48 protein-coding genes are annotated in these 46,632 nt (G+C 73.5%); 24 read left to right on the top strand and 24 right to left on the bottom strand.

From position 1 onward, the window contains the following. Window positions 1-55 precede the first annotated feature (55 nt). Both ACFOWE_RS15055 and ACFOWE_RS15050 read right to left on the bottom strand, forming a co-directional pair. A complete protein-coding gene (locus tag ACFOWE_RS15055) occupies window positions 56-313 on the bottom strand; it encodes a hypothetical protein (RefSeq protein WP_377288068.1) in 258 nt (85 codons plus the stop codon). Between the two features lie 63 nt (window positions 314-376). Continuing rightward, window positions 377-592 carry a DUF6158 family protein gene (locus tag ACFOWE_RS15050; protein WP_377288066.1) on the bottom strand — a complete coding sequence of 72 codons (216 nt, stop codon included), beginning with the start codon at window positions 590-592 and terminating at the stop codon, window positions 377-379. A gap of 143 nt (window positions 593-735) precedes the next feature. Between ACFOWE_RS15050 and ACFOWE_RS15045 the strand changes: the two genes are divergently transcribed. From ACFOWE_RS15045 to ACFOWE_RS15035, 3 genes are all read left to right on the top strand, one after another. Then, window positions 736-1,797 (top strand): LysR family transcriptional regulator, encoded by a 1,062-nt coding sequence (locus ACFOWE_RS15045; RefSeq protein WP_377288064.1) that lies wholly within the window; start codon window positions 736-738, stop codon window positions 1,795-1,797. A gap of 191 nt (window positions 1,798-1,988) precedes the next feature. Beyond that, window positions 1,989-3,533: a S1 family peptidase gene (locus ACFOWE_RS15040; RefSeq protein WP_377288062.1), complete on the top strand. Its 1,545-nt coding sequence runs from the start codon at window positions 1,989-1,991 to the stop codon at window positions 3,531-3,533. 222 nt (window positions 3,534-3,755) lie between these two features. Then, window positions 3,756-4,724, top strand: a complete 969-nt coding sequence (locus ACFOWE_RS15035; protein ID WP_377288060.1) for a collagen-like triple helix repeat-containing protein — start codon at window positions 3,756-3,758, stop codon at window positions 4,722-4,724. On the opposite strand, the gene ACFOWE_RS15030 is transcribed toward ACFOWE_RS15035, so the two are convergent. Further along, on the bottom strand, window positions 4,666-5,085 hold the full coding sequence (locus tag ACFOWE_RS15030) for a hypothetical protein (RefSeq protein WP_377288058.1): 420 nt from the start codon (window positions 5,083-5,085) through the stop codon (window positions 4,666-4,668). The two genes, ACFOWE_RS15035 and ACFOWE_RS15030, sit on opposite strands and share 59 nt — an antisense overlap. 114 nt (window positions 5,086-5,199) lie before the next feature. Between ACFOWE_RS15030 and ACFOWE_RS15025 the strand changes: the two genes are divergently transcribed. Continuing rightward, a complete protein-coding gene (locus ACFOWE_RS15025; protein ID WP_377288056.1) occupies window positions 5,200-7,071 on the top strand; it encodes a sensor histidine kinase in 1,872 nt (623 codons plus the stop codon). A 14-nt stretch (window positions 7,072-7,085) separates the two neighbouring features. Here the strand turns inward: ACFOWE_RS15025 and ACFOWE_RS15020 are convergent, their stop codons facing one another. From ACFOWE_RS15020 to ACFOWE_RS14985, 8 genes are all read right to left on the bottom strand, one after another. After that, complete coding sequence (locus ACFOWE_RS15020) at window positions 7,086-7,652, bottom strand: amidohydrolase family protein (protein ID WP_377288054.1); 567 nt, start codon at window positions 7,650-7,652, stop codon at window positions 7,086-7,088. Window positions 7,653-7,870: 218 nt separating this feature from the next. After that, the gene (locus ACFOWE_RS15015; RefSeq protein ID WP_377288052.1) at window positions 7,871-8,563 is read right to left on the bottom strand and encodes an N-acetylmannosamine-6-phosphate 2-epimerase; all 693 of its coding nucleotides are present in this window, start codon (window positions 8,561-8,563) and stop codon (window positions 7,871-7,873) included. Then, the gene (locus ACFOWE_RS15010; protein ID WP_377288050.1) at window positions 8,560-9,609 is read right to left on the bottom strand and encodes an ROK family protein; all 1,050 of its coding nucleotides are present in this window, start codon (window positions 9,607-9,609) and stop codon (window positions 8,560-8,562) included. Before ACFOWE_RS15010 ends, ACFOWE_RS15015 begins: the two co-directional genes overlap by 4 nt. Continuing rightward, entirely contained in the window at window positions 9,606-10,535 is a 930-nt protein-coding gene (locus tag ACFOWE_RS15005; RefSeq protein WP_377288048.1) for a dihydrodipicolinate synthase family protein, read from the bottom strand. The genes ACFOWE_RS15010 and ACFOWE_RS15005 overlap by 4 nt, the downstream gene beginning before the upstream one ends. Further along, the gene (locus ACFOWE_RS15000) at window positions 10,532-11,572 is read right to left on the bottom strand and encodes an oligopeptide/dipeptide ABC transporter ATP-binding protein (protein WP_377288046.1); all 1,041 of its coding nucleotides are present in this window, start codon (window positions 11,570-11,572) and stop codon (window positions 10,532-10,534) included. Before ACFOWE_RS15000 ends, ACFOWE_RS15005 begins: the two co-directional genes overlap by 4 nt. Beyond that, complete coding sequence (locus ACFOWE_RS14995) at window positions 11,569-13,716, bottom strand: dipeptide/oligopeptide/nickel ABC transporter permease/ATP-binding protein (protein WP_377288044.1); 2,148 nt, start codon at window positions 13,714-13,716, stop codon at window positions 11,569-11,571. The genes ACFOWE_RS15000 and ACFOWE_RS14995 overlap by 4 nt, the downstream gene beginning before the upstream one ends. Before the next feature lie 2 nt (window positions 13,717-13,718). Continuing rightward, window positions 13,719-14,669 carry an ABC transporter permease gene (locus tag ACFOWE_RS14990; RefSeq protein WP_377288042.1) on the bottom strand — a complete coding sequence of 317 codons (951 nt, stop codon included), beginning with the start codon at window positions 14,667-14,669 and terminating at the stop codon, window positions 13,719-13,721. Window positions 14,670-14,691: 22 nt separating this feature from the next. After that, entirely contained in the window at window positions 14,692-16,284 is a 1,593-nt protein-coding gene (locus ACFOWE_RS14985; protein ID WP_377288040.1) for an ABC transporter substrate-binding protein, read from the bottom strand. A 170-nt stretch (window positions 16,285-16,454) separates the two neighbouring features. On the opposite strand from ACFOWE_RS14985, the gene ACFOWE_RS14980 reads away from it, so the two are divergent. After that, the gene (locus tag ACFOWE_RS14980) at window positions 16,455-17,156 is read left to right on the top strand and encodes a FadR/GntR family transcriptional regulator (protein ID WP_377288038.1); all 702 of its coding nucleotides are present in this window, start codon (window positions 16,455-16,457) and stop codon (window positions 17,154-17,156) included. A gap of 18 nt (window positions 17,157-17,174) precedes the next feature. Here the strand turns inward: ACFOWE_RS14980 and ACFOWE_RS14975 are convergent, their stop codons facing one another. Then, the gene (locus tag ACFOWE_RS14975) at window positions 17,175-18,029 is read right to left on the bottom strand and encodes a helix-turn-helix transcriptional regulator (RefSeq protein WP_377288036.1); all 855 of its coding nucleotides are present in this window, start codon (window positions 18,027-18,029) and stop codon (window positions 17,175-17,177) included. A gap of 139 nt (window positions 18,030-18,168) precedes the next feature. On the opposite strand from ACFOWE_RS14975, the gene ACFOWE_RS14970 reads away from it, so the two are divergent. Both ACFOWE_RS14970 and ACFOWE_RS14965 read left to right on the top strand, forming a co-directional pair. Next, window positions 18,169-18,957, top strand: coding sequence for an alpha/beta fold hydrolase (locus ACFOWE_RS14970; RefSeq protein WP_377288034.1), 789 nt, complete (start codon window positions 18,169-18,171; stop codon window positions 18,955-18,957). Between the two features lie 144 nt (window positions 18,958-19,101). Beyond that, window positions 19,102-19,311 (top strand): hypothetical protein, encoded by a 210-nt coding sequence (locus ACFOWE_RS14965; protein WP_377288033.1) that lies wholly within the window; start codon window positions 19,102-19,104, stop codon window positions 19,309-19,311. A gap of 42 nt (window positions 19,312-19,353) precedes the next feature. On the opposite strand, the gene ACFOWE_RS14960 is transcribed toward ACFOWE_RS14965, so the two are convergent. Then, a complete protein-coding gene (locus ACFOWE_RS14960) occupies window positions 19,354-19,542 on the bottom strand; it encodes a hypothetical protein (RefSeq protein ID WP_377288031.1) in 189 nt (62 codons plus the stop codon). 194 nt (window positions 19,543-19,736) lie between these two features. Between ACFOWE_RS14960 and ctaD the strand changes: the two genes are divergently transcribed. The 4 genes from ctaD (at window position 19,737) to ACFOWE_RS14940 (ending at window position 23,342) form a co-directional block, all read left to right on the top strand. Beyond that, complete coding sequence (ctaD, locus tag ACFOWE_RS14955; protein ID WP_377288029.1) at window positions 19,737-21,443, top strand: aa3-type cytochrome oxidase subunit I; 1,707 nt, start codon at window positions 19,737-19,739, stop codon at window positions 21,441-21,443. 76 nt (window positions 21,444-21,519) lie between these two features. After that, window positions 21,520-22,119, top strand: a complete 600-nt coding sequence (locus tag ACFOWE_RS14950; protein ID WP_377288028.1) for a DUF5709 domain-containing protein — start codon at window positions 21,520-21,522, stop codon at window positions 22,117-22,119. Beyond that, window positions 22,116-22,703: a hypothetical protein gene (locus tag ACFOWE_RS14945; RefSeq protein ID WP_377288026.1), complete on the top strand. Its 588-nt coding sequence runs from the start codon at window positions 22,116-22,118 to the stop codon at window positions 22,701-22,703. The genes ACFOWE_RS14950 and ACFOWE_RS14945 overlap by 4 nt, the downstream gene beginning before the upstream one ends. 312 nt (window positions 22,704-23,015) lie before the next feature. Then, window positions 23,016-23,342 (top strand): DUF3040 domain-containing protein, encoded by a 327-nt coding sequence (locus tag ACFOWE_RS14940; RefSeq protein WP_377288024.1) that lies wholly within the window; start codon window positions 23,016-23,018, stop codon window positions 23,340-23,342. 58 nt (window positions 23,343-23,400) lie between these two features. Here ACFOWE_RS14940 and ACFOWE_RS14935 read toward each other — a convergent pair whose 3' ends face one another. From ACFOWE_RS14935 to ACFOWE_RS14925, 3 genes are all read right to left on the bottom strand, one after another. Continuing rightward, window positions 23,401-23,955: a hypothetical protein gene (locus ACFOWE_RS14935; protein WP_377288022.1), complete on the bottom strand. Its 555-nt coding sequence runs from the start codon at window positions 23,953-23,955 to the stop codon at window positions 23,401-23,403. 214 nt (window positions 23,956-24,169) lie between these two features. After that, on the bottom strand, window positions 24,170-24,790 hold the full coding sequence (locus tag ACFOWE_RS14930; protein WP_377288020.1) for an Ohr family peroxiredoxin: 621 nt from the start codon (window positions 24,788-24,790) through the stop codon (window positions 24,170-24,172). Window positions 24,791-24,965: 175 nt separating this feature from the next. Continuing rightward, on the bottom strand, window positions 24,966-25,217 hold the full coding sequence (locus ACFOWE_RS14925; RefSeq protein ID WP_377288018.1) for a hypothetical protein: 252 nt from the start codon (window positions 25,215-25,217) through the stop codon (window positions 24,966-24,968). Window positions 25,218-25,373: 156 nt separating this feature from the next. On the opposite strand from ACFOWE_RS14925, the gene ACFOWE_RS14920 reads away from it, so the two are divergent. After that, window positions 25,374-25,673, top strand: coding sequence for a hypothetical protein (locus ACFOWE_RS14920; RefSeq protein ID WP_377288016.1), 300 nt, complete (start codon window positions 25,374-25,376; stop codon window positions 25,671-25,673). Between the two features lie 108 nt (window positions 25,674-25,781). Here the strand turns inward: ACFOWE_RS14920 and ACFOWE_RS14915 are convergent, their stop codons facing one another. Continuing rightward, on the bottom strand, window positions 25,782-26,519 hold the full coding sequence (locus ACFOWE_RS14915; RefSeq protein ID WP_377288014.1) for a maleylpyruvate isomerase family mycothiol-dependent enzyme: 738 nt from the start codon (window positions 26,517-26,519) through the stop codon (window positions 25,782-25,784). A gap of 608 nt (window positions 26,520-27,127) precedes the next feature. Between ACFOWE_RS14915 and ACFOWE_RS14910 the strand changes: the two genes are divergently transcribed. The 5 genes from ACFOWE_RS14910 to ACFOWE_RS14890 are packed head-to-tail and all read left to right on the top strand — an operon-like array spanning window position 27,128 to window position 32,713. Beyond that, window positions 27,128-28,417, top strand: coding sequence for an ABC transporter substrate-binding protein (locus tag ACFOWE_RS14910; protein WP_377288012.1), 1,290 nt, complete (start codon window positions 27,128-27,130; stop codon window positions 28,415-28,417). 27 nt (window positions 28,418-28,444) lie between these two features. Then, a complete protein-coding gene (locus ACFOWE_RS14905; protein WP_377288010.1) occupies window positions 28,445-29,428 on the top strand; it encodes a carbohydrate ABC transporter permease in 984 nt (327 codons plus the stop codon). Then, entirely contained in the window at window positions 29,425-30,285 is an 861-nt protein-coding gene (locus ACFOWE_RS14900) for a carbohydrate ABC transporter permease (RefSeq protein ID WP_377288008.1), read from the top strand. The genes ACFOWE_RS14905 and ACFOWE_RS14900 overlap by 4 nt, the downstream gene beginning before the upstream one ends. Continuing rightward, window positions 30,282-31,721, top strand: coding sequence for a GH1 family beta-glucosidase (locus ACFOWE_RS14895; RefSeq protein WP_377288006.1), 1,440 nt, complete (start codon window positions 30,282-30,284; stop codon window positions 31,719-31,721). The genes ACFOWE_RS14900 and ACFOWE_RS14895 overlap by 4 nt, the downstream gene beginning before the upstream one ends. Then, entirely contained in the window at window positions 31,718-32,713 is a 996-nt protein-coding gene (locus ACFOWE_RS14890; RefSeq protein WP_377288004.1) for a LacI family DNA-binding transcriptional regulator, read from the top strand. Before ACFOWE_RS14895 ends, ACFOWE_RS14890 begins: the two co-directional genes overlap by 4 nt. 132 nt (window positions 32,714-32,845) lie before the next feature. Here the strand turns inward: ACFOWE_RS14890 and ACFOWE_RS14885 are convergent, their stop codons facing one another. After that, window positions 32,846-33,100: a hypothetical protein gene (locus ACFOWE_RS14885; RefSeq protein ID WP_377288002.1), complete on the bottom strand. Its 255-nt coding sequence runs from the start codon at window positions 33,098-33,100 to the stop codon at window positions 32,846-32,848. Between the two features lie 180 nt (window positions 33,101-33,280). After that, the gene (locus ACFOWE_RS14880; protein ID WP_377288000.1) at window positions 33,281-34,693 is read right to left on the bottom strand and encodes an aldehyde dehydrogenase family protein; all 1,413 of its coding nucleotides are present in this window, start codon (window positions 34,691-34,693) and stop codon (window positions 33,281-33,283) included. Between the two features lie 368 nt (window positions 34,694-35,061). Here ACFOWE_RS14880 and ACFOWE_RS14875 point away from each other — a divergent pair, with 368 nt between their 5' ends. Then, complete coding sequence (locus ACFOWE_RS14875) at window positions 35,062-36,279, top strand: hypothetical protein (protein ID WP_377287998.1); 1,218 nt, start codon at window positions 35,062-35,064, stop codon at window positions 36,277-36,279. Window positions 36,280-36,431: 152 nt separating this feature from the next. Here the strand turns inward: ACFOWE_RS14875 and ACFOWE_RS14870 are convergent, their stop codons facing one another. From ACFOWE_RS14870 to ACFOWE_RS14850, 5 genes are all read right to left on the bottom strand, one after another. Beyond that, entirely contained in the window at window positions 36,432-36,989 is a 558-nt protein-coding gene (locus tag ACFOWE_RS14870) for a hypothetical protein (protein WP_377287996.1), read from the bottom strand. Window positions 36,990-37,251: 262 nt separating this feature from the next. Next, window positions 37,252-38,712 carry a flavin-containing monooxygenase gene (locus ACFOWE_RS14865; protein WP_377287994.1) on the bottom strand — a complete coding sequence of 487 codons (1,461 nt, stop codon included), beginning with the start codon at window positions 38,710-38,712 and terminating at the stop codon, window positions 37,252-37,254. Continuing rightward, the gene (locus tag ACFOWE_RS14860) at window positions 38,712-40,259 is read right to left on the bottom strand and encodes a nitrilase-related carbon-nitrogen hydrolase (RefSeq protein ID WP_377287992.1); all 1,548 of its coding nucleotides are present in this window, start codon (window positions 40,257-40,259) and stop codon (window positions 38,712-38,714) included. Before ACFOWE_RS14860 ends, ACFOWE_RS14865 begins: the two co-directional genes overlap by 1 nt. Window positions 40,260-40,341: 82 nt before the next feature. Further along, window positions 40,342-41,007: a response regulator gene (locus ACFOWE_RS14855; protein ID WP_377287990.1), complete on the bottom strand. Its 666-nt coding sequence runs from the start codon at window positions 41,005-41,007 to the stop codon at window positions 40,342-40,344. Further along, entirely contained in the window at window positions 40,982-42,271 is a 1,290-nt protein-coding gene (locus tag ACFOWE_RS14850) for a sensor histidine kinase (protein WP_377287988.1), read from the bottom strand. The genes ACFOWE_RS14855 and ACFOWE_RS14850 overlap by 26 nt, the downstream gene beginning before the upstream one ends. Window positions 42,272-42,461: 190 nt before the next feature. Here ACFOWE_RS14850 and ACFOWE_RS14845 point away from each other — a divergent pair, with 190 nt between their 5' ends. The 6 genes from ACFOWE_RS14845 to ACFOWE_RS14820 all read left to right on the top strand — a co-directional run bounded on the left by ACFOWE_RS14845 (window position 42,462) and on the right by ACFOWE_RS14820 (window position 46,614). Next, window positions 42,462-42,821, top strand: coding sequence for a hypothetical protein (locus tag ACFOWE_RS14845; protein WP_377287986.1), 360 nt, complete (start codon window positions 42,462-42,464; stop codon window positions 42,819-42,821). Between the two features lie 132 nt (window positions 42,822-42,953). Further along, complete coding sequence (locus tag ACFOWE_RS14840) at window positions 42,954-43,316, top strand: DUF488 domain-containing protein (protein ID WP_377287984.1); 363 nt, start codon at window positions 42,954-42,956, stop codon at window positions 43,314-43,316. Between the two features lie 119 nt (window positions 43,317-43,435). After that, on the top strand, window positions 43,436-43,885 hold the full coding sequence (locus tag ACFOWE_RS14835; protein ID WP_377287982.1) for a helix-turn-helix transcriptional regulator: 450 nt from the start codon (window positions 43,436-43,438) through the stop codon (window positions 43,883-43,885). Window positions 43,886-43,890: 5 nt separating this feature from the next. Further along, window positions 43,891-44,301 carry a VOC family protein gene (locus ACFOWE_RS14830; protein WP_377287980.1) on the top strand — a complete coding sequence of 137 codons (411 nt, stop codon included), beginning with the start codon at window positions 43,891-43,893 and terminating at the stop codon, window positions 44,299-44,301. Window positions 44,302-44,361: 60 nt separating this feature from the next. Continuing rightward, entirely contained in the window at window positions 44,362-45,162 is an 801-nt protein-coding gene (locus ACFOWE_RS14825) for a VOC family protein (RefSeq protein ID WP_377287978.1), read from the top strand. A gap of 177 nt (window positions 45,163-45,339) precedes the next feature. Next, complete coding sequence (locus tag ACFOWE_RS14820) at window positions 45,340-46,614, top strand: extracellular catalytic domain type 2 short-chain-length polyhydroxyalkanoate depolymerase (protein WP_377287976.1); 1,275 nt, start codon at window positions 45,340-45,342, stop codon at window positions 46,612-46,614. Window positions 46,615-46,632: the final 18 nt, after the last annotated feature.

The raw sequence follows: 46,632 nt of genomic DNA, 5'->3' as shown, positions 1-46,632 counted from the left end.
CCCCCCCGCGCCCGCCGGGCCCCCTGGTCGAGGACGGCCCCGGCGGGCGCGGCGGTCAGCGCTCGACCTCCCAGTCGTGGGGGCCCAGGACGTACCCGCCGTCCCCGGGCTCGACGCACCCCTTCTCCTCCAGTACGGCGAGGCTGCGCCGTACCGTCTCCTCGGGCAGGTCCGCCACGTGGGCCACCTCCGCCGTCCCGGCGACGCGGCCGTCCACGGCGAGGTAGGCCACCGCCTCGTAGACGGTCGTGTCGTCGCGCGACAGGGTCTGCACGTCGCGGGCGCCTTCTCGCAGTCCTCGCAGGTCTCGCATGGCCGTACCTCCTTGAGGAACCTCAGGCTCGGAACACCGGGCCCGTCCGCGCGGGTCCCCGGCTCAGCGCTGCCGGGCTCCCTCGCGCAGCCGTTCGGGATCGACCTGGCGCTCGGGGTGGCGGCGGAGGTACTCCCCCTCGAGCTCCTCGGTCCGCGTGGTGTGGTTGGCGAGCGCGTCGGCGGAGCCGTGCAGGAACGTGTCCGTCCGGGTCGCGTGGAGCCGGCGCAGCTCGCGCACCAGGTCCTCCTCGGGCAGGTCCTTCGGATCGATTCCCATCGTCATGGTTCCCGCCTACCCCGCCAGGGCGGGTCCTCACCTCCGCCGTGATGCCCGGCTTTTGGAACGGTTCCACGAAAATGAGTCAGATTTCATGACATGTTTTCATTGCGGCCATACCGTGAGGGCCTTACCTTCCCGGTATGGATCTAGAGCTCCGACACCTCAGGATCGTGCGCGCGGTCGCCGAGGCCGGGAGCGTCACCAAAGCGGCCACCCACCTCGGACTGGCCCAACCTGCGCTGACCGCCCAGCTCAAGCGAATAGAGCGGGTACTGGGAGGATCTCTCTTCGACCGCGACCACAACGGCGCCAGGCCGACGCCTCTCGGGGAGCTGGTGCTGGCCCGGGCGAGGGTGCTGCTGCCCGCCGCCCGGGAGCTCCAGGAGGAGGCCGTGCGCTTCGCCAACGCCGGCGGCGGGATCCCCCGCTACCGGCTCGGCGCCACCAACGGGCCGATCCTGGGAGGGCTGCTGGACCGGCTCGCGACCGCGTGGCCGGCGACACCCGTGACGACCTACACCTCCTGGTCGGCCAGGGAGCTGAACACGATGCTCACCACCGGCCGGCTGGACTTCGCCGTCATCGGCGCCTGCGGGGACAGCCCTCCGCCGGTGGACGGTCCCGCCGCCTGGGCGACCATCGCGGTCGACCCGGTCTTCGTCATGCTCGGTGACGGGCATCCGCTGGCGGGCCGGAGGGAGGTGGAGCTGGGCGAGCTGGCCGGTGAGCAGTGGGCGGCCGCCCCCGGGGACGGCTGCTTCGGCGACTGCTTCGCCGCGGCCTGCGCCCGGGCCGGCTTCACGCCGAAGACCGTCTACGAGACCGACGTGCACACGTGCCTGCAGCTGGCCACGGTCGGCCGCGCGGTCGCGCTCTGCCAGGCGACCTTCCAGCCCGCCGCCGGGCTGGGGCTGGTACCGCTGGCCGGTGCCCCGCTGCGCTGGCGGCACCTGATCGGCTGGCACCCGGAGTCGCCTGTCGCCCGGGTGGCCCCGCTCATCGCCGAGCACGCCCGCTCCGCCCACGCCGAGGCCGTACGGCGGAGCCGGCCGTACGCCGACTGGCTGTCCGTTCCCCCCGTCCCCCCGCAGGACTCCGGCTCCCCCGCTCCCGTCCCCCCGCAGGACTCCGGCTCCCCCGGCTCCGTCCTCCTCCCCCGGGACTCCGGCCCCGCGCCGCAGGTGCTCGGCGCCCTGTCCTGACCCGGCCCCGGCCGTGGACCGGCGGATCGCCGCGGGTCCACGGCCCCCGGTACGGCGCGGGTCTCCCGCCCGTGCCAGGGACGATCTTCTGACCAGGCCCATAACGCGGAGATAGGGGCCAACTGGTAGATCCGCTCCCCATGTGGCCGCCGTTACGTTGACGGCGCACCCCCCGACATGAGGAGAGGTACATGCTCCGCAGAAGTGCCGTGACGGCGGGCTTCGCACTCGCCCTCGCGCTGGTGGCCACCCCCGCCACCGCCCAGACCGGGCCCGACGACGCCTTCGCGCCGGGCAAGGCCGGTCCCGGTGACACGATCACCGCCCTGTACACGGAGGCCAAGGCGATGGCGGCCAAGGCCCCGGCGCCCACCCCCGGCCTGGTCGACGCCATGGCCCGCGACCTCGGCATCAGTGCCGACCAGGCCAAGGCCCGGCTGGTCAACGAGGCCGCCGCGGCCAAGGTCGAGCCGGTGCTCGCCCGTCAGCTCGGCTCCGCGTTCGCCGGAGCCTGGGTGACCGGTGCCACCTCCGACCTCATCGTGGCGACCAACGACTCCGCGAAGGTCTCCGCCATCCTCAGGACCGGCGCGCAGGCCAAGCTCGTCCAGCACTCGCTGGCCTCCCTCGACTCGGCCAAGGGCGCCCTCGACGCCAAGGCCGAGGGCTCCCCCAAGTCGATCGCCTCCTGGTACGTCGACCTCCAGAACAACCGCGTCGTCGTGCTGGCCCGCGACACCGCGGAGGCCGAGGCCTTCGTGGAGGCCAGCGGCGCCGAGGCCTCCCTCGTCCACGTGGAGCAGACCGCCGAGGAGCCCAAGCCGTTCTACGACGTGCGCGGCGGCGACGCCTACTACATGGGCGGCCGCTGCTCGGTCGGCTTCTCGGTGACCAAGGCCGGCAGCCAGGGCGGCTTCGTCACCGCCGGCCACTGCGGCGACGTCGGCACCGCCACCCAGGGCCACAACCGGGTCGCCCAGGGCACCTTCCGCGGCTCGTCCTTCCCGGGCAACGACTACGCCTGGGTCGAGGTGAACTCCAACTGGACCCCGACCGGCGTCGTCAACGCCTACAACTCCGGCATCCTGCCGGTCCGCGGCTCCACCCAGCGGGCCGTCGGCTCCTCCATCTGCCGCGCCGGCTCCACCACCGGCTACCACTGCGGCACCATCAGCCAGCACAACACCAGCGTCACCTACCCCGAGGGCACCATCACCGGTGTGACCCGCACCACCGTCTGCGCCGAGCCCGGCGACTCCGGCGGCTCCTACATCTCCGGTGACCAGGCCCAGGGCGTCACCTCCGGCGGCTCCGGCAACTGCACCTCCGGCGGCACGACCTACCACCAGCCGGTCAACGAGATCCTCTCGGCCTACGGCCTGACCCTGGCCACCAGCGACGGCGGCGGGAACCCGCCGCCTCCGCCGCCCCCCGGCTGCTCCGGCTACGAGCAGACCCTCAGCGGCACCGCCACCAGCTCCGGCCAGAACCTCTACGGCAGTGGCTTCACCGCCGCCTCCGGCACCCACCGGCTCTGCCTGGACGGCCCCGACGGCGTCGACTTCGACCTCTACCTGCAGAAGCGGAGCGGCCTGTCCTGGGTGAACGTGGCCAGCGGCACCAGCTCCGGCCCCGACGAGACCATCACCTACAACGGCACCTCGGGCACCTACCGGGTCCGGGTCCACGCCTACAGCGGCACCGGGGCCTTCACCGTCGGCGTGACCACGCCGTAGCCGCGTCCGCCCCGCGCTCCCGCGCGGCACCCCCCTGAAAGAGCGGCGCCGCCGTCCCCTCCCCGGGGCGGCGGCGCCGCCGTGCGCCCGCCCCGCCGCGCGGGCGGAGCGCCGGGGGCGGGGGCGGGGGCGGGGCCAGTGGAGGCCACCCCGGCGAGGACGGGGGACGGCTTCCCCGCCGGGGTGGCCCCGGTGACCGGCGCGCTGGAGGAGGATGGAGGGATGAGCGAGTTCCCATCCCTGCACGAGGGCGCCGACCTGTCCGAGGTGGTCGCCTCCCTGTCCCGGTCGGCGGAGGTCCTGGCCCGGGTCGCCGACGAGGTGGAGCGGGAGCCGCTCCCGCCCGGGCTCGTCAAGGCCCTCCCCCGCACCGGCCCCGCCCTGCTGCTGGCCGCCCGCTCCGCCGAGGGCGAGGGCCGCTCGTTCGAGGCCTCCGGCCTCGTCGCCGAGGCGCTCTCCCTCGACCCCGGCCTCGAGCCGGCCCGGCGGGACGCCGAGGAGTACGCCGCCTGCCGTACCGATCCCGGGCAGGAGCTGCCCGAGCGGGCCGCGCACCTGTTCCGGCGGATGACCGCATACCTCTACCGGCCGGCCCGCCGCCACCTGCTCGACGACCTGGTGTCCCGGAGCGTGCGGGTGGCCGAGTACGCCCTGGCCGACCTGGCGCTGTTCGAGCACGACGTGGTCGGCGAGTTCCTGGACGCGCGGGGCGTCTGGCTGCGTGAGGACGAGGTCGCGCTGCTGGAGTCGTGGCGCGCGGTCCCGCTCCGGCTCTGGGAGGTGCTGCGCGTCGCCGGGCGGGAGGTCACCGTGCGGGACGCCCGCGGCGGCCGCGGGCCCGGCGGCGTGGACGCCGGAGACCCCGGGAACGCCGGAGACCCCGGGAACGCCGGAGACCCCGGGAACGCCGGAGACCCCGGGAACGCCGGAGACCCCGGGAACGAGGTGACGCTGACCGACGAGCTGCTGTCCGGCCAGGCCCTTCCCGGCGACCTGATGCTGACCCGGCTGCTGCCCGACGGGACCGGCCCGCGCGTGTTCGGCCACCCGTTCAAGGTGGACCCGGCGCGCAGGGACGAGATGCTCTCCCTGCTCGCCGGCCCGGTGGATCCGCGCCGGATCGCGGCCTTCTTCAGGCGGCCTGCCGGGCCGGCGCCCGGCGCGCCTCCCACCACAGCGCCGCCCCGGTGATCAGCGCGCCCAGACCCTCCCACAGGCCCACGCCGAGGAACTTCGCGGGCGCGGCCCCGGTGACCACGAGCGTGGTGAAGACGGTGAAGGTGAGCAGGCGGAACGGGACCGTCCAGAAGAAGAACGGCCGGAAGTCCACGGCCGCGGCGCACATGTAGTAGACGCCCATGTTCAGCGCCGCCATGGAGGAGGCGGCCAGGTAGACGAGCGTGTAGTCGCCGGGCTCCCGGCTCTCGAGCACCTCGAAGCCGAGCATCTCCAGCATCGTTCCGGGCGAGATCAGCCCGAGCAGGCCCATGAGGAAGGCGAGCAGGCCGAAGACGGCGATGGTCCAGCCGGACGGGGTGCGCGGTAGCCGCACGGAAGCCTCCGAGAGAGGAACGCAGGTGGAACTGACCGACCGGCTGCGGGGGGTGTAGCCTCAGCACGATCTCTGATCGCGCATTTCATCATGAATCTCCCCCCGAGGCGACGTATGGACAATCCCGGCCGGCCGATCCGCTTCCGGATCACCGCCCTTCTCCTGGTACCGATCGTCTCCCTCGTCGCGCTCTGGGGTTTCGCCGCGAGCCTGACCGCCGGGGACGGGATGCGGCTGCTGGAGATCACCACCCTGGTCGACGGTGTGGCCACCCCCTCCGAGCGGGCCGTCATCGAGCTGCAGAACGAGCGGCTGCACTCGGTGCGCTACCTGAACGGCAGGTCCGACCAGGACACGCTCGTCCGGCAGCGGCTGGAGTCCGACCAGTCCCTCGCCGCCTTCCGCAGGCTCGCCCGCTCCGAGAGCGTCAGGGAGACCATCAGCGCGGACATGCAGATCCGGCTCACCACGCTCTTCTCCGAGCTGGACCAGCTCCCCGCCGCCCGCGCCCTGGTCGACTCCCGGAGCGCGGACACCGTCCGGGTGATCCGGTCCTACAACCGGATCATCGACCTGACGTTCGAGATGTACGACCGGATGATCCTCGTCCCGGAGAGCTCGATCTACCAGCAGGCCCGGTCGGTCACCGCGCTCGGCCAGATGAAGGAGATCCTCGCCCGGGAGCGGGCGCTGCTGTCGGCCGCCGGGTCCGGCGGATCGCTGAGCGAGGCCGAGCACGCCGAGTTCACCGAGATGGTCGCCACCCGCCGTCTGGTGTACCGGCAGGCCATGGCCAAGCTGGACGCCGAGCTGCGCGCGCCGTACGACAAGCTCGGCGGTTCCGCCCACTACCGGCACTTCCTCGACCTGGAGACGGAGGTGCTGGCCTCCCGCGCGCTGCCGGTCGACCTGTCACCGGTGGAGCAGGTCTGGGTCGCGGTGGAGCGCGGCCAGGTCCAGGTGGTGGACCTGCTGGTCGCCCGGGTCACGCCCGCCGCCATCGGCATCTTCGTCCAGATCGCGGTCGCGGGCGGCCTCGGCCTGATCCTGCTGGTCGTCTCGGTGGTGCTCGCCTTCCGCTTCTCCAAGCGGCTCGCCGCCGAGCTGGGCGAGCTGCGGGACGTCGCGATCCAGCTGGCCGAGGTACGGCTCCCGCAGCTCGTGGAGCGGCTCCGCAAGGGCCAGGACGTGCCGGAGGAGCCGCTGCCCCGGCTGGAGGGGACGCCGGAGATCCGCGACATCGGCAGGGCGCTCGACACGGTCCGGCACACCGCCTACGAGGCCGCCGCCGACCAGTCCCGGCTCCGCAGGGGCGTCAGCCAGGTCTTCGTCAGCCTGGCCCGGCGCAACCAGTCGCTGCTCCACCGCCAGCTCACCCAGCTGGAGTCGATGCAGCGCCAGGAGGAGCAGCCGGAGACGCTCGCCGACCTGTACCGGCTGGACCACCTGACCACCAGGATGCGCCGCCACGCGGAGAACCTGATCATCCTGTCCGGCGCGGCGCCCGGCCGGGGCTGGCGCAGGCCGGTCCCGGTGGTGGACGTGCTGCGCGCGGCCGTGGCGGAGGTCGAGGACTACGCCCGGGTCCGGGTGCTGCCCGCGCCCCAGGTCTCGCTGGCCGGCTCCGCCGTGGCCGACGTCATCCACCTGATCGCGGAGCTGGTGGAGAACGCGACGGTGTTCTCCCCGCCGCAGACGCGGGTGGTCGTGCGGGCCGAGCCGACCGCGACCGGGCTGGCGGTCGAGGTCGAGGACCGCGGTCTGGGCATCCCGGACGCGGAGCTGGCCGGCCTCAACCGCCGCCTGGCCGAGCATCCCGAGTTCGACCTGGCCGACAGCGACCGGCTCGGCCTGTTCGTGGTCGCCGTGCTCGCCTCCCGGCACGGGGTGCAGGTCACCCTGCGCCACTCTCCCTACGGCGGGATCAGCGCGATCGCCCTGATCCCGGCCGCCGTGCTGGCCGAGGAGGCGCCCGCCCTCCCCTGACTGACGCGCCCGTCTCAGCCGGCGGCCCGGCCGATGCCGTAGACCCGGGCCGCGACACCGCCGAACACCTGCGCCCGCTCGTCCGCCGAGAGCCCGGCGAGCAGGGCTCCGGCGGTCTCGACCACCTTCCCGTACGGCGCGGCGAGCAGGCAGACGGGCCAGTCGGAGCCGAACATGACCCGGTCGGGCCCGAACGCCTCCAGGACCACCTCGGCGTAGGGGCGCAGGTCCGCGACGGTCCACGTGGCCCGGTCCGCCTCGGTGACCAGGCCGGAGAGCTTGCAGGTGACGTTGGGCAAGGCGCGCAGCGCGGCGAGGTCGTCCGCCGCCGAGGGCGCGGTCAGGTCGGTCCAGCCGACCACCGCCGCGACCAGGTGGTGCCCTGCGGCCAGGGCCAGCAGTTCCGGGGTCTCCTCCGCCGCGGTGACGGTCTGCACCAGCACGGTGGCCGTGACGCCGTTCGTCTCGGCCGGGAGGTCCTCGATCCCGAAGTTCCTCCGCAGCGGGGCCAGCTCCGGGCCGGTGATCCAGTCCTGATCCCGTACGGACAGGTCCCAGACGTGATGATGCGCGTCGATCATGGCTCTCCCGGGGAATCGATCGGACCATTGAACCCGTCGCCATCGGATCGGGACAAGATTCGACCGGAAAGCAGGGATATCGAGCGGATCGAACGCGCCGCCGGAGGCGGTGTCCGCCTACCGGAGGGATGACACGGCAGGCGGACGGCGGGCGTGGGGACGGGGACGGGTGGGACCGGGACGGGTGGGACCGGGGCGGGCCGGGCCCCGGTCGCCCGTCACTCCCCCGGCCCGGCCGCGTCGGCGACCGCCCCGGCGAACCACCGGGTGATGCTGGCCGGGTGGGTGATGGCGGTGCCGACGACGACCGCGTGCGCCCCCCGCCGGAGGGCCTCGGCGGCCTGCCCGGGGGTGTGGATCCGCCCCTCGGCGATCACCGGGACCGGCAGGTCGCGGGCGAGCCGGGCGACCAGGTCGAGGTCGGGGCCCGGCCCGGTGCGCGAGTACGGCGTGTAGCCGGCCAGGGTCGTGCCCACGACGTCGGCGCCCGCCTCGGCCGCCGCGACGCCCTCCTCGTACGTCGAGACGTCGGCCATGACCAGACGCCCGGTGCGCTCGTGCACCGCCCGCACGGTCTCGGCGAGGGTGCGCCCGTCGGGCCGGGGCCTGCCGGTGGCGTCGAGCGCCACGACGTCGGCGCCCGTCTCCGCCACCGCGAGGGCGTGCTCGAGAGTGGGGGTGATGAAGACGCCGCCGTCGCCGTCCTTCCACAGGCCGATGAGCGGCAGGTCGAGCGCGGCTCTGATCAGGCGCAGGTCGTCCAGGCCCTGGGCCCGGATGCCCGCGGCCCCTCCGGCCGCGACCGCCCGCGCCATCCGGCACATCGTGCCGGGGTCGCGCAGCGGCTCGCCCGGGTAGGCCTGGCAGGACACGATGAGACGGCCGCGGACCGCGGCGAGCAGCGGGTTCACCCCGTCACTTCCAGCGCCAGCGCCAGCCGGGCGGCGCCGAGCAGGGCGGCGTCGCCGCCGAGCGCGGCCGGCACGACCGGGACGTCACGGAGCGCGGGGAGCGTCTGCTCCCGCACGGCCGCCCGGAGCGCGTCCCACCACGCCGGGCCGCATCCGGCGACGCCTCCTCCGACCACGACCACCTCCGGGTCGATGACGTTCATGAGGCCTCCGACGGCCTCGCCGAGCGCCGCCGCCCCCTCGGCCAGCACGGCCGAGGCGACGGGGTCGCCGTCCGCCGCGAGCCCGGCGACGCCGGCCAGGTGCGCGACCCCGCCGGGAGTCCCGTCCGGGGTCCCGCCCCGGACACCGCCCGGGCCGCTGTCCGGGCCGCTGCCCGGGCCGCTGTCCGGAATCCCGCCCGGAGCCCCGGCGCCCGTCCGGCCCGTGCCGTCCCCCGCCGCGGTGCGGCGGCGGTACTCCGCCAGCAGGGCCGGGCCCGCCGCGACCGTCTCGACGTGCCCGCTCCCGCCGCAGGTGCAGGGGCGGCCCGCGGCGGCGGGCACGGGCAGGTGCCCGGCGTGGCCCGCCACGGAGTGCGCGCCGTGCCGCACGCGCCCGCCGAGGACGACGGAGGCGCCGACCCCGGTGCCGACCGCGACCAGGAGCACGTCGCGGTGGCCCGCCGCGGCGCCGCGCCACTGCTCGCCGAGCGCGTGCGCGTGCACGTCGTTGTCCACCGCGACGGGCAGGCCGAGCCTGCGGGACAGCTCGCCGCGCAGGTCGGTGCCGGCCCAGCGGGCGATGGTGCCGGTGGCCGAGACGACCGTGCCGCGCCGCGCGTCCACCACGCCGGCGCTGCCGACGCCCACCGCCGCGGCCCCCCGCCCGCCCGGGGTGTCCGCGACGAGTCCGCGGACCAGGTCCGCGGCGGTCCCCAGGACCGCCTCCGGACCCCGGGCCGCGGGCGTCGGCGCCGTCCGTACGGCCAGCAGCGCGCCGGATTCGTCCACCAGCCCGGCGGCGGTCTTGGTGCCGCCGATGTCCACCCCGACGACGAGGGTCACAGGAGCCCGGCCTCCTCCAGGCGGGCGGCCACCGCGCGGGTCTCCTCGGCGGTCAGCTCCCGCATGGGCGCCGAGACGGTCGCGCCCGCGATGACGCCGCGCAGGGCGAGTCCCGTCTTGAACGCGCCGACGCCCCGCGTGCTGCCGCCGGCGGTCGCCGGGTCCACCGCGTCGACGATCCTGAACAGCCGGGTCAGGCGGTCCTGCTCGGTCTTCGCCTCGGCCCAGCGGCCCTGCTCGCAGGCGCGCACCAGCCGCACGTAGCCGTGCGGGTCCACGTTGCCCAGGCCGGGCACCACGCCGTCGGCGCCGGCGAGCATCATGGCGTCGACGACGACCTCGTGGCCGGTCAGCGCGGAGAAACCCGGCAGGCCGGCGGCGCCGAGCACCACCTGGCGGAAGCCGACGTCGTCGCCGCTGGAGTCCTTGAGGCCGTCGACGACCCCGTCGGCGGCCAGCGCGAGCACCAGCTCGGCGGCGAGCTTGCTGTGCACGGAGACCGGCACGTCGTAGGCGAGCATCGGCAGGTCCACCGCGGCGCGCACCGCCCGGAAGTGGCGGTCGATCTCCACGGGATGGATGCGGGTGTAGAAGGGGGCGGTCACCACGGTCGCGTCGGCGCCGAGCTTCAGCGCCGCCTCGGCCCGCTCGATCACCCGGGCGGTCGACGTCTCGATGCACCCGGCGAGCACCGGGACCCGGCCCGCGGTGGCGCGGACCGCGACGTCCAGCGCCCGGTCGCGCCGGGCGTCGGTGAGGAATGCCGACTCGCCGGAGCTGCCGAGCACGAACAGGCCGGTGACCCCGGCCTCGATCAGGAAGTCGACCAGCCGCTCCAGCGACGCCGCGTCGACCTCGCCGTCCGGCGTCAGAGGGGTGACGACCGGGGGGACGACGCCGCCGAAGCGGGGCTTGACGGGGCTCACGGGGTGCTCCTAAGGGTGGTTTCGGGGTGGAGGCAGTGCCAGGTGTGGGTGCTGTCCGGGCCCGCCGCGGTGGCGGGCGGGAAGGCCGCGGCGCACTCGTCCGTGACCTTCCAGCAGCGGGTGCGGAACGGGCAGCCCGACGGCGGGTGGGTCGCGGACGGCACCGGGCCGGTCAGCACGATCCGCTCGGTCCCGCCGAGCAGGCTGGGGGTGGCGGAGAACAGCGCCCGGGTGTAGGGGTGGCGGGCCCGCTCCGAGACCTCGGCGGCGGGCCCCTCCTCGACCATCCGGCCGAGGTACATGACCGCGATCCGGTCGGCGAGGTAGCGGACCGTCTGGATGTCGTGGGAGATGAACACCAGGCCGAGCCCGAGGTTCGCGCGCAGGTCGACGAGGAGGTTGAGCACCTGGGCGCGGACGGAGACGTCGAGCGCGCTGGTGGGCTCGTCCGCGACGATCACGTCGGGTTCGAGCGCCAGCGCCCGGGCCACGGCGACCCGCTGGCGCTGGCCGCCGGACAGGCCGCCGGGCAGCGCGTCGGCGGTGTGCCCGGGCAGCCCGACCAGGTCGAGCAGCTCGCGCACCCGCGCCTCGCGTTGCGCCGGGGTGCCGCGCCGGTGCACGTCCAGCGGGTCGCGCAGGATGCGCCGGACGGGCAGGCGCGGATTGAGGGCGGTGGAGGCGTCCTGGAAGACCATGGCGACCGAGCGGCCGAAGGTCTCCCGCCGCCGGGCGGCCGGCAGGGACCACAGGTCCTCGCCGCGGAAGCGCACCGTCCCGGAGGTGGGCCGCTGCAGGCCCACCACCACCTTGGCGAGGGTGGACTTGCCGCAGCCGGACTCCCCGACGACGCCGAGGATCTCGCCCCGGCCGACGGAGACCGTCGCCTCGGTCAGGGCGTACACCCTGTCGCGGCGGATCAGCCCGCCGCTGCGGGCGGCGTGCACGACGTGCACCCCGTCGAGGGCGACCACGGGTTCGCGGCCGTCCTGCCGCCCGGCGGTCTCCGGCCGGTCCTGGGCCGTCTGGGAGCTCATCTCCGTCCTCCTTCGGGGGCGGTCTCACGCACGGCCTCACCGGCGGCGCCGGGGACGGCCCGGCCGGCGGTCACAGGGGCGGCGCCGGTGGCGGCCCCGGGAGCGGTCACCGGGTGGAAGCAGGCGTGGGCGTGGACGTGCGGGTCTCCGTCGAGCTCCGGCCGCGTCGTCCGGCAGGCGCCGGTGGCGGCGGCGCAGCGCCCGGCGAAGCGGCAGCCGGGCCCGAAACCGCGTGGTGCGGGCACCACGCCGGGGACCTGGTGGAGCCGCGTGGCGCCGGCCTCCAGCGAGAGCACGGAGCCGAGCAGGCCGCGCGCGTAGTGGTGGCGGACCCCGGACAGCAGCGCCGGGGTCGTGCCGACCTCCGCGAGCTGGCCGGCGTACATCACCGCGATCCGGTGCACGAGCTCGCCGACCAGGCCGAGGTCGTGCGAGACGAGCACCATGGCGAAGCCGAGCTCGTCGCGGAGTCCGGCGAGCAGCTCGACCACCTGGGCCTGCACGGTCACGTCGAGCGCCGTGGTGGGCTCGTCGGCCACCAGCAGCCGGGGGCTGCGGGACAGCGCCATCGCGATCAGCACCCGCTGGCGCTGTCCTCCGGAGAGCTCGTGCGGGTAGCTGCGGAGCGTGCGCCGGGGGTCCAGGCCCACGAGCTCGAGCAGTTCCTCGGGGCTCCGGGTGCCGCCCCTGCGGGTCAGCTGGCGCAGTTGCACGCCGACCAGGACCGACGGGTTCAGCGAGGACATGGCGTCCTGGTAGACCATGGCGATCTCCGGCCCGGAGATGGCGCGCCGCTGCCGGGGCGGCAGGGCGAGGATGTCCCGCCCGCCGTACTCGATGCGCCCGGTGACCTGCGCGCCGCGCGGCAGCAGGCCCATGATCGCGAGGCTGGTGAGGCTCTTGCCGCAGCCGGACTCGCCGACCAGGCCGAGCGTCTCGCCGGCGCGCACGTCGAAGGAGACCGACTGCACGACGGGGACGTCGCCGTAGCGCTGCGGGAAGCGGATCGTCAGGTCCCGGACCGCCAGCAGGGTCTCCGCCGCCGGGTCCAGGGGGGCGACGCGGGGCGGGCGGGCTGCCGTGACGGCGGCGAGCCTGGCGAGCGCGGCGTCCACCTCCGCTTCCGTGCCCGGGGCCGGGTGATGGTCCGTGCCAGGGTCCGTGCCGGAGTGCGGCCCGTCCTCGCCGGCCGCGGAGGCCGTACCCTCCTCGGTGTCCGTCCGCTCGGCGGGCGCGGCGGGGGCCGGTACCGGCACGGCGACCGCCGCCGCGGGGTCCGGCGTGTTCCGCCGGGCGGTGCGGGGGGCTGCCCAGGCGTCGGTCAGGCCCTCGGCCAGCAGGTTGAGCGCCAGCACGGTGACCAGGATCGCCAGGCCGGGGAAGAACGTGGCCCACCAGCCGCCGGAGAGCACGATCTGCCGGCCGTACGCCAGGACGTTGCCCCAGCTGGGAGCGGGGTCCTGGATGCCGGCGTTGATGAACGAGAGGCTCGCCTCGAAGATGATCGCGTCCGCCACCAGAACGGTGGCGAAGACCATGATCGGAGCAGCGCAGTTGATCGCGACGTGCTTGACCAGGATGTACCGGCGCGGGGCGCCGATCACCCGTTCGGCGGCCACGTAGTCCTCGCCGTACTGGGCCAGGACGTTGGCCCGCACCACCCGGGTGAGCTGCGGCATGTACAGGAAGGCGATGGTCCCGATCAGCACCGGGAGGTTGCGGCCGAAGACCGCCACCAGCACCGCGGCGAGCGCGATGCCGGGGAAGGCCATGATCACGTCGAGGACGCGCATGATGCCCTCGCCGACGGCCTTGCGGGAGGTGGCCGCGAGGCTGCCGAGGATCGCGCCGACGAGCACCGCCAGGGCGGTGGCGCCCAGGCCGATCAGGAGCGAGGAGCGCGCGCCGTGCAGGAGGCGCGCCAGGATGTCGCGGCCGGCCCGGTCGGTGCCGAGCCAGTGCGCGGCGTCGGGCGGGGTGGCCGGCACGCCGGTGGCGAGCGGGTCGCCCGCGATGAGCGGGGCCAGCAGGGCCAGCAGCCCGACCACCGACAGGATGGCGAGGGAGACGGCCGCGGCCGGGGAGAGCCGCCGGAAACGGATGCCCGGGCGGGAGAGCCGGGACGCGAGTCGGGATCGGAACACGGTCACACCACCCGGATTCGCGGGTTGACGACGAGATAGAGGAGGTCGACCACGAGGTTCACCAGCAGGAACGTCAGCGCGATCGTCAGCACCGATCCCTGGACGAGGGAGACGTCCCCGTTGGTGACGCCGTCGAGGATGAGCTTGCCCATGCCGGGCAGGTCGAAGATGGTCTCGACGATCACGGCGCCGCTCAGCAGATAGCCGACCCGCAGGCCCAGCACCGTCAGCGGGGTGATGAGCGCGTTGCGCAGCGCGCCGCGGACGACGATCCAGCGGGGCAGGCCGTTGCCGGTGGCGGTGCGCACGTAGTCGCGGTCGAGTTCCTCGACCATCGAGGTGCGCACCAGGCGGGCCAGCGAGGCCGCGACCGGCACGGCGATCGCGACCGCCGGCAGGACGAGGGAGCGCAGCCACCCGGAGACGGAGTCGGCGGGGTTGACGTAGCCGCCGGTCGGCAGCAGCTCGAGGCCGAGCGCGAACTCCTGGATCAGCAGGATGCCGAGCCAGAAGGACGGGATCGCCACGCCGGCGATGGACAGCACCCGGCTCAGCTGGTCCGGCCAGCGGTCGCGGAAGAGCGCGCCGGTGACGCCGAGCAGCAGGGCCCCGGCGACGGCCAGCACGAGGCCGAGCAGGGTGAGCTGGACGGTCAGCGGGAACGCGGTGGCGATGCGGTCGGCGACCGGGGCGGCCGGCGGGGCGGTGTAACCGAGATCGCCCTGCGCCAGCTGCCCCAGGAACCGCGCGTACCGCAGCGGCAGCGGGTCGTCCAGCCCGTGCTCGGCGGCGTAGGCCGCTCTCGCCTCGGGGCTCGCGCTCTCGCCGAGGGCGTTGTACGCCGGGTCGTTGGGCGAGAACTGCAGGACCACGAAGACGAGGAGGGTGATGCCGAGCAGCATGAACGGCAGGCTCACCAGCCGTCTGGCCGCCAGTCGGAGGAACGCGAACATGGTGTCTTTCTTGCCGCGGAGGTCAGGCGGGGCCGACGTCGAGGAAGGACAGGCCCGTCGTCGGGATCGGCTTGAAGCCGGTGAGCTTCTTGTCGTTCCAGGCGGTGGGGAGCTTGCGGTGCAGGATCGGGTAGAGCGGGGCCTCCTCGGCGATGACGTCGACCGCCTCGGCCCACAGCTTCTTCTGCTCGGCGGCGTCGTCCGTCTTCGCGGCCGAGTCCAGGAGCTGGAGCACCTTCTTCGCCTCGGCGGTCCCGCTCCAGCGGAACCGGCTCTCCGGCCAGAGGCCGTCGAAGAACCAGCGGAGCAGCAGGTCCATGTCGTTGCCGAAGACCGACGGGTCGCCGGGCGCCACCAGGACCTGGAACTTCCCGGGGTCGATCTTGTTGGTGTACTGCCCGCCGGACTGGCCGATGTCGAGGGTGGTGGTCACGCCGACGGCGTCCCAGCCCTCCTTGATGATCGGGACGGCGTCCTTCACCCAGCCGGCGTCGGTGGTGACCATGGTGACGTTCAGGCCGGAGACGCCGGCCTCCTTCAGCAGGGCCTTGGCCTTGTCCGGGTCGTAGCCGTAGACGGTCGAGGCCTTGGCGTAGGCCGGGTGGGTCTCCTGGACGTAGCCCGTGGCCGCGGCGGCGTTGCCGAGCATCGCCGTGCCGATCAGCTTCTCGGTGTCGATGGCGTAGTGCAGCGCCTGCCGTACCCGCTTGTCGTCGAAGGGCTTCTCGGCGCAGTTGAACATCAGGAAGAGCAGGCCGAAGGACTGCGCGGCCTCCAGCTTGTTCTTCTGCGCGACCTTCTGCACGTCGATGTAGGGGACGTCCTCGATGGCCGCGACCCGGCCGGACTCCAGCGCGGTGACGCGGGCCGAGGCGTCGGACAGCAGCCGCCAGACCATGTTCTCGGCCTTGGCGGGGCGGGTGCCGTTGTACTTGTCCCACCGCTCGAAGACGATCTTGTCTTCCTTGGTGGCCTCGATCAGCCGGTACGGGCCCGATCCGACGGGCTTGGCGTCGAAGGCCGTCTTGTCCTTCTCCACGATGGCCTTGGGCACGATCTTGACGACCGCGAGCCGCTCCTTGAGCAGCGGGAAGGCGTACTTGAGCTTGATCTCCACGGTCCTGGCGTCGGCCGCGGCGACGCTCTCGACGAACGGGATGAACTGCACCATGAGCGAGGCGTTCGCCGGGTCCATCACGCGCTGGAAGCTGAAGGCCACGTCCTCGGCCGTCACGGCGGAGCCGTCGTGGAAGGTCGCGCCCTCGCGGAGCGTGACCTTGTAGGCCGTGTCGGAGGTCTTCTCCAGCTCGCCGGCGGCGAGCGCGGCGTACGGCGCGCGGGTCACCGGGTCGAGGTCGAAGAGTGCCTCGAAGACGTGCATGTTGGCGGCGACCGGCGTGGCGCCGGAGGAGGTCATCGGGTCGAAGCCGGTGGACAGCGCGTAGGAGATGCCCGCCTCGATGGTGTCGGCGGCGGCCGACGGCGCCGCGCTCCCGGTGGAGGCCGGGCCCGAGCAGGCGGCCAGCGAGCCGGTGAACGCGGCGGCCGCGCTCACGGCCCCGGCGAACCGCAGGAACCCGCGGCGGTCCATGGGCGCGGCGGTGGGATGATTCACGTCGTCCACTCCTTCGTGATCTCGGCCGTCCGGGAGGCCGTAGGGGGGTCAACGGCAATCATATGACGTCTGATGTCTGATGCCGATATGGTGGGAATGTAGAGGGCACCCCAGGAAAGGGCAAGAGGTTGGTCGAGATCGAGTCCGTCCCGCGGCGTACGCGCGGAACGATGTTGCGCCAGCACGAGGTCGCCGAACGCATCAAGCAGTACATCCTGCAGAACCGCCTGGGGCCGGGCGACCCGCTGCCGACCGAGGCGGAGCTGTGCGACGCCGTGGGGGCCAGCCGCTCCAGCGTCCGCGAGGCGATCAAGACCCTCACCGCCCTCGACATCGTCGAGGTACGGCACGGCCACGGGACCTACGTCGGCCGGCTCTCCCTCGCCGCGCTCGTGGAGAGCCTGACCTTCCGGGGGCTGCTCAGCCGGGCCGACGACCTGCGGGTCCTGTCCGAGCTGGTCGAGGTCCGCCAGACCATCGAGCAGGGACTGGCCGGACCGATCGTCGCCGCCTTCGACGAGTCCCTCCGCCGCGAACTGCTCGACCTCGCCGACCAGATGGCCGAGCGGGCGGCCCGGGGCGAGTCCTTCGTCGAGCAGGACCGCGAGTTCCACCTGCTGCTCATGGAGCCGCTGGGCAACGAGCTGATCACCCAGCTGACCGCCGCCTTCTGGGACGTGCACGCCATCGTCGCGCGCACGCTGGAGGTGTCCCCCGAGTCGGTCCGGGAGACCGTCGACGCGCACCACGCGATCGTCCGCGCTGCCGCGGCCGGCGACGTCGCCGCGTTCACCCGGGCCGTCGAGGCCCACTACGCCCCCGTCAAACGGCGGCTGCAGGAGGGGCGGGGACCGGGCGGCGCGCACGCCTGACCTCCGCTTCCCCCGCGGTCATCCGCCCGCGGGCGCGAACCTCTCGCCTCCGACGACCCGCAGCAGTTCCAGCCGCTCCGCGCCGCCCGTCCCCGGCCGGGGCGTGAAGACGACCAGGCGCTGGTCCTCCTCCGGGGCGAGCAGGACCTCGCAGTCCAGCTCGACCGGCCCGACCAGCGGGTGCAGGAGCCGCATCCGGCTGCACCGGCGCACGCCGACCTCGTGCCGCTCCCACAGCGAGCGGAACTCCTCGCTGGCCGCGCGGAGCCGCCCGACCAGCCGGGCCGCGGCCGGGTCCCCCGGCCTGCGGGCGACGGCCGCCCGCAGGTCGGCGACGTGCACCCGGCCGCGCAGCGCGTGCTCCTCCGGGGGATGGGCCGCACGGGCCGCGGGATCGGTGAACCAGCGCCACACCAGGTTGCGGCCGTGCTCGGAGACCGTGCACACCCCTCCGAGCAGGGCCCGGGCCATCGCGTTCTGGGCGAGCACGTCCCCCAGGTCGCCGACCACCTGCGCCGGCGTGCCGGTGAGCTGGTCGAGCAGGCGGAGCAGGCCGGGCCGTACGTGCTCGCCCGCCCGGTGGCCGGCGGGCGGGCGGTGGCCCGCCAGCAGGTACAGGTGGTCGCGCTCGTCGGCGTCCAGCCGCAGCGCGCGGGCGAGCGAGGCGAGCATCTGCTCCGACGGCTGCGGGCTGCGGCGCTGCTCCAGCCGGGTGTAGTAGTCGGCCGACATCCCGGCGAGCCCGGCGACCTCCTCGCGCCGCAGCCCCGGCGTGCGGCGCCTGGCCCCCTCGGCCAGCCCCGCCTCGGCCGGGCGGAGCCGCTCGCGGGAGCGTCGCAGGAAGTCGGCGAGTTCACGGCGGTCCATGGGCATACGGAGATCATCCCGGATCGCCCGTCCCCCATCCAGGGACCGCCGGTCCCCGGCAGAGCGCTCCTCTCCCGGCCGGCGTGCCGCGGCGGCATCGTCGTCGGTGTCCAGAGCGTCACACCCGGGAAGAGAGAAGACCGCCATGCCCACCGTCACCGCCGGCGACACCCGCGTCCACTACACCCGCGCCGGCACCGGACCGGCCCTCGTCCTGGTGCACGGCACCGGCTCCGCGGGCGCCGGGCTGACCTGGGGGCGGCTCGTGCACCGGTTCGCCGACCGGCACACCGTGATCACCCCCGACCTGTCCGGCGCCGGGCGCACCGCCGACGGCGGAGGCCCCCTCACGGTCGAGGGCCTGGCCGACCAGGTCGCCGCCGTCATCGAGCACGCCGGGGCCGGCACGGCCGACGTCCTCGGCTTCTCCCTCGGCGCGCCGGTGGCCGCCGCGGTCGCGGCCTCCCGCCCCGCGCTGGTGCGGCGGCTGGTCATGGTCGCCGGATGGACCCGCACGGACGCCGACGAGTACATGCGCAACCTGTTCACCCTGCTGCGGCGGCTGGGGGACCTGGACGCCGACGCGTTCGGCCGGCTGCTGACGATGACCGGTTTCAGCCGGGGCTTCCTCGACGCGATCGGCCGGCAGGGGGTCGAGGAGCTGGTCTCCAACGTGCCGCCCACGCCCGGCACCCTGCGCCACGTCGACCTCGACGCGCGGGTGGACATCGGCCCGCTGCTGCCGCTCGTCCGGGCCCGGACGCTGGTCGTCGGCTGCGCGCAGGACGCCACCGTGCCGGTGGCCCGCAGCCGCGAGCTGCACGCGGCGATACCGGGCAGCGCCTACGCGGAGATCGACGCGGGCCACGTCGCCTTCTTCGAGAAGCCCGACGAGTTCGTGAAACTGGTCCGGGACTTCGTCCAGGCCCCCTGATCCGGCGCCGCCGGCCTGCCCCTCCCCGGTCCGGCGCATGCGCCCCTCCCTTTCGGGTATGCCCGGCTCTGATGACCTGACCTGGGAGAACACGGCCGGCCGGGCGCGCCCGGCCGTACCGACCGACTCGTGTGGGGGGACACCATGCCGGACCTGAGAACGTCCGATTCGGATGACCGCCGGCGCCCGGACGCGGGCCCGCAGAACCCCGGCGGCTGCCGGGACCTGCAGAGCCCGCTCGCCCAGTCGCCGGACGCCCAGCCCGAGGTGGACCCCGAGGGCGGCGTGTGGGTGGACCCGCACGCTCCGGGGGCCGACTCGCCGGACGACGTGGAGGAGCCCTCCGACCGCTGACCGCACGGCGGGGCCCGGCCGGATGGCCGGGCCCCGCCGCGTTCAGGTCTCCGTCGGTCTCTCGTAGCCCTCGTCCTGCCCGTAGACCCGGTGGTCCGGATCGTCCTCGGGCTGGTTGGCCGGGTCGGTGGGAGAAGGCGTGGCCTCACCCGCGATGTCCGGCTCGTCGTGCACCTCGGGGTGCTCCCGGCGGTCGGCGAGCGGCCGGTCCTCCCCATCGGGTCGCGACATGTCTCCTCCTCGTCGGTGTCCTGCTCGACTCCTCGCCGGTGTCCTGCCCGACAAACCTCGCAGATCCACCGCCGATGCCGAGCGGGTGAGATTCGGCATGAATTCGATGGGTAATTAGCTCGTCACAGTGTGCGACCGCGCCGCCGGTGTTCCCCGCGGTTCCCGGTGAGGCACCGACCACGTGGAGACGAGTGATGACCACCTACAGACAGCCCGCAGAGGAGCCGCTGACCTCGCCGCTGGCCCCGGTGCACCGGCGCCGCACGGGCGCCGTGATCGCGTCGTGGCTGACCTCCACCGACCACAAGGTGATCGGCTACCTCTATCTGATCACCTCGTTCGTGTTCTTCACGCTCGCCGGCATCATGGCGCTGGTCATCCGCGCCGAGCTGGCCCAGCCGGGCATGCAGCTGGTCAACCAGCTCCAGTACAACCAGCTGTTCACCATGCACGGCGCGGCCATGCTGCTGCTCTTCGCGACCCCGCTGTTCGCGGGGTTCGCCAACGTGATCATGCCGCTGCAGATCGGCTCGCCGGACGTGGCCTTCCCCCGGCTGAACATGGTCAGCTACTGGCTGTTCCTGTTCGGCGGCCTCATCGCGATGTCCGGCTTCTTCACCACCGGCGGCGCGGCGGACTTCGGCTGGACGGCCTACACGACGCTCTCCGACGACACCTTCTCCCCCCAGGCCGGCGGCGACCTGTGGATCGCGGGGCTGGTGATGGCCGGTCTGGGCACCATCCTCGGCTCGGTCAACTTCATCACCACGATCATCTGCATGCGCGCCCCGGGCCTGACGATGTTCCGGATGGCCATCTTCACCTGGAACGTGCTGCTCACCTCGATGCTGGTGCTGATGGTCTTCCCGGTGCTCGCCGCCGCCCTGCTGGCCCTGTACGCCGACCGCAACCTCGCCATGCACATCTTCGACCCCCAGACCGGCGGACCGATGCTCTACCAGCACCTGTTCTGGTTCTTCGGCCACCCCGAGGTCTACGTCATCGCGCTGCCGTTCTTCGGCATCATCACCGAGGTCATCCCGGTCTTCAGCCGCAAGCCGGTCTTCGGCTACGTCGGCCTGGTCGGCGCGACCATCGCGATCGCGGGCCTGTCGATGACCGTCTGGGCGCACCACATGTTCCCGACCGGGCAGGTGCTGCTCCCGTTCTTCTCCTTCATGACGTTCCTGATCGCGGTCCCGACCGGCGTGAAGTTCTTCAACTGGATCGGCACCATGTGGCGGGGGCACGTCACACTGCAGTCGCCGATGCTGTTCGCCGTCGGCTTCCTGGTCACCTTCCTGTTCGGCGGCCTGACCGGCGTCATCCTGGCCTCGCCGCCGCTGGACTTCCACGTGCACGACTCCTACTTCGTGGTGGCCCACTTCCACTACGTCGTCTTCGGCACCGTGGTCTTCGCGATGTTCGCCGGCTTCTACTTCTGGTGGCCGAAGATGACCGGCCGGATGCTCGACGACAGGCTCGGCAAGTGGCACTTCTGGCTGCTGTTCATCGGCTTCCACACCACCTTCCTGGTCCAGCACTGGCTCGGCGCGCAGGGCTTCCCGCGCCGCTACGCGGACTACAGCCCGATCGACGGCTTCACCGACCTGAACATGGTCTCCTCGATCGGCGCCCTCATCCTGGGCGCCTCCACCCTGCCGTTCCTCTACAACGTCTGGAAGACCGCCCGCCACGCGCCGCGGGTGACCGTGGACGACCCGTGGGGCTACGGCAACTCGCTGGAGTGGGCCACCTCCTGCCCGCCGCCCCGGCACAACTTCACCTCCATCCCCACCATCCGCTCCGAGCGGCCCGCCTTCGACCTGCACCACCCGAAGATCGCCGCCCAGGCGCAGCCGCGCCAGCTCGACCCGACCAAGCCCTCCGAGGAGATCTGACTCCGCTCCGGCTGTTACCACCACAGCCCGCTGGGCAGCGGGAGACGGTAGGGGGAAACAGCAGGAAGGAGTCGCTGTGAGCGAGCGCATACCGGAGCAGGATCCGCACTCGCGGTTCGAGGACGAGGGCATTCCGGACCTCCAGGACGGCACTCCGCAGCAGCAGTGGGCGGTGGACCCGCAGGAGGCCCCGCTGCCCGGAGACCATCCGGTCGCGGTCGAGGAGTTCGGGACCACCGTCGACGAGCAGATCCAGGGCGAGTCCCTGGACGGCCGCCTGGACCGGGAGGTCCCCGAGGAGCAGCCGGTGTTCGGGACCGGCGAGAGTGCCGGGACGGCGGCCGGCGCGGCCGGCGGGACCGGCGCCGGGGGCGGGCTGGACCCGGAGATCCCGGACGACCTCGACGGCGGGGTGAGCGAGACGAGCGGGCTCGGCGTGGGTTCCGATCTCGACACCGGATACGAGCGGGACGACGAGGTCGGCCCGGACTGGTCGGCCCAGCCGGAGGAGCCGTCCGGCGCCGTGTGGGACGAGCCGCGCCCCGCCGGGCGCCTGGTCGACACCGACGAGGGCCTGCGTTCCGACACCGAGAAGGACATGGTCGCCGACGAGGTGGGACCGGACCTCGGCGGCTACACGGCCGAGGAGGCCGCCATGCGGGTGGAGCCCGAATGAGCGCGGAAGGAGACAGGAGGACGATGGGCGAGCAGGAACGCAGGAAGGCGGCCGAGAAGGAGCAGTACAAGGGCACGACCTTCGACCCGGAGCTGCACGACATGGGCGGTGACATCGGCCCCGCCTCGATCCGCGGCTCCAACGCCAAGCCGGGCGGGAGCCCCCGCGACGAGGCCGCGCCCAGGAGCGGCTGGTCCAGGCCGATGGGGTTCATGGCCGGACGCGACGACGAGCAGCCGGGCACGGCCGGCTCGGACGCGGGCTCGGTGGCCGCGCGGACCGACGAGCGCGACCACGTCGAGACGGTCGCCGGTCCCGGCCCCTCCCCCATGCCGGAGGGTTTCGAGGGGCCGTTCGACGACCCGGAGGACGCCTCCCGGCGGGCGAGGGGGCCGGTGGAGACCGGGCCCGAGGACGACGCGCCCCGCGGCACCCGGCCGCAGGAGCCTCCGGGCGGGCACGTGGGGGCCGACCTGGACTGGGTGGCCGGGGACACCGACGACCCCGACGGCGGTTCCGGCCGGACCGAGGCCGACGACGGGGGCTACCTCCCCGGGGAGGGGACGGGACGTCCGCTCCCCTGACCCTTCCGCCGGCCTCTCCGTGCCGTCCGTGCGAGCGGCGGGCGGCACGGTGGTCCGTCCGGAGCGATCCCAGACGAACACCATGAAAAGGTGAGATTCCACTCCTTGTTCTGATTCGGGTGCCAAAATTCGGCGATCCTCATGCGGGCGTGGCGTGATCACGAAACGGAGGGGAATTCGTCCTACTGGCTGGAGAAACAGCCGGTAGGTGCTCCCCCTCCTCTCTTGGACGGCCATGTCACCTCTCAGCAGCGCCACCTCGACCGCCCAGACGTCCTGCCGCGCGGGGCTTCCGCCCGGCGGTGACACGCCATGAGCCTGTCGCGGCGCGAGAACCAGATCCTCGCGGAGATCGAGCAGGCGCTGCGCAGGCAGGACCGGGCCTTCGCCTCCCGCATGGACGCGCTGAACGCGGCCCGTCCCGAGGGCGGCCGCTGGGAGCGCTTCGGCTACAACGCCAGCCGCCGGGAGTTCGTCTGCGTCGTCGCCGCCACGTTCATCCTGACCGCCGTACTGGTGGTCCTCACCCTCGCGCTGCCGGACCGCTCGTGCACGCTGCGGACCTCCGCCTCCGCCGGGCCGTCCACCTCCGCCGTCCCGGCGATGACCGAGGTCCGCAGACCCGCCTGCCGCCCCTGAGGGCCCTGAGCCCTGGGGGTCCCTGGGGGTCCTGGGGTCCTGGGGGTCCTGGGGGCCGTCAGCAGGAGGAGAAGGCCCGGCGCACCACGCCCCGGACCACCTCGGCGGGCCGTTGCTGCTCACCGTGGAGTGAGGTCAGCACGACCAGGGCGCCGGTGAGACCCGGCACCACCCACTGCATGACGCGCAACCGCTGCTGCACCCGCGCGATCTCCCGCGGGGTGTCCTCGTCGGGCTTCACCGCGCCCTCCGCGGGCACGTCGCCCGCCCGGTCGAGCTCGGCGCCGAGCTTCCTGCTGTAGGCGGTGGCGGCCAGCGCCGCGCCGGTCACGACCCCCTTCGCCACGGAACTGGCCACCACTCCCTGCTGGGCGGCCACCCTGCCCTTGTTGGCCAGCAGCAGCCCCGCCGATCCGACGAGGTTCATGGCGATGCCCAGCGCGTTGACCGGCGCCCACCGGTTCCATCCGGCGTTCGCCACCCGGGTGCGCTCGCGCCGGTCGCTCACCTGTGAGGCGGCCCCGTTCAAGGCGACGGCGCCCATCAGCGCGCCGCCGAACCAGAGCGCCGTCCCGATGTCGTGCACGGCGCGCACGACCGTGTTGCGTTGCATGTGATCCCCCTGCCGTCGCCGGTGAAGGCGTGGCCTCCCCTGCGGAGACCGCCGTGACGCCATCGCGACGAAGGGTTGCCTACCCGTGTCAGGGGCGCGGTCCGCGCCCCTGCCGTTTCCTGGAGTGATTCCTGGAACACGGTTGGGGCGCGGACCGGTCCCGCCCGCCGCCGGGCTCCCCGGTGCGGGGATCAGGCCCGGCCGGGCGGACCTGTCAGGCGACCCGGACCTCGACCTCCGCGCCGCCCAGCAGCGCCTTGGAGTACGGGCAGTGCCGGTGCGCCTGCCCGGCGAGACGCTCGGCGGTGTCCCGGTCGACCTTCGGCATGCGGACCGTCACCTCGACGCCGATCGCGTAGTCGTCGCTCTTGCCGCGCTTGCGCAGCTCCACGGCCGCCTCGACGCAGGCGTCGGCGGTGTCCGCACCGCTCCGCCCGGCGACGAGCTCGAGGGAGCTGTGGAAGCAGGCCGCGTACGCCGCGGCCATGAGCTGTTCCGGGTTGGGCGCGCCGCCGGGGCCGCCGAGCTGCCGCGGCGCCCTCATCTCGAGGTCGAGCAGCCCGTCGTCCGACGCCACCCGGCCGGCCCTGCCGCCTCCCGAGGAGGCCCGGGCGGTGTAGAGGGTGACGTAGCCGTCAGAACCCTCACGGCCCTCACGGCCCTCCCGGCCCTCGCCGCCGCGGGCCCGGCCGGGGCCGGGCGCGGACCGCGAACGGTCCGGGGCGGTCTCGGCCTCGACGCCGGGCCCCGAGTAGTCGGGTCCCACCACCCGCAGCGGCCTGTCCATCACCGTGCCTCCCGGCCGATCCCGGCCGGTCCTCACGTCATCGTCCATGGGTTGGTCCCCCGATCTTCCCCGCCCGGGACGGGCCTGGCTCCGGCCGTGTCCTGCCGTCCCGGGCCCGGACCTGCATGACACGGCCGGGATCTGCGGATACCTACCCGAGGGGGGAGAGACGACACGGCTCCGTGATCACGATGCCGCCGCACCCGGGGCACCGCCGCGGCACTCAGCCGCTCAGGTCCCGGACGGCGTTCTCGAGCCGCTCCAGCAGCAGGTCCACCTGCTCCTCGGTGATGGTGCCGCCCCCGCCGAGGTGCCGGTCCAGGTCGCGCCGGCGCGCCACGACGAGCCTGCGGTGCTCCTCGTCGATCTGCGCGTCGGACAGGACCATGCAGTCGCCCCGGACGAACACCAGGGCCGTGTCGGGATCGGAAGACTCCAGCAGCCGCCGGACGCAGTCCCGCTCGATGAGTGCCATCGCACACCTCCTCGCCCGCGCGCCGGAGACCCTCCCCCGCGCGGTGTTCCTGCGGACCGATCCCGTTCCCGCTCATGGCCGGATAACCCGCTAAAGCGGGATAAAAGTGAACAAAAAGCGTGCGTGAGGCGGAATCCGCCGGGTAGGGCATGCGCCATGGCTGAGGAGAAGAAGAGTCCCAAGCAGCTCGCCGAGGAACTCGCCACGAACGCGGGCGACGACCCCCGCTTCAAGGACCGCACCCCCGGCGTCCGGGCTCCCCGGAAGATCTCCCGTGAGCAGGCGGACGCCGACATCGCCGGCCGTACCGGCGGGATCGGCACCTCGGGCGGGGGCGGCCCCGGCGGTACGGCGGGGCAGCCGCCGACCGGCCGGGTGCCGGACGACGAGCTGGCCGACACCACTCTGGGCATCGGCCCCACCCCGACCGGGGAGGACGACGAGGAGTTCCGCTGAGGGTCTCGCCGGCGCGGAGTCCCGCCGGGAGCCCCACCGGCGCGCGGCGGCGGAACGTCCTCGTCCGCCCGGCCCGCACCCGGCCCAGGCGAGAGGCCCAGGCGAGGCTCAGGCGAGACAGCGCAGCTCGTCCCTGAGCTCGTGGTCGAGCCTGTCGTCGAGCTCGCGGTCGAGCGGGTGGTCCTCCGGGAGCCTGCCGACCGTCGCCTCGACGAAGACCGGGGCGGGCACCTGCGCGCACACCCCGTGCGCGCACACCCAGATGCGCTCGGCGGTCACCTCGACCTGGACCCCCGGGTCCCGCTCGCAGAGCGCGAAGACCCCCACCTCGGTCCGCCACCAGATCCGGTGGTCGAACTCCTCCTCCGCCGCCGGCGCCCCCACGTCGTCGGCGTGCGTGGCGTACTCGGAGGCGTAGTGGAAGGCCTGCAGGCCCACCGGGTACGGCCCGGCGGAGGTCGGCAGCAGCGCGTCCCCGCCGAGCGCGCGCATGCGTTCGCGGGTCTCCCCGTTGCGGTGCCGCCACTCGGCGAGCACGTCCTCCACCGGCAGGTCTCGGCGGCGCCGCACGCACCAGTCGTTGAAGCCGTTCAGCCCGCCCTCGACGCCCTCGCGCTCCAGCATCGCGTGGAACCCGGCGATGTCGTCGTCCAGGCAGGCGTGGTTGTAGAGCTCCTCCCCGGCGAGGTGGGCCAGGACGTCCCGCACCGACCAGCCCGCGCACCGGGAGGGGCGGTTCCAACCCGCGGCGTCGAGCCGGGAGAAGTGGCGGTCCAGGCGCGCGGCCTCCGCGTCGAAGAGATCGAATGGGTTGATATTTGCTAATTCGTCCGGTTCTCTGGCCATGTCGACAGTGATACCCCGGGGCGCCGCTCCGCAACGGCGCCCCGGGGATCAGTGGCCGGCGACCCGGGGAAGGGCCGGACCGCCGGGGCCCTAACGGTGGACACGGCCGAGGGGCGTCCGCGCCGGGTGCGACGGCGGGCGCGACCGCGAGCGGAGCGGGCCGGTCGCCGCCGCCGCGGTGAGCGGCAGCCGGCGGGACGCGGCCGGGGCTCCGGGACGGGCGCACGGCGCCTCCTCGACAGGGACCAGCAGGGGTCAAGCAGGGGGACACGCTCCGGGGAGCGCTCTCGGAGCAGAGAGTCCCCCCTCCCCCGATCCTTTGTCAAGCACGCGGCTAACCGTCGTGTAACGATCCGCACTCCCAGCGGAAGATGTCCGACTACCTCTGGGAGCGCTCCCTCGATTCTCCAAAGATCTCATATCACCCGCTTCTATCTGCTCTTACACGGGAAGTCCTGAGGGAGCGTTCTCCTGATCAGCGGATCCCGGACCCCGCCCGGTAACGGCGATCGTTACCCCGGCGGGCGTTGACATGCGACGCCGGAGAGAACAACCTCTCCAGGGAGCGCTCTCTTCATGATCGTTTTTCTGGACCCTGGGAGGGTTCCATGGGCAAGCTCCGCCCCCTCGCCCCGATGCTCGCCGCCGTCGCGCTGACCGTGGCCGCGGCCGCCTGCGGCAGCGGCGGCGACACCGCCGCCGACACCGCCTCCGGCGCCCCGGCCGAGAAGATCAAGCTGACCGTCGGCCTGTTCAGCGACTTCCACTTCGCGCCGCTGTACGAGGAGTTCAAGAAGACGCACCCCAACGTGGAGATCGTCGAGCGCCGCGCGCAGTTCAACGACCACCACACCAACCTCGTCACGCAGCTGGCCACCGGGGCGGGCGCCGCCGACGTCGTGGCGGTGGAGAGCGGCTACGTCGCCACCTTCACCCCGCTGCCCGGCAAGTTCCACAACCTCAAGGACTACGGCCTGGACAAGCGGCAGGGCGAGTACCTCGACTGGAAGTGGCAGCAGGGCGTCTCCAACGACGGCTCCGCCCTCCTCGGCCTGGGCACCGACGTCGGCGGCCTGGCCATGTGCTACCGCCCCGACCTGTTCGAGAAGGCCGGCCTGCCCACCGACCGCGACGAGGTCTCGAAGCTCTGGCCCACCTGGGAGCAGTACATCGAGACGGGCAGGAAGTTCGCCGCGGCGAAGGTCGAGGGCGCCGCGTTCACCGACGGCTCGGGAGAGCACTTCCGCGCCATGGTCGAGCAGGCCCCGGTCGGCTACTACGACGACCAGTACAACGTCGTCGCCGCCACCAACCCGGACGTGAAGAAGGCCTTCGACCTGTCGGTCCAGATGATCGACGCGGGCCTGTCGGCCAAGCTCGCCGCCTTCAGCCCGCCGTGGAACACCGGCATCGCCAAGGGCAGCTTCGCCACCATGGTCTGCCCCGCCTGGAAGACCGGCACGATCAAGGACCAGAAGCCCGGCGAGGGCACCTGGGACATCGCCGCGGTGCCCGGCGGCGGCGGCAACCAGGGCGGCACCCACCTGATGCTGCCCAAGCAGGGCAAGCACCCCAAGGAGGCCGCCGAGCTGATCGACCTGCTGACCAGCAAGGAGAGCCAGATCAAGCTCTTCAAGGAGGCCAGCGCGCTGCCCTCACTGCCCGCCCTCTACGACGACCCCGCCGTGGCCGAGTACGTCAACCCGTACTTCGGCAACGCCCCGATCGGCAAGATCTTCACCGGCGCGGCCAAGTCCCTCAAGCCGCAGAAGGTCGGTCCCAAGGCCGGCGACATCTTCAAGGCGTTCGGCGACGCCCTGCAGCGCGTCGAGCAGGGCAAGCAGAAGCCCGACGAGTCCTGGGCCCAGGCGCTCAAGGACATCGAGAAGATCAAGTAATCCCTCGACGATCCGAGAGGAGCCGCCATGGCCACGCGCGCACCGGACCGCCCGGCGGCGGCCCCACCGGGCAGGCCGGTGCGGGCCGGCCACGGCCCCCGCCGGGCCCTGTACCGCCAGTGGGTCCACCGCCTCGACACCAAGGGCTCGCCCTACGCCTACGTGACGCCGTTCTTCCTGCTGTTCTCCGCCTTCGGGCTCTTCCCGCTGGCCTACACCGCCTGGGTGAGCCTGCACGAGTGGACGTTGCTGGAGGACGAGCACGAGTTCGTCGGCCTGGATAACTTCAGCACGCTGCTGGCCGACGACTACTTCTGGAACGCCACCTTCAACACCCTGTCCATCGGGGTGCTGTCCACCGTGCCGCAGCTGGTGCTGGCCATCTGGCTGGCCCATCTGCTCAACCGGCCGCTGCGGGCGCAGACGCTCTTCCGCGTCACGCTGCTGCTGCCCAACGTGACCAGCGTGGTGGCGGTGGTGGTGATCTTCAGCCAGCTGTTCGGCCGCGACTTCGGCCTGATCAACTGGGTGCTCTCCCTGGCCGGGGTGGACCCGATCGCCTGGAACGAGGGCACGGCCAGCTCGCACGCCGCCATCTCCGTCATGATCATGTGGCGGTGGACGGGCTACAACGCGCTGATCTTCCTGGCCGCGATGCAGGCCGTACCGCGCGAGCTGTACGAGGCGGCCACCATCGACGGGGCGGGCGAGCTCACCCAGCTCCGCAGGATCACCATCCCGATGATCAAACCCACGATCGTCTTCGTGGTGATCACCTCGACGATCGGCGCCATGCAGATCCTCGCCGAGCCGCTGCTGTTCGGCACCTACAGCGTCTCGGGCGGGCCCGACCGGCAGTACCAGACGCTCGCGCTGTTCATCTACGAGAACTTCACCAAGCTCAACTTCGGCTACGCCTCGGCCATCTCCTGGATGATGTTCCTCTTCATCGTGCTGGCCGCCGGCGTCAACTACCTGCTCACCCGCCGCACGAAGGGAGGCCTGACGTGACCGCCGTCGCGCGGGCGAAGCCCGGACGGGTCCGGCGCCGCGCCGGCGGCGCCGGCCGGCTCACCTATCTCACCCTGCTGGCGGTGGCGTTCTTCTCGGCGCTCCCGCTCTACTACAGCGTCGTGGTGGCCTCCCGCGACAACGCGGCCCTGGCCGAGGTGCCGCCGCCGCTGCTGCCCGGCGGGAACTTCTTCGCCAACGTGGCCCGGGTCTTCGACACCGTGCCCTTCGCCCTGGCGATGCTCAACTCCGTCCTGGTGGCCGGGTCGATCGCCCTGGCGGTGATGTTCCTGTCCACCCTGGCCGGGTTCGCCTTCGCCAAGCTGCGCTTCCGCGGCCGCAACGCGCTGCTGCTGCTCACCGTGGCGACCATGATGGTCCCCTCGCAGCTGGGCATCATCCCGCTCTACATGCTCATGGTGAAGCTGGAGTGGACCGGGAGCATGTACGCGCTGGTCGTGCCCGCGCTGGTCAACGCGTTCGGCGTCTTCTTCATGACGCAGTTCCTGTCGCGGGCCCTGCCGACCGAGCTGCTGGAGGCCGGCCGGGTCGACGGCTGCAGCACCTGGGGTCTGTTCTGGCACGTGGTACTCCCGGTCGCCCGCCCGGCGGCGGCCGTGCTCGGCATGCTCACCTTCATGTCGGCCTGGAACGACTACTTCTGGCCGCTGGTCGTCCTCACCCCGGAGAACCCGACGGTGCAGGTCGCCCTGTCCACCCTGGCCGCCGGCTACGTCAACGACTACGTGCTCGGCCTGGCCGGCACCGCGCTCGGCACGCTGCCGCTGGTCATCGTGTTCGGCCTGCTCGGCAAGCAGATCATCGGAGGAATCATGCAAGGAGCCGTCAAGGGATGACCGTCGTCAACACCCGGGGGACCGCGCCCTCGTACCTGACCGAGGGGCGGGCGGACTTCCCCGCGGGCTTCGTCTGGGGCGCCGCGACGGCGTCCTACCAGATCGAGGGCGCCGCCGCGGCGGACGGCCGCGGGCCCTCCATCTGGGACACCTTCTCCCACACGCCCGGCAAGGTGGCCGGCGGCGACACCGGCGACGCCGCCTGCGACCACTACCACCGCTACCCGGGCGACGTGCGGCTCATGGCCGAGCTGGGGCTGCACGCCTACCGGTTCTCCGTGGCCTGGCCGCGGATCCAGGCCACGGGCTCCGGCCCGGCCAACCCGGCGGGCCTCGCCTTCTACGACCGGCTCGTCGACGAGCTGCTCGCCGCCGGGATCACCCCGTACGCCACGCTCTACCACTGGGACCTGCCGCAGGCCCTGCAGGACGCCGGCGGCTGGGCCGAGCGCGGGACCGCCTTCCGGTTCGCCGAGTACGCCGAGCTCGTGCACGCCCGGCTGGGCGACCGGGTCCGCAACTGGGCCACGCTCAACGAGCCGTGGGTGTCGGCCTTCCTCGGCTACGCCTCCGGCGTGCACGCGCCCGGCGTGCAGGACCCGGCCGCCTCCTTCCGCGCCGCCCACCACCTGCTGCTCGGCCACGGGCTGGCGGCCCGGGCGCTGCGCGCGGCGGGGGCCGAGGAGATCACCCTGGTGATCAACTCCTCCCCGGTCGTCACCCCCGCCCAGGTCCACGACCCCGGCGCCCCCGTCACGGAGGCCGACGCCGAGGCGGTGCGCCGGGTGGACGCGCTGCTCACCCGGCAGTTCCTCGACCCGGCGCTGCGCGGGCACTACCCCGCCGAGGTGCTCGAGATCGTGGAACGGCACGGCGGCACGGCGCACATCCTCGACGGCGATCTGGAGACGATCCACCAGCCGATCGACCTGGTCGGGATCAACTACTACAACCCGTGCGTGGTCGAGGCCGGCCCCGGCGAGCCCGCCAACCCGGCCTGGCCCGGCACCGAGGACGTGCGCTTCGGCCCGGCCGAGGCGCCGGTCACCGCGATGGGCTGGCCGATCGTGCCGACCGGCCTGTCCCGCCTGCTGCTGCGCCTGGCGGCCGACTATCCCGAGATCGGCCTGATCGTCACCGAGAACGGCGCGGCCTTCGACGACGCCGTGGGCGACGACGGCCGCGTCCGCGACGCCGACCGGATCGCCTATCTGGACGGGCACCTGCGCGCCGTGCACGCCGCCCTGGAGGGCGGCGCCGATCTGCGCGGCTATATCGTATGGTCACTGCTGGACAACTTCGAGTGGGCCGAGGGCTACCGGCGGAGGTTCGGGATCGTGCACGTCGACTTCGAGACCCAGCGGCGCACCCCCAAGGACAGCGCGTTGTGGTACCGCGACGTCATCCAGCGGAACGGAGTCCGTGGACCGGAATGAAACGACCCACTCTGGAGGCGGTCGCCGCCCGGGCAGGAGTGTCCAAGTCGAGCGTCTCCCGGGTCGTCAACGGCCAGGCCACCGTCACGCCGGAGATCCGCGAGCTGGTCATGCGGGCCGTCAAGGAACTGGGCTACGTGCCCAACCCCGCGGCCCGCAGCCTGGTGACCCAGCGCACGGACGCGGTCGCCGTGATCGTCTCCGACCCCCCTGCCGGGCTCGTCTCCGACGACCCGATGTTCTCCATGGTCGTGCGCGCCGCCAGCCGCGAGCTGGAGGCGGCGGGCAAGCAGGTGGTGCTGATGCTCGCGGGCTCGCCGGAGAGCCACCGGCGGGTGGAGCGGTTCGTCTCGGCCGGGCACGTGGACGGCGTCATGCTCGTGTCGATGCACGGCGCCGATCCGCTGCCGGCCGTGCTGGCCCGGCTGGGCCTGCCGGTGGTCTCCCACGGCCGGCTGGGGGTGCCGGTGGACGTGCCGTACGCCGACAACGACAACCTCGGCGGCGCCGCGCAGGCCGTACGGCACCTGCTGGAGCAGGGGCGGCGGCGGATCGCCACCATCGCCGGGCCGCTGGACATGACCGCCTCCCAGGAGAGGCTCACCGCCTACCGGGAGACGCTGCGCGGCACCGGCCGCCGGTCGATCGTCGCCCTCGGCGACTTCACCCGGGTCTCCGGGGTGGAGGCCATGCGCCAGCTGCTCCAGGACGACCCGGCGCTGGACGCGGTGTTCGCCGCCAACGACCTCATGGCCATCGGCGCGCTGCGGACCCTGCGCGAGGCGGGCCGCCGGGTCCCCGACGACGTGGCGGTCGTGGGCTACGACGACATCGAGGCCTCGCTCTACACCGACCCCCCGCTCACCACGGTGCGCAGCCCCATGGGCGACCAGGCGGTGGCCACGGCGCGCCTCCTGCTCGGTCTGCTGGAGGGCGGTCCGGCGGACTCGGTGGTCCTCCCCGCCGAGCTGGTCGTCCGCGAGTCGGCCTGAGCCCGCTCCCGGCCCCGGGCACGGCGGCCCCGGGCGCCTCCACGCGGCGGGCCGGGCGCCTCCGCGCGGCGGGGCCCGCGTCCCGTGCGCCGGGACGCGGGCCCCTGCGGGGATCACGCGGAGGAGCGCGGCTCAGCCGTACCTGATCGCGTTGGCCACCATCGCGATCAGGATCAGCGCCCCCACGCCGACCACGGCCATGCCGCGGACCGCGGACCAGGCGTCCGCCTTCGCCTTGGGGATCTTGTCCGCGGCGGTCTTCGCCTCCTTGATCGCCGTCCCCCACCCCGCCCAGGTGTCCTTCGTCCGCTGGAAGCGCCGCCCGACGAAGAAGGCGATGAACGCGATCACGATGAGGACGACGACCCTGCCGTCCGAGCTTTCCACGGGCCACCCCCTGCGGGAGAGACAGGTCGAGTTCACTCAACGTACGGCAACACTCACTGTCTGGCCAGGGAGACCGCGAAACGGCCCGGCCCGGGTGCGCGGGGCGCGTCCGGGCCGGGGCGGTGCGGGAGGAGGGCCCGGGGGCCGGGGCGGGCGCGGAGAGGCCCGCCCGGGGAGGGCTCAGGGGGCCGCGATGTGCACGACCTTGGTGTGGGTCATCTCGTCGAGCAGCTCGGGACCGTAGCCGAAGCCCTCTCCGCTCGCCCCGAGGGGCTGCGCCGCGCCGCCCGGCGCCCCGCCGAAGACCGCGTTGACCTTCACCGTGCCGGCGCGCAGCTCCCGCCAGGCCCGCTGCACGTGGGCGAGCGAGGGCGTGAGCACGGTGGCGGCGAGGCCGTACTCCCCGGTGTTGGCGCACGCGATCGCCTCGTCGAAGCTCTCGACCACGCGGACCGCCGCGACCGGCCCGAACGTCTCCTCCGTCATCACCGCCATGTCGTCGGTGCAGCCGGCCAGCACGGTCGCCGGGTAGAAGGCGCCGGGGCCGTCGGGGATCCGGCCGCCGGTCAGCGGGCGCGCTCCCGCGGCCACCGCCGCCCGCACGTGCTCGTGCACGGCCTCGCGGTGCCGCCGGTCGACGAGCGGGCCGAGCGTGGTCGCCTCGTCGAGGCCGGGGCCCATCCGCAGCGCCTCGGCAGCCGCGACGAGACAGGTGGTGAACGGCTCGGCGACCGAGCGGTGCACGTAGATCCGCTCCACCGAGGTGCAGATCTGCCCGGCGTTGGCGAAGCAGCCGAGCGCGGCCTGCGCGGCCGCCCACTTCGGGTCGACCCCCTCGTCCACGATCAGCGGGTCCTTGCCGCCGTTCTCCCGGAGCACCCGGCAGCGGGCCACGGCGGCGATCTCGCGCCCGGCCCGGGTGGAGCCCACGTGGGCGACCAGGTCCACCCCCGGGTGGACGGCGAGCGACGCGCCCGCGCCCGCGTCCCCGGCGACCATGGCGAGCACGCCCGGCGGCAGGTCCTCGGCGAGCAGCTCGACCAGGCGGGCCCCGGTGTGCGGGGTGCGCTCCGACGGCTTGTGCACCACCGTGCTCCCGGTCACCAGGGCGGCGCCGGCCAGGCCGCAGGTGATCGCCACCGGGTCGTTCCACGGTGTGATCACGGCGACGACCCCGCGCGGCTCCCGGACCATCAGGTCGGTGGCGCCCCAGCCGCCCTGCAGGCTGCGCCCGCCGTGCAGCGGGCCCAGCTCGGCGTACTGCTCCAGCGTCCCGGCGCCGGCCTCGACGCCGCCGCGCGCGTCCGCCAGCGGCTTGCCCATCTCCCTGGTCACCAGCAGGGCCAGCTCGCCGGCGTGCTCCCTGATCCGGGCGGCGGCGCGGCGCAGCAGCGCGCCGCGCTCGGCCGGGGCGACGCGCGCCCAGCCGGGGGCGGCCGCGCGCGCCGACCGCACGGCGGCCTCGACGTCCTCGGCGCAGCCGCGCGGGCACTCGCCCACGCGCTCGCCGGTCGCGGGATCGTCCACGGCGATCGCGGCGGTGCTCGCGCTCGCCCGCCACCCGCCGTCCGTGAAAAGCCAGTGCGTTCTCATGGCCGCTCCCTACCCGGCCGGCGGGCGGCAATCTCCCATGCCCGGCCCATGCGGAGTCCAGCCGCCTCCCCGCTTCCCGCGCCTGCGGCGCCCCGCGCACACCGGTCGCACGCCGGCGTCCGCGTCATCTTCCGGGAGAAGCGTCATCTTCCGGGAGAAGACGGGACTCGCGAAGCCGCTCACCGCGCCGATGGGCCGGCCATCCGGACGGGCCGCCGCTCCCGCGGTCCACCGAGGTCAAGCACCGTCCAACGATCCGGGATTCCGGTCCAAATCATGATGGCGGCGGGTTTTCCCGGTTCGGCGCTCGGGAACCACATTCGATTGCAGAGCCGGATATGTCTGAAAAAGCCGCGCGAAGAGGTCGGATGAAGGAACGCGAGAAGCCTCTCCCCCGACTGACCGTCGCCACGGGAGTGATATCCGTCCTTCTGGTGACGTCAGGATTCGTCGGTTATTTCGGGATCGAGAATCTGGGCGAGGCTCTAGCCTTCACCGGCAGGTTCACCGGGGCGCTCTTCGTCATCGCCTCGGCGGTTACGGCCCTGTCGGCGGTCGCGGCCGTCGACCACTGGTTCCGGAGGAGCTACGAGCACTCCGGTCTGATCGTCCTGACCGGCACCGGGATCGCGTTCATGGTGAACTTCCTGCTGATGATCACGATCATCAGGGACGGGGAGAGGAGCCTGCCCACGATCTGCTGGACGGCCCTCGTCGCCGGGTCCGCGTGGGCGCTCTACGCCGTCCACCGGACGGGCATCCCGATTCCGGCACCCGGGAAGTTCGGGATCGCAGCGCTGGTGACCACCCTCGTCGCCGTCGGGGACTTCGGTTACTCCCAGCTGTACGAGCCGTACGAGCAGTCGACGCACGTGGTGCTGGAGGCGGATTTCGGCACCCCGGTGCGCCACCCCGGGATCATCTCACTGCCGGTGAACGTGAAGATCGCGAACAACGGCGAGGTGGGGGTGTACGTCCTGGCGAACGAGTACCAGGTCCTGGGAAGGAAGGCGGCCGTCCACCGGAAGGAGCGCGAGAGGGAGAACTGGCGGTCCGACGCGGCGGACGGCTACCCGGTCTCCCGCTACACGGAGATCAAGTACTTCGACCTGGTCAGGAAGGCGAAGTTCATGGAGGTGTTCGGGGAGTGGCTGAACCCGGGAGAGGAGGTGAACGTCCACCATCTGGTGGAGGTCCCGACCGCGGCCTCCTACGACATCGCACAACTCCAGGCGTTCGCCCTCATCTCGCGGAAGGACAGGATGAGCATCGAAGGCGACCTGTGGGATCCGGTGGAGCTCTCCTGGGAGGATCCCGCGAGGCGCGGAAACGAGTCGGATTTCATCGAGTTCCGCGACAGGATCCACGAGAACAACTCCGTCGCGGAGTTCACGAGGTATCCCCGCTTCCTTCTCATACGGCAGTACGTGAACGAGGGCGTCCTTCCCGAGGTGGCCGTCCTCAGAGAAGGGGAGGACCACCGCGAGATGTCCGATGAGGAATTCAACGACATGGTGACCCGCTACGGACTCATAAGCATCACCACGGGCTGGAAGGAGACGTCCCTTCGAGCGGCCGATCGTTGACGGTCTGCGACCGGAGAACCGGCCCCCGCGCGTTTCCCGCCATGGCGGACCTCCGCGGAGGACTCCGCCGGCCCTCCTCGATCACGCCTGGCCGGTCGCCTTCGCCCTGGACCCGTGGCCCACGGCGCCGGACCGGCGGATCCACCGGTTCCCTACCGTCCGCGAGGCGGTCTCCGCACGGTCTTCCTCTTGGGCGTTCCTCCTCCGGGACACGGGCCGTAGTTGCCCTCGTTGGTGACGGAACCCTGGCCGGAGATCTGGATCGTCCCGGAGAAGCGGATGCACCTCACCTTCGGCTGCATCTTCATCTTCTTCGTCAGGGGGCCGATGTGGCTCTTGTACCTGCCGGCCATCTCCTCCATGTCGAACCGGGTGCCGGTTATCGATCCGAGTCCGACCCGCATCGCGGCGGGCTTCCCCGGAGCGGCCGACTTCACGGTCACGGCGCAGTACTCGCCGGTCCTCTTCCGGTGGAGGAGGTGGACCTTTCCCAGGACCCGGGATCCCGGCTCGTAGTCCACGACTTCTCTGTCCGCGACCTTCCTGAACCCCGCACCACATATCTTCGCGACGTCGGGGGCGGTCTCGGCCGCCACGGCGTCCGCGGTGAGCATTGAGGCCGCGGTGACGACCCCCAGGGCGGTGGCGACGGCTTTCTTCCGGAAGATCTCCATGGGTACGCCCTCGATGTGGTTCCAGGGATTCCTCACGCGTCCTCGGTCCGCGACCCGCGGTGACGAACGGGAGGAAGGGCATGGCCCGCGCGGCCGCGGCGAGGAACCGGCCGCACCGCGCCGGCCGTCTCAGGATCTCCGGCGGGCGGGGCGGAGATCCCTCGGAGGCCGCTGTCCCGCAAATCCTCTGGTTCCAGCCTCGGGCAGCGGACTCCAAGGAGGCAACGACGGCCGCGTAAAGGTTGCCCCTATCTCCGTCCGGCCGCCGAGTGCTGCGGGGACGGACCGCACCGCGCGGCTACCGGGCCTTCACGTGGTAGTGCTCGGGCCGGGGGCGCCGGGTCATCCTGCCGTACCGCACGGTGCTGAACGGCCAGTTGTTGGTGACCCGGCCGGAGGCGGTCTTGTACCAGCTGGTGCAGCCGCCCTGCCAGGACGTACGGCTCAGCGCCTCCTGGACGAGCCGGTCGTAGGCCGCCATCGCCTCCTCCCGCACGTCCATCCAGGCCAGGCGGTGGCGCGTCATGAGCCGCACGCAGCGCAGGATGTGCTCGGCCTGGTGCTCCAGCATCAGCACGATCGAGCTGTGGCCGAGGTTGGTGTTGGGGCCGTACATCATGAACAGGTTCGGGAACCCGGGGACCATCATGCCGAGGAAGGCGAACGCCCCGTCGCTCCACGTCTCGGCGAGCTTGCGCCCGCCCCGGCCGGTCACCTCGACCGGCGCGAGGAACTCCGTGGCGCGGAAGCCGGTCGCGTAGATCAGCGTGTCCGCCTCGTGCAGGCGTCCGTCGGCGGTGCGGATCCCGGTGGGGGTGATCCGCTCGATCGGCTCGGTCACCAGCTCCACGCCGGGGCGGGTGAGCGCGGCGTAGTAGTCGCCGGCGATGACGACCCGCTTGCAGCCGATCGGGTAGTCCGGGGTGAGCCTGCGCCGCAGCTCCGGGTCGCGCACCTCCTCGCGCAGGAACGCGCCCGCCCACCGCCGCTCGGCGATCCGGCCGAGGGCGGGGAAGACGATCGGCAGCATCATCACCTCCTGCCGCCAGAACAGCGACCACCGGTAGGCCCGCCGGAGCCCGGGCACGTACCGCAGCAGCCGGCGCGCCCAGGGCCGGTAGGGGAAGTCGTTCTTGGGCACGACCCACGACGGGGTGCGCTGGAAGGTGGTCAGCTTCCCGGCCGCCGGGGCGATCCTCGGCACGAACTGGGCGGCGGTGGAGCCGTTGCCGATGACCGCCACGGAGCGGCCGGTCAGGTCGTGGTCGTGCCGCCACCACGCCGAGTGGAACGCCGTCCCGGCGAACTCCCCGGCGCCGGGGATGTCCGGCAGGAGGGGGCGGCTGAGCTGGCCCGTCGCGAATACCACGACGTCGGCCTCCTGCTCGGTCCCGTCGGCGAGGGTCAGCCGCCAGGTCCCCGTCCCGTCCTCGAAGCGGGCCGCGGTCACCTCGGTGTTCAGCCGCAGGTGCGGGCGCAGGCCGTAGGAGCCGGCGCAGCGCCGCAGGTACGCCAGGATCTCGGCCTGCTCCGGGTAGCGGCGGCTCCATCGCGTCGAGGGCGCGAACGAGAAGGAGTACAGGTAGGACGGCACGTCACAGCTGAGGCCGGGATAGGTGTTGGCCAGCCAGGTGCCGCCGACGTCCTCCGCACCGTCGTAGACCGTGAAGGACTCGACGCCGGCTCCCTTCAGCCGGATGGCCATGCCCAGGCCGCCGAAGCCTGCGCCGATGATCGCTATACGGGGGCTGTTCGCCATCAGCTTCCCTCCACGGGACCGGGATCCGCCTGTGCCCCGATCATCGCGGCCCTCTCCCGGTCCGTCGAGAGCAAATCCGAACGTCGTTCAGTTTTCCGGGAGGCGCGGGACGGCCGCGCGGCCCGGGCGAGCCGTACGGCCGCGGAGCCTCCGGCGACGGCGGCGGCCGCCAGGCAGAGCCGGGCGAACCAGTCGCCCCAGCGGGTGTAGAGGGTGCCCGTCCCGCCGGCCGGGACGGCCGCGACGACGGTCGTGAGCGCGCGGCTCCCGGCCCCCCGCTCGGCGAGCACGCGCCCGTACGGGTCGCTCGCCGTCAGGTCGCCGTTCGCGGCGCTGCGTGCGACCGAGAAGCCGTTCTCCACCCCCCGCACCACCGCGGGCCGGGAGTGGTGCCAGGCGTCGCGGTCGAAGTCCCAGGCGGGCACGAGCATGATCCGGGCGCCGCTCCGGCGGTACTCGCGGGCCAGGCCCGGGAAGTCCAGGTCCCGGCAGATCGCCACGCCCGAACCGCCGGCGACCAGGATCCGGTCCCCCGGCCGGTACGGCTCGACGCCGGGCACCATGTGCCGCTTGTGGTAGACCCGCGGCCCGCCTCCGGAGGCGGGCAGGAGCACGGCCGTGTTGCGGGCGGCGTCGGTGACGATCACTCCGGCCACGATGTCCAGCCGCCGGTCGCGGGCCAGCTCCGCCAGCGGACCGGTGATCCGCGCGAGGTTCGCCGTGTCGGTGACGAAGGCCCCCTCGGCCAGCACCGCCGTCTCCGTGCCCGGAGGCAGGGCGCGCAGGCGCGCCAGCACGTCGGCGAGCTTCCGCCGTCCTCGCGGCGTGTCCACCGGCGCCCAGTCGCCGCGCTGCCCCGCGGCCAGCAGCGCCACGGTCCGCCGCGGGCCCGGAGGCTCGGCGAGCCGCACGGCCCCGTACCCGGCCGCCGCGGCGAGCAGGAGCAGCGCCACGAGAGCGGTGCCCAGCCGGGCGCGCCGCGCCGCCCCCGGGGCGCAGAGCGCGGCGGCGGCCGCCGGCACGCCCGTCAGCGCGAACGTGACGCCCCACACGCCGGTGAGGGAGGCGAGCTGGATCACCGGGAGCACGCCGGCCTGGGTGTAGGCCAGGCTCCACAGCGCCCCGTGCGGTCCGAGGACCGACATCAGGTACTCGCCGCTCACCCAGATCACGGGCACGGACAGCGCCGCCCGGCCCGGCCGGCCCCGCCGCGCGAGAGCGCGGAAGGCCAGCACCGCCGCGACCGCGAGCAGCGCCGGAGCGGTCACGACGGCCACCGCGGCCGGAAGCGGCGTCTCCAGCTGCTCCCGGTGGAAGCTCCACATGTTCAGCCCGCCGGCGGCCCAGGCCGCGAACGCCGCGCCGGCCGCGGCGGGAGCGGGCGCCCGCGGCGCGAGCAGCAGGACCGGGAGCGGCGCGAGCCAGGTCAGCCAGGGGACCGGGGTGAGCCCGGTGCCGTGGAAGAGCAGGCCCGCGGAGAGAGCCGCGGAGAGGACGGCCGCGGGGACGGCGGAGAGGGCCGCGGCGGGAACGGGTGGCGGGCGCATCGGAATCTCCTCGGGAAGGACGGGCTTGCGATGCTGCCCGCCGGCGCGCCCGGGCGGATCGCCGCCGGGAGTGAACCCGCGCTCATTCCGGGGAGTGAGTGCCCGCCACCACCAGGCCGGACTCGTAGGCGAAGACCACCGCCTGCGCCCGGTCCCGCAGCCCCAGCTTGGCCAGCAGGTTGCTGACGTGGGTCTTGACCGTGTGCTCGCTCACGCACAGCGCCGAGGCGATCTCCGCGTTGGAGCACCCCCGCGCCACCTGCTCCAGGGTCTCCCGCTCCCGGGCGGTCAGCTCGCCGAGCCGGGCTCTCAGCCGGGGGACGGCGCCGCCCCTGCGCGCCAGGTCCGCGATCAGCCGCCGCGTGACGGTCGGGGCCAGCAACGCCTCGCCCGCGGCGACCACGCGGACGGCCTCGACCAGGACGTCCCGGTGCGCGTCCTTCAGCAGGAACCCGCTCGCCCCGGCCCGCAGCGCGGCGTAGACGTACTCGTCGAGGTCGAACATCGTGAGCACCAGGACCCTGGCGTCGGTGCGCGCGCAGATCCGGGCGGTCGCCTCGACCCCGTCGACGCCCGGCATCCGGATGTCCATCACCACCACGTCGGGGCGGAGCTCGACCGCGCGCCGGACGGCCTCGGCGCCGTCGGCCGCCTCACCGACGACGGAGATGCCGGGCTGGGAGTCCAGGATCAGAGAGAAGCCGCCGCGGAACAGGTCCTGGTCATCGACGACGAGCACGCGCGGCATCGGCGGTCCCCTCCTCTCCGAACGACGGTGTCTCCTCTCCGGAGGGCGGCTTCTCTCCAAGCGGCAGCGTCTCCTCTCCGAGCGGCGTCTCCTCTCCGAGCGGCAGCGTCGCGACGACGGCGAACCCGCGCCCGTCCGGCCCGGGCCCCGTCCGCAGCGTGCCACCGCAGGCCACGACCCGCTCCCGCATACCGATCAGGCCGTGTCCGGCGACGGCGGCTCCGTCCGGGCCGGAGCCGTCGTCGGTCACCTCGATCCGCAACGCGTCCGGCGACCTGCGCAGCAGGACCCGCGCGGTGGCGCCTCCTCCCGCGTGCCGGAGGGTGTTCGTCAGCGCCTCCTGGACGAGCCGGTAGGCCGCGATGTCGACGTCGGCGGGGAGCGGCCCGCTCTTCCCGCGGCACTCGACGGCCACCTCCAGACCGGCCTCCCCGAACCGTCCGGCCAGCCGGTCCACCGCGTCCAGTCCCGGCGCCGGCTCGAACCCGGAACCCGCGAACCCGGAACCCGCGGGCCCGGAGCCGCCGTCGTCCGACCGCAGCGCGCCGAGCACACGGCGGAGCTGGCCGACCGCCTCGCGCCCGGTCCGGGCGATCGCCTCGAACGCGGCCTCCGCCCGCCCGGGGTCGGTGCGCGTCACCAGGGAACCCGCGTCCGCCTGGACGACCATGACGCCGACCGAGTGCGTCAGCACGTCGTGCATGTCGCGCGCGATGCGGGTGCGCTCGCGGGCGGCGGCCGCCGCGCGCTCCTCCTCCAGGCGGGGGGGNNNNTCCAGCACGGCGATCTCGGCTCCGCGCGCCCGGGCGCCGGTGCCCAGCGCGTAGGCGGCGGCGAACGCCATGCCGACATAGCCGAAGGAGTCCGGCGACTCGCCCGGCACCGTGAGGGAGACGATCAGCAGTCCCCCGCCGGCCACCAGGCTCCCCAGCCGCCGCCGCCGCGGGCTCAGCGCCGCCACGGTGTACACCGACACCAGCGCGCCGTACGGCAGCGGCGGCACCGCGTGGGCCAGCGCGAGCCCGGTCGTGGCGGCGCCCACCACCGCGCCGGTGCGGACGGGCGCCCTCCGCCTCCACAGCAGCGGCACCGACGCGCCGAGCCCCAGCACCGCGGCCCACGCTCCTCCGTGGGCCCACCGCAGCCCGGCCCAGAGCGTCGCGGCGGCCACCGCGGCCGTGATCGCCGCGTCGACGGCGGACGCCGGGACTCCGCCCGGCCCGGTGGCCGGCTTCCGCGGGAGGGCGGTGGGGAGGGTCGGCATCGCGCGGCTCCTGGGAGGGGCTCCGGGGCCGGGACGGCTCCGCCCGGACTCCGTCCGGATCCCGTCCCGTCCGGCTGATCGTATCCGGCCGGACGGGCGCCGCCCCACCGTCACGATCATGGATCGGGGCCCGCGCCGAGGGCACGCCTCCCCCGCGCGCCCGGCCCGCGCTCCGCGCCGTGTCCGTGCCGTGTGCGCGCCGGCCCTCGCCGAGGCCCGGCTGTCGCTGTTCCACCCGCTCGCCCTGGCCGGGTTCCTCGTGACGGTGGCGGGGCTGCCCGACGAGCCGTGGGAGGGGCCGCGGGTCGCCTTCCGGGCGCTCACCCTCTATCCGGTGCTGCCCTGGGCCGTGTCCGTGTTCTTCGCCGCGAACCTGCGCGCCACCGCTCCGCGCAGGGCCGGCGTGGAGGAGCTGCTGTCCACCGCGCCGGCCGGCCGGGCGCGCCGCACCGCGCTGTGCGGGCTCGGGGCCGCGCTGCTGGGGACGGCGACCGCCCGCTGGACGCCGTGGCGGGGCGCGGGTCCTGGCTCGGCGCCGGCGCCGTGCTGACCGCCGTCGCGGTGGCCTCCGGCATCGGGCAGCTGCCGTGACCGGCGTGGCCATGGCGTTCCCGCACATGTCCCGCCGCGGAGCCGGGCACGTCCTCACGGTGACGGCTCCGGACAGGAAGGACCGGACACGATGTCATCACGCGTACGGCTGCGCCGTGTCTACGACCCGCCCTCCACCGAGGACGGCGCCCGGGTCCTGGTCGACCGGATCTGGCCGCGCGGCCTGTCCAAACAGGAGGCGCACCTGGGCCTGTGGCTCAAGGAGGTCGCCCCCTCCTCCGGGCTGCGCACCTGGTACGGCCACGCGCCCGAGAGGTTCGAGGAGTTCCGCGACCGCTATCTCGACGAACTCACCGACGACGAGCGCGGTGCCGCCCTCGGCAGGCTCCGCGAGCTGCTCCGCGACGGAACGGTGACCCTGCTGACCTCGACCAGGGACGTCCGGCACAGCCACGCCGCCGTTCTCGCCGCCCTGCTCGACGAGCCCGCCTAGACCGTGTCCCCCCGGAAGGTCCGCAGTACGGGCCGGTGCTCCTCGGCCGGCGTTCCTCGGCCGGTGCCCGGCCGACGCACGCGGGGGGGCGGCGTGCGACCATGGCCCCCATGGCCCCCATGGCCGACAGGCATACGCAGGAGCGGCGGTTGCGCGACATCGCCGTCATCCGCCGCGTCCGCGACCGGATCGACCGCGAGTACGCCCAACCGCTGAACGTCGGGGCGCTGGCCCGTGGGGCGCACATGTCGGTCGGGCACCTGAGCAGGGAGTTCCGCCGCGTCTACGGTGAGTCGCCGTACTCGTATCTGATGACCCGGCGGATCGAACGGGCCATGACGCTGCTGCGCCGCGGAGACCTCAGCGTCACCGAGGTCTGCTTCGCGGTGGGCGCGTCCTCGCTGGGGACGTTCAGCACGAGGTTCACCGAGCTGGTCGGCGTGCCCCCGAGCGTCTACCGCCGTGACCACTCGCAGGCGGCGGCGGGCATCCCTCCGTGCCTGGCCAAGCAGGTGACCAGACCGGTCAGGAATCAAGAAGCGCGCACCCCGCGGCCACGCCTAGCGTGAGCGGCGTGAACATCACCATCCACCACGCCTTCATCCCGCACACCGACCCCGAGGCCGCTCTGGCCTTCTACCGCGACATCCTCGGATTCGAGGTCCGCAACGACGTGGGCTACGAGGACATGCGCTGGATCACCGTCGGGCCGGCCGGACAGCCCGGAACCTCCATCGTGCTGCACCCGCCGGCCGCCGACCCCGGCGTCACCGAGGACGAGCGGCGCACCGTCCTGGAGCTGATCACCAAGGGCGCCTACACCGCGATCACCCTGGCCACCGACGACCTCGACGGCCTCTTCCAGCGTCTGGAGGCCGCCGGCGCGGACGTGGTCCAGGAACCCATGGACCAGGGGTACGGAGTCCGGGACTGCGCCTTCCGCGACCCGGCCGGCAACCTCGTCCGCGTCAACCAGCTCCCCTGAACCGGGCCCGAAGACCCCGCCGGGACCATCAAGGCCCGACCTCACGAAGGAATCATCCCCATGGCGCTCTCGGCCGGCATCATCACCCTCGGCGTGCCTCAGGTGGAGGCCGCCCACGCCTTCTACGCCACCGTGTTCTCCCCCGCGGCCACCGGCGACGAGCAGACCGCCGGCCTGGACCTGCACGGCACCGGACGTCTCCTCCTGCGCCGGATCGACGCACTCGCCGGCGACGCCGGAACGAGCCCGGCCGCCTCCGGCTTCCGCGGCTACGTCCTGTCCTCCGTCGTCAACCGGCCCGGCGAGGTCGAGGCCCTCCTCGGCGCCGCCACCGCCGGTGGCGCGACGGTCGTCAAACCGGCGAGGAAGCGGCTCTTCGGCGAGTTCGCCGCCGTCTACCGGGCACCGGACGGGGCGGTGTGGAAGCTCGCCGCGGCCTCCAAGAAGGACACCGGGCCCGTGCGCGCACCGGTGAAGCCGATCGAGACGGCGATCTACCTCGGCGTCGCGCGGCCGAAGGCGTCCAAGGTCTTCTACGAGGCACTGGGCATGAGCGCCGACCGGGACTACGGAGACAAGTTCGTCGACTTCACCATCGCGGGCGGCGTCTGGCGCCTGGGCCTGATGCCGCGCGGAGCGCTCGCCGAGGACGCCGGTGTCGACGAGCACGGCAGCGGCTTCCCCGCCGCCGTCCTCACCCACACCGCCGCCTCACGCGACGAGGTCGACGCCCTTCTCCGGACCGCGGACTCCGCCGGCGGGCGGGTCACCGCCGCGGCGGCGCGGACCGATCAGGGCGACTACACCGGACACTTCACCGACCCGGACGGCCACCACTGGACGATCACAGCACACACGTGACCGGGGCCGCCCCGGGCCGGTGAACGCCGGCCCGGGGCGGCGGCCGCGCCCCGGCGCCGGCGCCCGATGATGGTGATCCACGCCACATCGCCGCCCCGAAGAGTGAGGGTGCGCCACCTGGGCCGGGGCCTCCGGCGGATTCAGGATGACGGGCATCCCCCCACCCGGAGGCATCCGATGAAGTTGACGAGAGCACTCGCGACCGCCCTGGCGGTGGTCGCGGCGGCCGTGACCGGCGTGACGGCCGCGGCCGCCGCCGTCCCCCCGCCCGTGCAGGGCACACTCCAGCGCCACGACATCACGGACGTGTACGTCTCGGGCCTGTCGTCCGGCGGCTTCATGGCCAACCAGCTGCACGTCGCCCACTCGACGGTGTTCAGGGGCGCCGGGATCTTCGCGGCGGGCGCCTACCGGTGCGCCCAGGGCAACCTGGGGTACGCGCTGAACGCCTGCATGGACACGTTGCTGCCCCGCAGGACCCCGGCGGAGCTGGCGGCCGAGACCCGGAGCCTCTCCTCGGCCGGCAGGATCGACCCGGTGTCCGGGCTCGCCGGCTCCCGGGTGTACCTCTACCACGGCACCGCGGACGGCACGGTGGAGCAGCCGGTCAACGACGACCTGGCCGCCTACTACCGCCTCCTCGGCGCCGACGTCGTCTACGACAGCGACTCCGGCGCCGGGCACGCCTGGGTGAGCCCGCTGGGACCGAACTCCTGCTCCTCGACCGCCTCGCCGTACGTCAACCGGTGCGGAGACGGCGACCCGGTCGGGGACATGCTCGGCCACCTCTTCGGCGCCGCCCCCGCTCCCGCCGCCGAGTCCCTGACGGGGAGGCTGGTCCGGTTCGACCAGGGCCCCTACGTCCCGGGAGGGGACCCGGCAGCCGTCAGCATGGGCGGGGAGGGCTTCGCCTACGTCCCCCGGGACTGCGGGTCCGGCCCGTGCCGGCTGATGGTCGCGCTGCACGGCTGCTACCAGTACTACGGGCTGGTGGGGGACGCCCTGATGGAGACGGCGTACCTCAACGAGTACGCCGACACCAACCGCATGATCGTGCTCTACCCGCAGGCGACGACCGCCTCCGACAATCCGCGTGGTTGCTGGAACTGGTGGGCGTACGGCGGGGACACCGCCTACGCGGAGAAGGCCGGCAGGCAGGTCACCGCCCTGTTCGCCATGGTCCGCGCGCTGGGCGGCGCGGACGGGGGCGAGCCCACCGCCACCCCGACCGTGACGCCGACGGCCACTCCCACGGCGACCCCCACTGTGACCCCCACTGTGACCCCGGCGTGCGTGACGGCGAGCAACTACGCGCACGTGGTCGCGGGCCGGGCCTACCACCAGGCCGGTTTCGCCCACGCCAGGGGCTCCGGCCAGAACCTCGGCCTGTGGAACGTCCACGTGACCAGCTCCATCAGGGAGACCGGCCCCGGACACTGGGTGAGGTGCTGACCGGGCCCGCGGGGGGCG

Origin of the sequence: Planomonospora corallina (genome assembly GCF_042650625.1) — a bacterium.
Lineage (GTDB): Bacteria > Actinomycetota > Actinomycetes > Streptosporangiales > Streptosporangiaceae > Planomonospora_B > Planomonospora_B corallina.
This window is presented reverse-complemented; position numbering and strand designations above follow the sequence as displayed.

Coding starts and splice junctions, on each gene's coding strand:
- ACFOWE_RS15055 (WP_377288068.1), bottom strand. CDS start 313: ATGCGAGACCTGCGAGGACTGCGAGAAGGCGCCCGCGACGTGCAGACC.
- ACFOWE_RS15050 (WP_377288066.1), bottom strand. CDS start 592: ATGGGAATCGATCCGAAGGACCTGCCCGAGGAGGACCTGGTGCGCGAG.
- ACFOWE_RS15045 (WP_377288064.1), top strand. CDS start 736: ATGGATCTAGAGCTCCGACACCTCAGGATCGTGCGCGCGGTCGCCGAG.
- ACFOWE_RS15040 (WP_377288062.1), top strand. CDS start 1,989: ATGCTCCGCAGAAGTGCCGTGACGGCGGGCTTCGCACTCGCCCTCGCG.
- ACFOWE_RS15035 (WP_377288060.1), top strand. CDS start 3,756: ATGAGCGAGTTCCCATCCCTGCACGAGGGCGCCGACCTGTCCGAGGTG.
- ACFOWE_RS15025 (WP_377288056.1), top strand. CDS start 5,200: ATGGACAATCCCGGCCGGCCGATCCGCTTCCGGATCACCGCCCTTCTC.
- ACFOWE_RS15020 (WP_377288054.1), bottom strand. CDS start 7,652: ATGATCGACGCGCATCATCACGTCTGGGACCTGTCCGTACGGGATCAG.
- ACFOWE_RS15000 (WP_377288046.1), bottom strand. CDS start 11,572: ATGAGCTCCCAGACGGCCCAGGACCGGCCGGAGACCGCCGGGCGGCAG.
- ACFOWE_RS14990 (WP_377288042.1), bottom strand. CDS start 14,669: ATGTTCGCGTTCCTCCGACTGGCGGCCAGACGGCTGGTGAGCCTGCCG.
- ACFOWE_RS14980 (WP_377288038.1), top strand. CDS start 16,455: ATGTTGCGCCAGCACGAGGTCGCCGAACGCATCAAGCAGTACATCCTG.
- ACFOWE_RS14975 (WP_377288036.1), bottom strand. CDS start 18,029: ATGCCCATGGACCGCCGTGAACTCGCCGACTTCCTGCGACGCTCCCGC.
- ACFOWE_RS14970 (WP_377288034.1), top strand. CDS start 18,169: ATGCCCACCGTCACCGCCGGCGACACCCGCGTCCACTACACCCGCGCC.
- ACFOWE_RS14965 (WP_377288033.1), top strand. CDS start 19,102: ATGCCGGACCTGAGAACGTCCGATTCGGATGACCGCCGGCGCCCGGAC.
- ACFOWE_RS14960 (WP_377288031.1), bottom strand. CDS start 19,542: ATGTCGCGACCCGATGGGGAGGACCGGCCGCTCGCCGACCGCCGGGAG.
- ctaD (WP_377288029.1), top strand. CDS start 19,737: ATGACCACCTACAGACAGCCCGCAGAGGAGCCGCTGACCTCGCCGCTG.
- ACFOWE_RS14945 (WP_377288026.1), top strand. CDS start 22,116: ATGAGCGCGGAAGGAGACAGGAGGACGATGGGCGAGCAGGAACGCAGG.
- ACFOWE_RS14940 (WP_377288024.1), top strand. CDS start 23,016: ATGAGCCTGTCGCGGCGCGAGAACCAGATCCTCGCGGAGATCGAGCAG.
- ACFOWE_RS14935 (WP_377288022.1), bottom strand. CDS start 23,955: ATGCAACGCAACACGGTCGTGCGCGCCGTGCACGACATCGGGACGGCG.
- ACFOWE_RS14930 (WP_377288020.1), bottom strand. CDS start 24,790: ATGGACGATGACGTGAGGACCGGCCGGGATCGGCCGGGAGGCACGGTG.
- ACFOWE_RS14925 (WP_377288018.1), bottom strand. CDS start 25,217: ATGGCACTCATCGAGCGGGACTGCGTCCGGCGGCTGCTGGAGTCTTCC.
- ACFOWE_RS14920 (WP_377288016.1), top strand. CDS start 25,374: ATGGCTGAGGAGAAGAAGAGTCCCAAGCAGCTCGCCGAGGAACTCGCC.
- ACFOWE_RS14915 (WP_377288014.1), bottom strand. CDS start 26,519: ATGGCCAGAGAACCGGACGAATTAGCAAATATCAACCCATTCGATCTC.
- ACFOWE_RS14910 (WP_377288012.1), top strand. CDS start 27,128: ATGGGCAAGCTCCGCCCCCTCGCCCCGATGCTCGCCGCCGTCGCGCTG.
- ACFOWE_RS14905 (WP_377288010.1), top strand. CDS start 28,445: ATGGCCACGCGCGCACCGGACCGCCCGGCGGCGGCCCCACCGGGCAGG.
- ACFOWE_RS14895 (WP_377288006.1), top strand. CDS start 30,282: ATGACCGTCGTCAACACCCGGGGGACCGCGCCCTCGTACCTGACCGAG.
- ACFOWE_RS14890 (WP_377288004.1), top strand. CDS start 31,718: ATGAAACGACCCACTCTGGAGGCGGTCGCCGCCCGGGCAGGAGTGTCC.
- ACFOWE_RS14880 (WP_377288000.1), bottom strand. CDS start 34,693: ATGAGAACGCACTGGCTTTTCACGGACGGCGGGTGGCGGGCGAGCGCG.
- ACFOWE_RS14875 (WP_377287998.1), top strand. CDS start 35,062: ATGAAGGAACGCGAGAAGCCTCTCCCCCGACTGACCGTCGCCACGGGA.
- ACFOWE_RS14865 (WP_377287994.1), bottom strand. CDS start 38,712: ATGGCGAACAGCCCCCGTATAGCGATCATCGGCGCAGGCTTCGGCGGC.
- ACFOWE_RS14860 (WP_377287992.1), bottom strand. CDS start 40,259: ATGCGCCCGCCACCCGTTCCCGCCGCGGCCCTCTCCGCCGTCCCCGCG.
- ACFOWE_RS14855 (WP_377287990.1), bottom strand. CDS start 41,007: ATGCCGCGCGTGCTCGTCGTCGATGACCAGGACCTGTTCCGCGGCGGC.
- ACFOWE_RS14840 (WP_377287984.1), top strand. CDS start 42,954: ATGTCATCACGCGTACGGCTGCGCCGTGTCTACGACCCGCCCTCCACC.
- ACFOWE_RS14835 (WP_377287982.1), top strand. CDS start 43,436: ATGGCCGACAGGCATACGCAGGAGCGGCGGTTGCGCGACATCGCCGTC.
- ACFOWE_RS14825 (WP_377287978.1), top strand. CDS start 44,362: ATGGCGCTCTCGGCCGGCATCATCACCCTCGGCGTGCCTCAGGTGGAG.
- ACFOWE_RS14820 (WP_377287976.1), top strand. CDS start 45,340: ATGAAGTTGACGAGAGCACTCGCGACCGCCCTGGCGGTGGTCGCGGCG.